The 57,671-nt window shown below is 36.5% G+C and carries 50 protein-coding genes (2 of these 50 cut by a window edge); 14 read left to right on the plus strand and 36 right to left on the minus strand.

Annotation, left to right across the window (positions count from 1 at the left end):
• Nucleotides 1–259: the 5' portion of a hypothetical protein gene (locus AMD00_RS03695; RefSeq protein ID WP_053415727.1), read on the minus strand. 239 nt of this gene lie to the left of the window's left edge; 259 of the gene's 498 nt are visible here — the first part of the coding sequence; the start codon lies at nt 257–259; the stop codon falls past the left edge of the window.
• Between the two features lie 288 nt (nt 260–547).
• On the opposite strand from AMD00_RS03695, the gene AMD00_RS03700 reads away from it, so the two are divergent.
• The 3 genes from AMD00_RS03700 to AMD00_RS03710 all read left to right on the plus strand — a co-directional run bounded on the left by AMD00_RS03700 (nt 548) and on the right by AMD00_RS03710 (nt 1,890).
• On the plus strand, nt 548–1,123 hold the full coding sequence (locus AMD00_RS03700; protein WP_053415728.1) for a TetR family transcriptional regulator: 576 nt from the start codon (nt 548–550) through the stop codon (nt 1,121–1,123).
• A gap of 99 nt (nt 1,124–1,222) precedes the next feature.
• Nucleotides 1,223–1,573 carry a DMT family transporter gene (locus AMD00_RS03705; protein ID WP_053415729.1) on the plus strand — a complete coding sequence of 117 codons (351 nt, stop codon included), beginning with the start codon at nt 1,223–1,225 and terminating at the stop codon, nt 1,571–1,573.
• Between the two features lie 2 nt (nt 1,574–1,575).
• Nucleotides 1,576–1,890, plus strand: a complete 315-nt coding sequence (locus AMD00_RS03710) for a DMT family transporter (RefSeq protein WP_053415730.1) — start codon at nt 1,576–1,578, stop codon at nt 1,888–1,890.
• 127 nt (nt 1,891–2,017) lie between these two features.
• Here the strand turns inward: AMD00_RS03710 and AMD00_RS03715 are convergent, their stop codons facing one another.
• Complete coding sequence (locus AMD00_RS03715) at nt 2,018–2,449, minus strand: SRPBCC family protein (RefSeq protein WP_053415731.1); 432 nt, start codon at nt 2,447–2,449, stop codon at nt 2,018–2,020.
• Between the two features lie 48 nt (nt 2,450–2,497).
• A complete protein-coding gene (gene lepB / locus AMD00_RS03720) occupies nt 2,498–3,151 on the minus strand; it encodes a signal peptidase I (protein ID WP_053415732.1) in 654 nt (217 codons plus the stop codon).
• 211 nt (nt 3,152–3,362) lie between these two features.
• On the opposite strand from lepB, the gene AMD00_RS03725 reads away from it, so the two are divergent.
• Nucleotides 3,363–3,935, plus strand: a complete 573-nt coding sequence (locus AMD00_RS03725; protein WP_053415733.1) for a tubby C-terminal domain-like protein — start codon at nt 3,363–3,365, stop codon at nt 3,933–3,935.
• A 549-nt stretch (nt 3,936–4,484) separates the two neighbouring features.
• Here the strand turns inward: AMD00_RS03725 and AMD00_RS03730 are convergent.
• Both AMD00_RS03730 and AMD00_RS03735 read right to left on the minus strand, forming a co-directional pair.
• A complete protein-coding gene (locus tag AMD00_RS03730) occupies nt 4,485–5,927 on the minus strand; it encodes a M20 family metallopeptidase (RefSeq protein ID WP_053415734.1) in 1,443 nt (480 codons plus the stop codon).
• Between the two features lie 35 nt (nt 5,928–5,962).
• Nucleotides 5,963–7,201 carry an MFS transporter gene (locus AMD00_RS03735; protein WP_053415735.1) on the minus strand — a complete coding sequence of 413 codons (1,239 nt, stop codon included), beginning with the start codon at nt 7,199–7,201 and terminating at the stop codon, nt 5,963–5,965.
• 254 nt (nt 7,202–7,455) lie between these two features.
• Here AMD00_RS03735 and AMD00_RS03740 point away from each other — a divergent pair, with 254 nt between their 5' ends.
• On the plus strand, nt 7,456–8,796 hold the full coding sequence (locus AMD00_RS03740; RefSeq protein WP_053415736.1) for a helix-turn-helix domain-containing protein: 1,341 nt from the start codon (nt 7,456–7,458) through the stop codon (nt 8,794–8,796).
• 168 nt (nt 8,797–8,964) lie between these two features.
• On the opposite strand, the gene AMD00_RS03745 is transcribed toward AMD00_RS03740, so the two are convergent.
• The 3 genes from AMD00_RS03745 to AMD00_RS03755 form a co-directional block, all read right to left on the minus strand.
• Nucleotides 8,965–9,600 (minus strand): DUF3885 domain-containing protein, encoded by a 636-nt coding sequence (locus AMD00_RS03745; RefSeq protein ID WP_245639432.1) that lies wholly within the window; start codon nt 9,598–9,600, stop codon nt 8,965–8,967.
• Between the two features lie 726 nt (nt 9,601–10,326).
• Nucleotides 10,327–10,743 (minus strand): VOC family protein, encoded by a 417-nt coding sequence (locus tag AMD00_RS03750; RefSeq protein WP_053415737.1) that lies wholly within the window; start codon nt 10,741–10,743, stop codon nt 10,327–10,329.
• A gap of 138 nt (nt 10,744–10,881) precedes the next feature.
• Nucleotides 10,882–11,490: a hypothetical protein gene (locus tag AMD00_RS03755; RefSeq protein ID WP_053415738.1), complete on the minus strand. Its 609-nt coding sequence runs from the start codon at nt 11,488–11,490 to the stop codon at nt 10,882–10,884.
• A gap of 519 nt (nt 11,491–12,009) precedes the next feature.
• Here AMD00_RS03755 and AMD00_RS03760 point away from each other — a divergent pair.
• A complete protein-coding gene (locus AMD00_RS03760; RefSeq protein ID WP_053415739.1) occupies nt 12,010–12,999 on the plus strand; it encodes a YpdA family putative bacillithiol disulfide reductase in 990 nt (329 codons plus the stop codon).
• A gap of 232 nt (nt 13,000–13,231) precedes the next feature.
• On the opposite strand, the gene AMD00_RS03765 is transcribed toward AMD00_RS03760, so the two are convergent.
• Entirely contained in the window at nt 13,232–13,660 is a 429-nt protein-coding gene (locus AMD00_RS03765) for a hypothetical protein (protein WP_053415740.1), read from the minus strand.
• Nucleotides 13,661–14,429: 769 nt separating this feature from the next.
• On the opposite strand from AMD00_RS03765, the gene AMD00_RS03770 reads away from it, so the two are divergent.
• Together AMD00_RS03770 and AMD00_RS03775 are read left to right on the plus strand one after the other, a co-directional pair.
• A complete protein-coding gene (locus AMD00_RS03770) occupies nt 14,430–15,743 on the plus strand; it encodes an anaerobic C4-dicarboxylate transporter family protein (RefSeq protein WP_053415741.1) in 1,314 nt (437 codons plus the stop codon).
• A gap of 376 nt (nt 15,744–16,119) precedes the next feature.
• The gene (locus AMD00_RS03775) at nt 16,120–16,938 is read left to right on the plus strand and encodes a purine-nucleoside phosphorylase (protein WP_053415742.1); all 819 of its coding nucleotides are present in this window, start codon (nt 16,120–16,122) and stop codon (nt 16,936–16,938) included.
• Nucleotides 16,939–17,045: 107 nt separating this feature from the next.
• Here the strand turns inward: AMD00_RS03775 and AMD00_RS23445 are convergent, their stop codons facing one another.
• From AMD00_RS23445 to AMD00_RS03790, 4 genes are all read right to left on the minus strand, one after another.
• Nucleotides 17,046–17,213 (minus strand): DUF6903 family protein, encoded by a 168-nt coding sequence (locus AMD00_RS23445; RefSeq protein WP_169786306.1) that lies wholly within the window; start codon nt 17,211–17,213, stop codon nt 17,046–17,048.
• Nucleotides 17,214–17,275: 62 nt separating this feature from the next.
• Nucleotides 17,276–18,157 (minus strand): carbohydrate ABC transporter permease, encoded by an 882-nt coding sequence (locus tag AMD00_RS03780; RefSeq protein ID WP_053415743.1) that lies wholly within the window; start codon nt 18,155–18,157, stop codon nt 17,276–17,278.
• 15 nt (nt 18,158–18,172) lie between these two features.
• Entirely contained in the window at nt 18,173–19,063 is an 891-nt protein-coding gene (locus AMD00_RS03785) for a carbohydrate ABC transporter permease (RefSeq protein ID WP_053415744.1), read from the minus strand.
• Nucleotides 19,064–19,139: 76 nt separating this feature from the next.
• On the minus strand, nt 19,140–20,483 hold the full coding sequence (locus AMD00_RS03790) for a carbohydrate ABC transporter substrate-binding protein (protein WP_053415745.1): 1,344 nt from the start codon (nt 20,481–20,483) through the stop codon (nt 19,140–19,142).
• Between the two features lie 166 nt (nt 20,484–20,649).
• Here AMD00_RS03790 and AMD00_RS03795 point away from each other — a divergent pair, with 166 nt between their 5' ends.
• The gene (locus AMD00_RS03795) at nt 20,650–21,522 is read left to right on the plus strand and encodes a helix-turn-helix transcriptional regulator (RefSeq protein ID WP_053415746.1); all 873 of its coding nucleotides are present in this window, start codon (nt 20,650–20,652) and stop codon (nt 21,520–21,522) included.
• 602 nt (nt 21,523–22,124) lie between these two features.
• A complete protein-coding gene (locus AMD00_RS03800; RefSeq protein WP_053415747.1) occupies nt 22,125–22,943 on the plus strand; it encodes a purine-nucleoside phosphorylase in 819 nt (272 codons plus the stop codon).
• A 347-nt stretch (nt 22,944–23,290) separates the two neighbouring features.
• Here AMD00_RS03800 and AMD00_RS23850 read toward each other — a convergent pair whose 3' ends face one another.
• The 5 genes from AMD00_RS23850 to AMD00_RS03825 all read right to left on the minus strand — a co-directional run bounded on the left by AMD00_RS23850 (nt 23,291) and on the right by AMD00_RS03825 (nt 29,432).
• The gene (locus AMD00_RS23850; protein WP_245639433.1) at nt 23,291–23,533 is read right to left on the minus strand and encodes a YjdJ family protein; all 243 of its coding nucleotides are present in this window, start codon (nt 23,531–23,533) and stop codon (nt 23,291–23,293) included.
• Between the two features lie 314 nt (nt 23,534–23,847).
• Nucleotides 23,848–25,269 (minus strand): aspartate ammonia-lyase, encoded by a 1,422-nt coding sequence (locus AMD00_RS03810; protein WP_053415748.1) that lies wholly within the window; start codon nt 25,267–25,269, stop codon nt 23,848–23,850.
• A gap of 107 nt (nt 25,270–25,376) precedes the next feature.
• Nucleotides 25,377–26,492 carry a Zn-dependent alcohol dehydrogenase gene (locus AMD00_RS03815; protein ID WP_053415749.1) on the minus strand — a complete coding sequence of 372 codons (1,116 nt, stop codon included), beginning with the start codon at nt 26,490–26,492 and terminating at the stop codon, nt 25,377–25,379.
• A gap of 28 nt (nt 26,493–26,520) precedes the next feature.
• Nucleotides 26,521–28,044, minus strand: coding sequence for an aldehyde dehydrogenase family protein (locus tag AMD00_RS03820; protein WP_053415750.1), 1,524 nt, complete (start codon nt 28,042–28,044; stop codon nt 26,521–26,523).
• 14 nt (nt 28,045–28,058) lie between these two features.
• Nucleotides 28,059–29,432 carry a lyase family protein gene (locus tag AMD00_RS03825; protein ID WP_245639434.1) on the minus strand — a complete coding sequence of 458 codons (1,374 nt, stop codon included), beginning with the start codon at nt 29,430–29,432 and terminating at the stop codon, nt 28,059–28,061.
• Nucleotides 29,433–29,661: 229 nt separating this feature from the next.
• On the opposite strand from AMD00_RS03825, the gene AMD00_RS24375 reads away from it, so the two are divergent.
• From AMD00_RS24375 to AMD00_RS23110, 3 genes are all read left to right on the plus strand, one after another.
• Nucleotides 29,662–30,447: an IclR family transcriptional regulator gene (locus AMD00_RS24375; protein ID WP_053415752.1), complete on the plus strand. Its 786-nt coding sequence runs from the start codon at nt 29,662–29,664 to the stop codon at nt 30,445–30,447.
• 314 nt (nt 30,448–30,761) lie between these two features.
• A complete protein-coding gene (locus AMD00_RS03835) occupies nt 30,762–32,156 on the plus strand; it encodes an MFS transporter (RefSeq protein WP_083446094.1) in 1,395 nt (464 codons plus the stop codon).
• 300 nt (nt 32,157–32,456) lie between these two features.
• On the plus strand, nt 32,457–32,618 hold the full coding sequence (locus tag AMD00_RS23110; RefSeq protein WP_157059165.1) for a hypothetical protein: 162 nt from the start codon (nt 32,457–32,459) through the stop codon (nt 32,616–32,618).
• 98 nt (nt 32,619–32,716) lie between these two features.
• Here AMD00_RS23110 and AMD00_RS24285 read toward each other — a convergent pair whose 3' ends face one another.
• From AMD00_RS24285 to AMD00_RS03920, 18 genes are all read right to left on the minus strand, one after another.
• Nucleotides 32,717–32,860, minus strand: coding sequence for a winged helix-turn-helix transcriptional regulator (locus tag AMD00_RS24285; RefSeq protein ID WP_157059166.1), 144 nt, complete (start codon nt 32,858–32,860; stop codon nt 32,717–32,719).
• A gap of 25 nt (nt 32,861–32,885) precedes the next feature.
• The gene (locus AMD00_RS03840; protein ID WP_053415753.1) at nt 32,886–34,034 is read right to left on the minus strand and encodes an acyl-CoA dehydrogenase family protein; all 1,149 of its coding nucleotides are present in this window, start codon (nt 34,032–34,034) and stop codon (nt 32,886–32,888) included.
• A gap of 17 nt (nt 34,035–34,051) precedes the next feature.
• Entirely contained in the window at nt 34,052–34,903 is an 852-nt protein-coding gene (locus AMD00_RS03845; RefSeq protein ID WP_157059215.1) for a 3-hydroxyacyl-CoA dehydrogenase, read from the minus strand.
• A 5-nt stretch (nt 34,904–34,908) separates the two neighbouring features.
• The gene (locus AMD00_RS03850) at nt 34,909–36,096 is read right to left on the minus strand and encodes a CaiB/BaiF CoA transferase family protein (protein WP_053415755.1); all 1,188 of its coding nucleotides are present in this window, start codon (nt 36,094–36,096) and stop codon (nt 34,909–34,911) included.
• 88 nt (nt 36,097–36,184) lie between these two features.
• On the minus strand, nt 36,185–36,382 hold the full coding sequence (locus AMD00_RS03855; RefSeq protein ID WP_157059167.1) for a hypothetical protein: 198 nt from the start codon (nt 36,380–36,382) through the stop codon (nt 36,185–36,187).
• An 11-nt stretch (nt 36,383–36,393) separates the two neighbouring features.
• On the minus strand, nt 36,394–37,587 hold the full coding sequence (locus tag AMD00_RS03860) for a thiolase family protein (protein WP_053415757.1): 1,194 nt from the start codon (nt 37,585–37,587) through the stop codon (nt 36,394–36,396).
• A gap of 336 nt (nt 37,588–37,923) precedes the next feature.
• Nucleotides 37,924–39,357 carry an NAD-dependent succinate-semialdehyde dehydrogenase gene (locus AMD00_RS03865; protein WP_053415758.1) on the minus strand — a complete coding sequence of 478 codons (1,434 nt, stop codon included), beginning with the start codon at nt 39,355–39,357 and terminating at the stop codon, nt 37,924–37,926.
• Nucleotides 39,357–40,565, minus strand: a complete 1,209-nt coding sequence (locus tag AMD00_RS03870; protein WP_053415759.1) for an iron-containing alcohol dehydrogenase family protein — start codon at nt 40,563–40,565, stop codon at nt 39,357–39,359. The genes AMD00_RS03865 and AMD00_RS03870 overlap by 1 nt, the downstream gene beginning before the upstream one ends.
• Nucleotides 40,566–40,828: 263 nt before the next feature.
• Nucleotides 40,829–42,457, minus strand: a complete 1,629-nt coding sequence (locus AMD00_RS03875) for a flavin-containing monooxygenase (protein ID WP_053415760.1) — start codon at nt 42,455–42,457, stop codon at nt 40,829–40,831.
• Nucleotides 42,458–42,536: 79 nt separating this feature from the next.
• Complete coding sequence (locus AMD00_RS03880; protein ID WP_211258605.1) at nt 42,537–43,472, minus strand: alpha/beta hydrolase; 936 nt, start codon at nt 43,470–43,472, stop codon at nt 42,537–42,539.
• Between the two features lie 719 nt (nt 43,473–44,191).
• A complete protein-coding gene (locus tag AMD00_RS03885) occupies nt 44,192–46,177 on the minus strand; it encodes a sigma-54-dependent Fis family transcriptional regulator (RefSeq protein ID WP_053415761.1) in 1,986 nt (661 codons plus the stop codon).
• A 373-nt stretch (nt 46,178–46,550) separates the two neighbouring features.
• Nucleotides 46,551–47,333: an enoyl-CoA hydratase/isomerase family protein gene (locus AMD00_RS03890; RefSeq protein ID WP_053415762.1), complete on the minus strand. Its 783-nt coding sequence runs from the start codon at nt 47,331–47,333 to the stop codon at nt 46,551–46,553.
• A 293-nt stretch (nt 47,334–47,626) separates the two neighbouring features.
• A complete protein-coding gene (locus AMD00_RS03895; protein WP_083446096.1) occupies nt 47,627–49,840 on the minus strand; it encodes an acyl-CoA dehydrogenase family protein in 2,214 nt (737 codons plus the stop codon).
• On the minus strand, nt 49,840–51,594 hold the full coding sequence (locus AMD00_RS03900) for an AMP-binding protein (RefSeq protein WP_053415764.1): 1,755 nt from the start codon (nt 51,592–51,594) through the stop codon (nt 49,840–49,842). Before AMD00_RS03900 ends, AMD00_RS03895 begins: the two co-directional genes overlap by 1 nt.
• A gap of 291 nt (nt 51,595–51,885) precedes the next feature.
• Nucleotides 51,886–53,217 (minus strand): MFS transporter, encoded by a 1,332-nt coding sequence (locus tag AMD00_RS03905; RefSeq protein WP_053415765.1) that lies wholly within the window; start codon nt 53,215–53,217, stop codon nt 51,886–51,888.
• A 41-nt stretch (nt 53,218–53,258) separates the two neighbouring features.
• Nucleotides 53,259–53,666, minus strand: coding sequence for a Zn-ribbon domain-containing OB-fold protein (locus AMD00_RS03910; RefSeq protein ID WP_053415766.1), 408 nt, complete (start codon nt 53,664–53,666; stop codon nt 53,259–53,261).
• A gap of 22 nt (nt 53,667–53,688) precedes the next feature.
• Nucleotides 53,689–54,861: a thiolase C-terminal domain-containing protein gene (locus tag AMD00_RS03915; RefSeq protein WP_053415767.1), complete on the minus strand. Its 1,173-nt coding sequence runs from the start codon at nt 54,859–54,861 to the stop codon at nt 53,689–53,691.
• A gap of 35 nt (nt 54,862–54,896) precedes the next feature.
• Nucleotides 54,897–56,534, minus strand: a complete 1,638-nt coding sequence (locus AMD00_RS03920; RefSeq protein ID WP_169786307.1) for an ATP-dependent acyl-CoA ligase — start codon at nt 56,532–56,534, stop codon at nt 54,897–54,899.
• 284 nt (nt 56,535–56,818) lie between these two features.
• Between AMD00_RS03920 and AMD00_RS03925 the strand changes: the two genes are divergently transcribed.
• A protein-coding gene (locus AMD00_RS03925) for a sigma-54 interaction domain-containing protein (RefSeq protein ID WP_053415769.1) crosses the window boundary here: on the plus strand, nt 56,819–57,671 show its 5' portion. The gene runs 563 nt beyond the window's last position; the window shows 853 of its 1,416 coding nt (coding positions 1–853); it begins with the start codon at nt 56,819–56,821; the stop codon falls past the right edge of the window.

A 57,671-nucleotide genomic window follows, 5' to 3' on the forward strand; every position in this document is an offset into this window, starting at 1 on the left:
TACCTGCTACAGTCATTCGAATAATCCCCTTCTGCAAGTTGCTATACATAAATTCATGCATATAACTGATAGACATAGCGATGAAGACAATAATAAATGGAAATAAAAAAAAGAATGGAAATAAACCGATATTACCATTTCCTCCACCATTATTAGTAGGAGAAATTGCTGTTAAGTTGGCAAAAATAAAGGCCCCGATTGTTAAGACTGTACTTAACATATAGATGATAAAATAAAGGTACCTTGTTAGTTTTTTCACGCATTACAACTCCTTTATAATCTACATTGTACATTAATTGGAAATCTAAAAAATAGTTTGTGTAAACATATATAACTAAAGAACTTTATATTTTATCCTCTTGAACACCCTCTCTCGATTTAATTTCAAAACAAATATTTATAAGAATCACATAAAAACAATGTAATCAAACGGTTTTAAGCGGTGAAAACACTCTCCCATTTCTCTTATTCTAAATCGATTTTTTTGACAAATTAACAACTATTCTATAAAATGAATGACAGTCAGTCATGAAATGAGGAATACAAATTGTCAAAAGAAGAAAAGATTATTCTTGCTGCTATCGATGTTTTCCGTGAAAAAGGTGTTGAAAAAACAAAAGTATCCGATATTGTAAAATCTGCAGGAATAGCTCAAGGTACTTTTTATTTATACTTTCCATCCAAACTATCCGTGATGCCGGCAATTGCAACTATAATGGTAGAGAAAATCATGTCAGAAGTGAACCACCGCTTCCAAGATAATGCGTCGATTGAAGACAAATTAGAGCAAATTGTCGATGCTGTTTTCTATTTAACAAAAGAGTATCGTGACGTCTTTGCCCTTGTTTATGCTGGAATCACTCAAACTGAGCATTTAAAAGAATGGGAGACTATTTATGCACCTTTTTATGAATGGATGAACAACTTCTTAAAACAAGCTCAAAATGCCGGAGATATACGCGACTCACTTAATACTGAACGATCCTCTAAGTTGATAATTGGTCTAATTGAATCTGCAGCTGAACAAATTTATTTATATGATGATTTTGATGAAGAAAATGCAGCAATTCAGAAACAAGAACTACTTAATTTTTTACATCATGCATTAGGGCTTCGTATTTAAATTATGAAGCTTTTGCGCTCGAAAAATGACTGATAGTCAGTCATTATGTACTGACAATTAAAAATGTAACTGATATTGATTACGAAAGGAATGATAAATATGACTAAAGATTGGTTGTATGTTGCTTTAACTTGTTTATTTGAATTAATTTGGGTCTTCGGCTTTAATACTGCAAGTACTTGGTGGCACTGGGCTATTATATTAGTAATTATTGCGGTAGATTTCCACTTCTTATCTAAGGCTTGTGAGAACTTACCAACCGGCACTGTCTATGCTATTTTCGCAGGAATCGGTACAATTGGTACGACATTAATGGATGTATTTATATTTGAAGGAGAATTTAGCTTAGCAAAAGGAATTTTCATGGTGATTCTTCTTGCGGGCGTTATTGGATTAAAATTAGCTGATAATCATACGAATGATGAAAATGATTTGAAAGGAGTGCATTAACGATGGGTTGGATATTTGTATTTTTAGCTGCAATGTCGGAAATTGTAGGCGTTATCGGTTTAAAGCTATACAGTCAGAATAAAACAATTCGAAATTTGATTCTTTACGCTGGAGGTTTCGGCTTATCATTTGCCCTCCTCTACACTTCGTTTAATTATTTACAATTAAGTATTGCTTACGCTGTATGGATCGGTATCGGTACAGTCGGCGCTGTTTTGATTAATATGATTCTATTTGGAGAATCCAAAAACGTAGCACGTGTTATTAGTATTATTGCGATCGTTATTGGGGTGGCTGGGTTGAAGGCTGTTTCTTAATTTTGTAATAGAATATATCCCTCATATCGAAGACCCCGTCATTAATTCGTAAACGAACAAATGGCTGGGGTCTTTTATAATGGTCACTTGTTCTTTTTTTATTTCTCATTCAAAGTTATCTTATTCGTTAAGTTAACACTTCATCCATAGCTTCTAGCATATTTCGCCATGCTTGCTCCGTTTGTGGTGCAAAGTCTGACCATTCAGGATGTAATTCGTGAGTTAAAGTGAGTTCACATCCTGTCTTGGTTGATACTATGTCAATTATAACACGCGCTGCATCCGGTGATTCTTTTGGAATACCCCAAGTAAATACTAGCCGTTTCGGTCGATTAATTTCTATATACTCTCCACGGTGGTCAATCTCCTTGCCTTCTCTTAGATCAACAAATGAGAAAGAGCCTCCCACGCTTCCATCAATTTCTACACGTTGAATATCCCCCTTTGGAAACATCCATTTCTTCACTTTTTCAGGGTCAATCCAAGCTTCAAAAACTTTATCTGATGAAATATTAAAGTTATAAATTACAACTGCATTCGTATTTGATTGAGTATTCAACAAGATCATCTCCAATTGATATAATAAAAGGTTAGTCTGTGCTTTAAATTATTTCGAATAACCGATTACTTTACCTAGTATTTCTTTCTGAGGTAGTAATCCAAAGTCTTTACTGTCAATTCCTCGCCACCATTGGTCAACAAGAACATATACTGTATTTTTCTCTACTAAAACAGGTTCCATATTTATATTGAAATAGTCACGAGTAGTTTGTTCATTTTCAATATTAGAAGCATCTACATTTTGGAAATAAGCTTTTTCGTCCATTCCACGGATTAACGCTTTGCCATAAAAAGTATCCAGGACTTTATTATCAATACAAACTTGACCATTTTGTATTTCGATTGTTTCCCCTGATAAACCAACAACTCGACCTAAATAACTGCGAGGCAATTGAGGGTTTTTAGTTAATTCTGATTCAGGCATATTAAAATAAATGACATCGCCCCTTTGTAACGAAGAGTAATTCGGTTCTATCACCAAATCGCTATTCTCTGATGTCTCATATTCGTGTTTTCCTCTATCCATCGTATCCAGGTTCCATTCCACTTTAAATTGTTCTTCTTTTGGTGATACCGTCGCAAGTTTTAAAGGTGTATTATCATCAGTTATAAATTCTGGGGTTATCTTATTTGTAGATTCATTTTTTTGAATGCATCCTACTAACACTATACTAAAGAGTAGGATTAATAATTTTTTCATTACATCCTCCTTTTTTCTAGATATGTCCATAATTATCCCTTAATTCCTTTTTACAATCAATTAAATGACACTTTTATACAATTTAATAGTACGTCTGACGATTTAAATCTTAAAAATCCCCGTTCATCATTTCCAAAAAAAGAATTTAAACACTCTTAAGAATTTATTGTACAATAACAAATATAGTTAAACCTATCCAGGAGGAATAATATTGTACACATATTCATATGAAATCCCTAAACAAATGTCGATGCAAGATAGATTACCACTAATAGATGAAAATGGTAACGTTCATTGTTATATAAAAAAGCGAAAACCAAGAATATTGACTCGTATTGTAAATAATTTATTTAGTTTTACTCTTAATTATTGCTTTGAAGCAGTGGATCTAAATGAAAAAAACATCTATAGAATAAACGCTTTAAAATACCGATTTAAATTAGACTACATGTTAACAACACCGCTTCAGAAAATAGTTCTGAAAAGAGTTCGTGAGCAACTAATCGAAAGTAAATATACATGGCAAGATAGTTCAGATACATATGTATTTCTTCAACACTATTCTGCAGAAGTACGTTTATTTAAAAATGATGAAGAAATAGCTACAGTGAAGCTTGTGGACACTAGGAATTCGGATGAGTTAGATAATGTAATCATCACTCTTTTAACTGAAGATAATGTCAATTTAGCAGGATTAACGGCCATCCTCTATCTCAGTTTGTATTACTATAACCGTCATGATATTACACTTTTAGGTAAATCTTTTTCTCTTCTTGATTTTTAATAGAACAGAAATACTTTCTATAAACGGCTTTCGAATATTCAAATTTATAAAATAACCGTTCAAAATGTTTGAACGGTTCTCTTATTTTTTTTGGATTAATAAATTAATCAAATGTGGACACTCAAATTACTTTACTTATAAAAATTTTGATATTCAGAAAATCTGCCACGTCTGTGTAGACCGTAATATTATTTTTTAGCTTCACAAAGAAATGCCCTTCATCTTCAAATCGAATATATGAGACAGAGTGATTTCTAGCGTTTAGTTCATCAATAATTAGCTCCGTAGGATGATATACTGGATTTTTCGCTGTTCTTTTATGTAAATATAGCTATATACCAATTGAACGCATACGAATCTCTCCCTTTTTAAATGATTAAATAAATTGCAAAAAAGTAAATAGTGATGACATTTTTGGCTCTCTCCTTACAGCACTATGTGAAAACCTCATATTTAAGAAACGTGAACTCAATAATACCAAGTTCACGTTCACGTTTACGAATATCTCTCTAGTTATTAGAACAAAAATCAGTCAAATACTAATAGAAATTATCGGCTTGCTATTGGTTGGATTTCTGACGGCATAGGACAGATATAACTTTGGTCTCCTAAACGTTTCTTCAATTCAGCTTTTGCTAGATCAATGTTTTCAGGATTAAGCAGTAAGTCAATTGCCGTAGCCCCCATCACCTTACCTGCATGAAGCATCCCTTTGTGGCCAATCGAAGTTCCTCCTTGTGCTACAGCCTGCCAAGAATGTAGCTGTGTACCCATTGCAAAACAATTCGTCGCACACTGTACTGTAGGAACAACCCAGCTAACATCTCCAACGTCAGTCGAACCAGACATTTTGAATGTTTTATTAATATAAGGCATAAGTAGGGAAGATAATTCTTCTTCCTTTAATTTTTGCAAGATTTCCTCGCTACCCTTAATCGATAAATTATTTAATTGTTGCAAAACACCTTGTCTTTCCCCTGTAGCCATCGTTTTACGGATTTGGCGAGCAAATTCCTTTTCTGTTTCATTAAATGTAGGAACACCCATCACACGGAAGTTATTATACATAATTGCTTCCAGTGTATTGTTCGGTATTAAGTTAGAGCATCCTTTATCAAAAATGATTTCAACTTCAGTTTCTGTCATCATAGCGGCACCTTGAGCTACCTTGCAAACGCGCTGATAAATTTCTTCTACTTGTTGTGTTTCAGGAGCGCGAACCAAATAGAGTACTTCTGCTTCTGCCTGCACCACATTGGCTGCAATACCACCTGAATTCGTAATAGCATAATGGATACGAGCATCTGAGATAATATGTTCACGAAGGAAGTTAGTTCCCACATTCATCAGTTCTACAGCATCTAGTGCACTACGTCCTAGATGCGGTGCACCTGATGCGTGAGCAGCTTTTCCTTTGAACCGGAAGTACACTTGATAATTAGCTAGATTACTAACCGATGCTACTGCATTAAATGGGTACGGGTGCCAGCAGATGCTCGTGTCTACATCATTGAACAAACCCTCGCGAACCATGATTGTTTTTCCTGATCCACCCTCTTCGGCCGGACAGCCGTAATAACGGACCGTTCCTTTGATCTGATTTTCTTCCATAAAATGACGTACTGCAATTGCAGCCGCTAAAGAGCCAGTACCAAGTAGATTATGTCCGCATCCGTGTCCATTTCCGCCTTGCTCGATTGGTTGTTGAGTATCATTACCACGTTCCTGACTTAGACCGGGCAGCGCATCATATTCACCAAGAATAGCTACAATAGGTCCACCACTTCCATAACTTCCGATAAAAGCAGTTGCCATACCTCCGACTCCGCGTTCTACCTCAAAACCTTCTTCTTCTAGCGTTTTACAAAGCAGTTCTGCAGATTGGAATTCTTCAAAACGGGTTTCAGCATAATCCCAAATACGGTCACTTACATCTATTAACTTTTCTCTTTTATTCTCAATAAGTTCTGAAATACGTTGACGATTAAACATAAAAAACACCTCTTTTTTATTGGTTAAGAACTGAACTACTCTACATTAGTACTTACTTCTGCAGTCTGCTCATTAGAAATAATTGTTTGATTTTTCACAGTCATACCTACTAAAAATGAAACAACAAGCGCACCGATTAAGAACCAAAAACCAGCATCATAGGAACCATTAAATTTTTGAATCATGAACCCCATTAGAGTTGGAGCAATTACCCCTGCTAATTGCCCACCTAAATACACCATTCCAGTAGCAGTTCCTATGGAAGAAGAATGAATGTATTTCAACGGCATCGTAAGAGTTGTTGTCAACGCTAAGGCAACACCCATATTAATGAATGACCCATATATCACAACAAAAGCAATGGAAGGAGCATGGATAAAGAAATACATTGAGATGATTCCAATCAAAGAACCAAAAACAATTAAATATTTTTCGCGTCCTACCATATACTTGTCTAATATCCAACCGCTAAATAACATTGAAATAAGACCCAAAATGGATGGAATAGAAGACAGCGCACCCATTGATATCATATCGAGATTACGAACCTTAACCATATAAGACGGCATCCATGCAGCTGCACCCCAACTCACAATGGATATTCCAAAGTAAATGACAGTAAGTTGCCATAACAAAGGAATTTTAAAAGCTTCTTTGAGCGATATTTTTTTATTTGTTGTCTTTTTGGTAACGTCTAATTTGCCTGTTGGATTGAAATACTTCCAGTAAATAACTGCGAGTATTAAACCGAGAAACCCAAGGATGACGAACATAAATTTCCAGCCACTGAAACTAATCATACTTGCAATGACAAATGTACCTATTACTCCCCCGATTTTTGTGGAGGCTAGTAAAAGTGATTTTGCGCGTGCACGTTCTTGTTTTGGAAAAGTTTCCGCGAGTGATACTTGACTAGCTGAAGGATAACTTCCCTCTCCAATACCGAATAAGAAACGGAAGGCAATGAGCGAAAGAAACGACCAGGCGACACCAGTTAGAATAGTTAATAACGACCAAGCAACTAATGAAAACATGATTACTCTACGCGAACCAAATCTGTCAGCTAAACTCCCTCCTATAGGCTGCATAATGGCGTAACTTAGGAAAAAACTACTTATCACTAGACCAACCTGTGTTTCCGTTAATCCAAATTCTTTAGAGATAGGAATGACAGCTATGTTGATGGCTATCCTATCAAATGTATTTACAATCCACCCCATACAGAGAAGTACCATGATCAAGGTTTTCTGTTTTCGGTTTGTTGCTACGTCCATCTATTTTCCCCCTTTGTGAAAAGCAATTACGATTTTTAATATGAATTGTAAACAAACAACCTGTCACATTATTTAATTAGTGTTCCCCCTTTTAACTCCCATAAAATGAATCGCAATTACTTATAGACACATTAAAGACAATGTCTTAAAATAAATATAGATTAAGAATTTAGAAATTTCAATACCTTTAAAAAATTTCTATTACGTTACAATTCTTGTGAAATGATATAATTGAATCAAAGGAGGGATCATGTATGATACGACTAGGTGTCCTGATTGCTCAACACTCTCTGAAAGAAATGGAGACTGTGCCTGGTAGACTTCTTGAATGTTGCGAGATCGTAATGCTTCCATATCAACGGCTTCATGAAGCACAGGAATTATACGAGAATAATCAGCATTCAGTAGATGGATTTGTACTAACTGAGCTGGCATACTTGTACTTAACTGCCAAATGGAATAGCTTTCCTGTGCCATCTTGTATGTTGCAGATTACTGAAGAAGAGCTGTTCAAAAAGCTATTTCAAATTAGTTTAAATCATCGAAACCTTGATTTCTCAAGGGTATATATAGACTTTATATCTGATCATAATAACTACTTAGGCGTAAAAGATACGCTAGATGAGAGGGATATGCCTATTACTGTCTCTCTAACTGAAGTGACTGATCAAATTTATGAAGAGGTTTTAAACGAACATATCAAATTGTGGGAAGATGGCAAAATCGATTTGTCTTTAACCAGGATGAGTAATATTGTAGATGACCTAACTCTGCACGGTATCCCCCATCTTTTCTTATTTCCATCTCCTGATTCAGTTGTCCAACAGTTCAAGCAATTTGTTAGCGAACTAGCAGTAATTCATCTAGCAGAGAGTCGAATTGCTATCGGTCACGTAGCTATTGTAAATGCTGATATTTCAAAGCAAAACATCAACGAGTGGGAGCTTCAACAAATGCTTTTGCATAAGTCACTTCTTGAATTCAGTACGGAACAAAAAGTGCCTTTCTTCATCCAAAAATCAAATGGCCTCTTGGAAATCATAAGCTCTTACAAGGATTTGATGTTATTTACGAATAATCTATCCCAATGCCTATTAATGTCCTACTTAGGCAAAACCCTGCCTTTCACAGTTAACATTGGCTGGGGCTTAGGGAATACGATGTATAAAGCACGCACTAATGCACAGTCAGCAAACAATTTATCTATATCGAGCCAAACTCCAGGAACTTATATCGTTACTGAGGAAGATCAAGTAATTGGTCCATTAGGAGAAGAAAACTGTCTGGAATATCGAAATGGAAGTAATGAGTATATTCAGCGAATCAGTGAAGAAATGGATATTTCCACTCTCCAACTCCAAAAGATATTTGCTGTGATTTCGAAAACAGGGAAAAACGAATTTACAGCAGAAGAACTTGCATATCAACTTGGCGTCACAGCAAGAAGTGCAAACCGGATTCTGAATCGACTAGAAGAAAAAGGAGCAGCAACTATCCTCTACAAAAAGCAGGAAAAGCTGCGAGGTCGACCTAAGAAAGTTTATCGGATTTTATTTGCCAATGAAAGTGAAGAAAAATGTAAAGTCGACGAGTAAGCACTTTTCTGGCATAAATATGAAAATTTAAAACGATCCTAGCTAATCATTCTACTTAAATCACAAAAAGCTTCAGTTATATTTGACTAACTGAAGCTTTTTTTATTTGGCTTTGTTAAGTAATATAGTTGAACTAATTCACCTGCTAACTAAATAAGGAGACTTTCTTTATTTGAATACCTCATCTATTTCATTTCTGTCGTAATCTAATATCCAATCGTTGTATTTATCATAAACATCTCTTATTGTTTCGGGCGAGGTCGCTAATAAATCACAACCCCTGTCATCATAAATATGAAAAATAGTTTTCCTATTGATGTTTATAAAATAGACTCTATTAAAAACACTTGGTCTTACTCCTATATCATGATTGCAAATTGCTTTTAACATAGGTATGTATCTGAAGTCAGACGTTTTACATTGTAAAGTAAATCTATGTGTTTTATATGTTCCTTCTTCATCATCTTCAGGAAAAATATAAGGGATTGTTTTTTGATTCAACCCATATAAAACTGATTTTTCTTTAATATACGGTGAAAAATTTTTTGGTTTATGTTTAAAACTATCTCCATAATCGTTTACATCAACTATGATTAAAATATCATCGCTATGAGAATGCAAGGACTTAAATAAAGTGACAGCCCTTTTATAGACTCCTTGGAGATATGGACTATTATCAAAAGCACAATCACTATTATAGTCCACCCCCAATTCAAAACGGATACCTATTTTCCAACTATAAAACAAGGGGGGGCTAAGTTCTAAGTTCGGGAAATTCTCATTCATAAAATCGTTTAAAAGCATCTTTGCACCTCATTAATTTACTTTTATTATATCTTTTCTGAACTTTCCTGCCCTTTAGTTGCATAAGAAAAAAGAGCGCATGTACTGCTCAACAATTTTCAACCAACACTCACCGTTAATTAAATAAGAAAGTATATTATTGTGTATTTACTTCTTCAAAAATTTACAAATACATACCTCAGTTTTGTAATGAAAAGTGACTTTTCCATCTTGTTGATATTTAATAAATAAATTTTGAAGTTCTTTAATAAATTGATCATAATTACTATGTAATCTTGATGGTGTATAGGATAACGATAAAGCACCACCTATAAAACCTTTCTCCGTTACTGAATGCCAATTATCATAGTATTTTTTCGTATAATCTTAACCGAAAAAGTTCACCTTTTCTATATGCGGGTCAAAGTTGGATTTTCAGCGTTATCAAATTCATTCTGCATAATAATTCCCCTATCTTCTCTCGATTAATAAGAAGCACTTTTTCGACTAATTTGTTCCTTTAGTACTATACATTTCAACATAAAAAGCGTTAACCCTTCTTGGATTAACGCCTTTGTGAATGTCATTGTGGTGAATAACACTTGTTCTTATTCGTAATTACCCTACTATTTTATAAATAGTATGATGTCCTATTATCCCCTTATTAAGGTAAAAAAAGATGATACCTGATAAGGCATCATCTTTACGACAATTAAACTTTTATAAGATAACTTTAAAAAGAAAAGTTTATCCCTGATTTACTGCACTTTCATCCATATAAGCTATTTCCCAAATATGACCGTCTAAGTCCTGAAAACCCCATATATACATAAATCCGTGATCTTGCGGCTCACTATAAGGCTTAGCACCAGATGCGAGTGCCTTATTTACCAACTCATCCACTTGATCTCGATTTTCAGCAGATAAACAGAAAATCGCTTCTGCAGAAGTAGTAGTATCCGTAATTTCCTTCTTGGTAAACCCTTTGAAACGTTCTTCAACCATTAGCAATGCGAAGATATTGTCACTAATGATCATAGAGGCTGTGCTCTCATCACTGAATTGTGGGTTGAAATCAAAACCTAACTCTTGAAAAAACTTGAAGGATTTATTCAGATCTTTCACAGGTATATTGATGAAAATATTTTTAGATTGAAAAGCCATTTAATATCACCTCCAAGTTGAAATTAGCACATTAAAGTCGTGTCCATTTTACGACTAACTTAAACATTTAGTAAAAAAAACGTTTCCACATATTGTAGAAACGCCCATTTGAGTCGAATATTCAAATTTAACAATAGATTAAGTAAGTAAAGGTTTTATATTCAATAACCCCTTATCAACTGATGTCTCTAAATAACCCACTATCTGATCAAACGTAAATACATTAAGTTTTTCATTTATCACTTCCTTATCGTACTGCATATCACCCAATACATAAGGAATGAATTCTTCAACATCCTTGGACTTAACCTCCTGCAAATCAAATATTGGAGGAAGATCACTGAGCATTTTTCTCAATTCGTCTGTAAAACCATAATACTCTAATAATTTTCCATTTAGTAATCGGAAATCATTATGGTATAAATTAAGTATTTCTTTATTAGCTTCCATTCTGTTTTTCAACCAAGGAAGATAAAAACCTTTCAGCCATATATCATCAGCAATTAAATGTGTATAATATCCCAAAATATAATGACTTTCTACATGCTCATGGTATTTATGTAAAAATCCTTTATAATCGACGCTTCGTGAATAATCTTGTACTTCACCTTTAAAGAAATGTGATAATTCTTTAGTTGAAACAGCATCTGGCGCAACGCCTCCAAGTAAAAATGGTGTTCTATCTTCTATCGACAGACACTCTGCAATTCTATTAGCGATGACCAAGTGCATTATTCTTGAACCCATAATTCCCCACACCCTTTGATAAATTCTATAGTTACTTTGACTCGTTAGTTGAAGTAGAGCCTTTTATTAACGATTCCAATCTTCTTCAACAGAAGGATTCACTTAAATAAAACTAAAATCTTTTCAGTGCTTGCAATAAACCTACCTTTATAAATCCCCCAAAAACCCCTCTCCTAATTTGTGATTTAAATCATGTATTCTCTATTTCTCCATAAATATCCTTCTTGTATTAGCCTGATTCTTTATTAAAATAGAAAAAGACTCTACTCCTTATTGAAGGAAAGCACCTGTTAGTTAATAAGATTAGTTTGTAATATCATTCAGATTACGTAAATCCTCGTTAAACAAATCATATTTCATCATATAGTTTATATTTTTTTTAGTATTTATTCTTATTCATTTGAGCATTCTATGAGTAAAATTATATATTCTTACTGCATTACTCTGAGCAAAACACCTGAAAGTAAATCAGCATTTTTATCGATTGTTTATGTAAAATTTAAGGAGGAAATTTGTTGTATGTATGATGTTGTTATTATTGGTGGTGGTCCATGTGGCTTATCCACGGGTCTTGCCCTTCAAGAAAAAGGACTTAGATATGTGATTATTGAAAAAGAGGCGATTGTCAATTCTATCGTCAACTGTCCATTACACATGACTTTTTATAGTACATCAGATCGCTTAGAAATTGGCAACATTCCATTCCTATCTCAAGATGTACGCCCAAATCGAACGGAACTATTAAAATATTATCGTCTTGTAACTGAAAGACAAAAAATTAATATCAAATGCTACCAAAAGGTTAATTCTATTTCAAAGAATGCAGAATCCTTTACTGTCCTTGCAGAAGACCGTAATGGTAACACTATTCCTTACGAATCGAAGACGATTGTTATTGCAACGGGAATATTCGATACACCTAGACAACTAGGGGTAGACGGAGATAATTTAGCAAAAGTTTCGCATTATTATAAAGAAGGTCATCTCTATTATGACCAACACGTTACAGTTGTTGGCGGTAAAAATTCAGCAATTGAAGCTGCTATTGATCTTTATCGTAATGGAGCTCATGTTACACTTGTGCATCGAGGAGAAACTGTCTTAGAGGGTATCAAACCATCCTTGTTATTAGATATGCGTAACCTTCTGAAAAAAGGAAGAATTAATTTTCATCCCAATTCCAGTATTGCTTCTATTGATGAATCAAACATTTGCATAAAATCTCCTGAAGGAATAGCTACACTCCAAAATGACTATGTATTTTCCCTCATCGGATATCAACCGAATATTTCACTGCTTCAAAGCATTGGAATTCAAACCGACATCTCTTCACTAGTTCCTTCCTTTAACCCAGAGACATATGAATCAAATGTTGAGAATGTTTTTCTTTCTGGTGTTGTAACGGGCGGCGTTACTAATCGCGTTTACATTGAAGATGGACGCTTCCATGGCATGAAAATCGCAAATGAAATTGCTCAACGCCTGTCCTATGTCCAAAGTAATTTATGATAAAAAAACTAATTCCGTTTGTTTCCTGGAAAGGAGCGTTGAACAGTTCGATCTGAACAGTTCTACGACCTTCTCCTAAAGCACCGCTTTTATGGAACCGCACAAATAAATGCCTCTGCCTACATTTTTAACCATTTGACGCTGCCCTTTTTACTTATGCACTCCGTTTGTTGAACAAGGAATAAAGTTCAAAATTCCATTCAAAATCTTTTTAAACATTCGTATTATTCAATTACAAATCAGAAAGCTTTTCTCCTGTTAATATTTCAAATAAATTAGTAGAATCTTCCTCGTTTAGTTGAACATACTGATTATCACCTCTCACAACCTCTACTTTATCTTTATTTGGACTTATCCAAATTTCATATAACACTGCTTTTGCTGACATTTTATCACTTTTAAATTGAAACAAAAAATTGTAATCAGCAGGACGCTCCATATCTACTTTGGCGTTTTCCCAATCAATTTCGTCTAATATATCTTTTACCTTTTGAACTTGCTTACTATCAGTAATCTCTTTAAATTCTTCATATTCATTTTCATTTCCAATACGCTTATCAACTTCTATCTTTTCTCCTAGGTCTACTTTTCCATTAGAACACCCTGTAATAACAAATAAAAGCATTGCCAATGAAAACAATAAAGTCTTTGTTAATTTCATATGAACTCCCCCTTCTCTTTAATAAGTCAAACTTCATTATAGAAAATTCCTTTTAAATTCAGAAAAAAGAGACCTGCCCGTAATCATTGACTCAAGCACCATTTTTTTCAATACCTATTTAAATAATTTGATTGCACTAACCCCCACACAACCTCCACCAATACCAATCACCATGCCAAAAATGTGAATTGTGAAATGTAAATACCGAACAAAAATAACAATAACCCTAATAAACTTAATAGGCCCATTTTTTATTCATTAAAATCCCTCTCATCACCTTGAATATTCTTCCACCTAACAACCATATCCAAATTATAACAGTACTTCTTCAAATAAACTGTCCCTTTACTTGAGGAATAGGTTTACGTATTTTTAACCAAACTAAAAAAACGGTGTGCCAAGGCTTATACGCATCCGTTTTGAATCCCAATTCATCCTTATCTCTATCACGTTCACAATGGAAGCGTAAAATCATCATCATCATTATATGTATTTAATTATTCTGATAAAACACTTTTTATTTTTGACAATTTTTTGTCTTTAATAATAAATCATGTCTTTTTTTATCGTTTTTTGTCGTTTATTACGTAGTATGAAAAATGATTTACGAAAGAATCCTACAATATCATTCATGAAACTAAATGTTCTATTCATGGCTATTATTGATAAAATGTCTATTTGTGAATCATTCGACAAAGGATGTAAACAAGGTTTACATATCAAAAACTTATCGTAATAAAATGACCATTTGTAATTGGAGGAAACTAATATGTTCTGGGTGCAATTTTTGATTTTGTTAATCTGTATCTTTATTGGTGCTAGGATAGGTGGACTTGGTCTCGGAGTAATGGGTGGTGTTGGATTAGCAATCTTTGTATTTCTTTTCGGGCTAGAACCTACTTCCGCACCTATTGATGTTATGCTGATGATTTTATCCGTAATCACTGCTGCAGGAGCTCTTCAAGCCGCTGGAGGTATGGAATATCTCGTTCATATTGCGGAGAAAGCATTAAGAAAAAATCCTAAATGGATTACATTTATCGCTCCTATCGTTACTTACGTTTTTACTTTTTGTGCAGGAACTGGACACGTAGCATACTCGGTTTTACCGGTTATTGCCGAAGTATCCCGAGAATCAGGTGTACGTCCTGAAAGGCCAATGTCAATCGCAGTAATAGCATCACAGCAAGCAATTACTGCTAGTCCTATTTCAGCAGCGACTGTAGCATTATTAGCTTTATTAGCTGATTTCCAAATTACTTTACTAGATATTTTAATGATTACTATACCTTCTACCTTTATAGGTTGTATGATAGCTGCTTTTGTTGTTAGTAGAAAAGGTAAAGAGCTGCCAGAAGATCCAATTTATTTGAAACGCTTAGAAGAAGGCTTAGCTTCAATTAAACAAGATAAAAAAGCATTCCATCCAACTAATGCTTCAAAACTTTCCGTTGTATTATTCTTACTTGCAGCTGTTTTAATCGTTGCTCTAGGTTCATTTGAAAAATTACGTCCAGGTTGGGATATTGACGGCGTATTTACACCTTTGTCTATGCCTGTTACCATTGAAATCGTTATGCTGACAATTGCTGCTTTAATTATTATTGGTTGTAAAGCAAATGTTGACGAAATTGTTTCAGGTAGTGTGTTTAAAGCCGGAGCATCAGCAGTTGTAGCTATTTTTGGTATCGCGTGGATGGGTGATACTTTCTTCAATGGTAATGCTGAACTTATTAACAGTTCGATTTCTGGCCTAGTCACAGCAGCTCCATGGTTATTTGCTATTGCATTATTTGTACTTTCTATTTTACTATACAGCCAAGCAGCAACCGTTCGAACACTAATGCCTCTTGGTGTAACGCTTGGTATTAATCCAGCATTATTAATTGCCATGTTCCCAGCAGTTAATGGTTACTTCTTCATTCCAAACTATCCGACAGTTGTGGCAGCCATTAACTTTGATCGTACCGGAACAACTCGAATCGGAAAATATATTCTAAACCATAGCTTTATGGTCCCTGGTTTAGTTTCAACAATCTCTGCAATTATAATTGGTATAATACTAAGTTCTGTATTACTATAGATACTTTATTTAAAATGCAGCTTTTTATTCTTTGAGCGATTTCCTCGTGATTATTTGTTTATTATATCAAGTGTATCTTGTTATTAAATCTCCAAAACCACACTTTAGTTGAATAAGTAATAAGCGATTGGCCACACTAAGTTGAAACACTTGGATACCTTACGTCGACTGTATTTAAAGAGCATTCCTCATAAAATTTGTCCATATTGTGTAAACCTTTTTCACTCTATTTACACTAGCTAAAAAATCAATTAATATTCTATTGATTAAATGTTATGAAGAGCCACATTCTTTTAAGGAAAGCATTCATTAACATTTGGTCTATTAACAACTTAATATTAAGAAACGATTTTTTCATTTAAGGAGGATTTATTGAATGCATAAATTACAAGATATTTTAGAAACTAGAGATTTCATTATGAGTAAAACAGATTATCGTCCTACGATTGGACTGATTTTGGGCTCAGGTTTAGGAACTCTTGCTGATGAAATTGAAAAATCCGTCAAAATTCCTTATAGTGAAATTCCTCACTTTGCAAAATCTGAAGCAATTGGCCATGCAAACGAACTAATAATTGGTGAATTACAAGGAAAGACAGTTGTAGCTATGAAAGGTCGTTTCCATTATTATGAGGGCTTTTCATTAGCTGAAGTAACTTTCCCAGTACGTGTAATGAAAGCGTTAGGTGTAGAGAATTTAATCGTTACTAATGCTGCAGGAGCTATAAATACAAGCTTTAGCCCTGGAGATTTAATGTTAATTACTGATCATATTAATTTGGTAGGTACAAATCCATTAATTGGACCAAATAATGATGAATTGGGAACTCGTTTCCCTGACACTTCTCAGGTTTATAATCTAGAACTACGTAATATTGCTTCTAAAGTTGCTAAAGAACAAAACTTTAGTTTACAAGAAGGTGTTTATGCTTGGTCGAGTGGCCCAGCTTACGAAACTCCTGCTGAAATCCGTATGATGCGTACATTAGGTGCAGATGCTGCTGGTATGTCAACAGTTCCAGAAGCAATTGTAGCTATTCATGGAAACATGAAAGTACTTGGCATTTCCTGCATGACAAATATGGCATGCGGAATTTTAGATCAGCCATTAACTCATGATGAAGTAATTGAAGTGGCTGCTAAAGTTAGAGAACAATTTGTTGGATTAGTTAAGGGTATTTTAAAAGAAATGTAATAGAAAGCTAAGAATTAAAGTGAACTCCCCCCATTGTTAGACAAAACTAACGAATGGGGGGTTTTTATAAATTATTTAACGAATACTCCTCTGGCTTTAATCGATTTTTATATGAATTTTCGATTGTAGCTGTAAAGGAGTCCCAATAGACCAGCTAATCCTACTAGCATTATGCCCAATTCGAATTTGCCAGTTGTTTTTTGGCCTACAATTATCAAAGCCAAACAAGTGATGAATATGACAATTCGTAAGGTAATTAGGAAATTACGTTTCATAATAGAAAAACTCCTTTATCCGGAAGTGTAACGCACTCATTATTCTTTTTCATATTCATCCTCTATTCCTTCGATCCGCCAAGAGCCATTCCTTGGGTCAATTTCTTTTGAACCAAAATGTACAAAATTAATGTTGGTAACATAACGAGAACCATTCCGGCATACATTTGTCCATAATTTGTAGCTGATTTTTGAGCAGCCATTAAGTTCATAAGCCCTACAGGCAACGTTTTATTCGGACCAGGTATCAATGTAAGTGCAATTATATATTCATTCCAAAATGAAAGGAAATTGAATAAGATAACAGCTACAATACTAGGTCTTGCCATGGGAATCATAATTTTGTACATCGTTTTAAAGTATCCGGCACCATCGACCCAAGCAGCTTCTTCATATGTCGATGGTAACGTTTGGAAGTAACTAGACAATAAATATATAGTAAAAGGCAATGCCGTTGAAGCGTACACTAAAGCTAAAACAAACAAATTATCTAATAAAAAACCATCACCAAATCTTCCACGTATGACCATATCCGCATCCAGTAACATTAAAAATATTGGCACTACAATATAGTTCACATTAATAAATAATCCCGCTTTAAATAGAGTATTTAAAATTTTACTACCTTTAAATGTATATCTAGCCAATACATAAGCCGCCGGTAAGGCAACAACTAATAAAATTAGAATTGCTAAGGCCGTAACCATGATAGAATTTAACATATACGTGCCCATATTTGCTTTTTCGAAAGCGTCTATGAAGTTTTGAAAATAGAAACCTTTCGGCATGTCCCAAGGGCTCGTGTAAAATTCTGATTTTTCTTTTATCGAGGCTATGAAAACCCAAGCAACAGGAATGATAATCGTAATAGCTAACGTAAGTAACGCTACATAAATAAACAATCGATAAAGTTTCTCTACGCTCATTTTCTTTTGTTTTTTCATCTTTCTAGGTCCTCCTTAGTACTCAAGCACTTCCCTTTTGGTGATTTGGTTAATAATAGCTGATAATGCGAATGAGAATAAGAAGATTACTACTCCAATAGCCATACCATAACCATAAGAGGAATTTGTGTAAGCCTGCTTATACATGTAACTTAAAAATACCTCTGTCGAACCATCTGGCCCTCCGCCAGTCATTGCTTGTACAAGTAGAAAACTTAAGTTTATGGTGCTGACAATAAAAAACGTTAATGTTGTACGAATGTTGTTCCAAATCAACGGCAAAGTGATACTAAAAAATTGTGTAATACGTCCTGCTCCTTCTAAAGATGAAGCTTCGTAAAAACTTTCTGGAATATTGGCCATACTAGACATATACATAACCATATAATAGCCGACAGCTTGCCATACGAGTGCTCCACTAATACTGTATATCGCAATTTTTTGGTCTCCAAGCCACATTTTTTGTAAACTTTCAATGTTAAATACAGAAAGAAAATTATTCAATAAACCTGATGTTGGATCATAAATCGCCGAAAATATCCCAGCAATAACCACGATTGATAATATATTAGGAATATAGAAAATAACCCTAAAGAAATTTCCACCTTTTACATTTTCTCTTGTTAATAATGTTGAAAAAAGTATGGCAAGTACTATCGTGATAAGTGTTACTACTACAATCAATAATATGCTGTTTTGGAGAGAGCGAATGAAGTTCATATCATTCCATAATATTTTAAAGTTATTTAAACCAACAAATACTTGATTATTTGAAAATCCTCCCCATTTATACAAAGACATCCGAAATACTTCAATCGTAGGCACAATCATAAATAGTGTTAACAAGAGTAGGGCCGGCGTCGTACAAACAAAAATGAATATCCTTTTTTCTGTTGTCTTTTTCAATATCTTCACCTCTACAAATTAAATATAACGGTGAGGAAAATCATTCACCGTTATATCTTAGTAAAATAGTGTTCGTTTATTTTAATGCTGGTCGTAATTGATCGCTTACTTTTTCAACATTTTTTTGCCATTCTTTTACCGTTTTGTCACCTGAAACAATACTGTCGATACTTCTGAATAATGTATCAGCTATACTAACACCTTCAACCGCATCTGTTGCTGCAAAACCACCCATTCCTGCTTTTGCTCCGTTATCATAGATACTATAGAAAAGCTTATTGTCGCCAGTTAGTTTTTCAGAATTCCCTTTAATTGGTTGAACCGCTCCAGCTTCCGCAAAAATAGATGAAGCTTTATCAGAATAAACAAATGTTAAAAAGTCTTTTGCTGCATCTTTATTTTTAGCAGCAGAAGGTACCCATATTTGCTCAAAGAATGTAAACGCATATCGATCGCCTCCTGTTTCAATTGCAGGTAACGCAGTCATGCCCCATTCAAATCCATCAGCTCTTGGTGCATCAGCCATTTCCCCAACAATCCAAGTACCATTTGGCATAAAAAGCGCTTTGTTATCTAAAATTAATTGTTGATTCTTTTTAAAATCTTTATCATTTGCATTCGCAACAGTCGTAGGTTCTGTATATTTTCCTAATTTTCCGATTATTTCGAACATTTTTGTTGCTTCTGGAGTTTCCCAAATACCATCTTCATAACTCATCGCTTTATTATAGAAGTCAGGACCACCTACCTCTAAAAGTAACGAATAGACGAATGCATCAAAGTATCCAGTAGTTGGATATGTAAACAAAGAGATTCCGTCTGCTTTCGCTTTATCACCTAATGCCCACATTTCATCCCAAGTAGTAGGTACTTCCCAGCCTTTTTCTTTTAATAAATTTGCATTATAGAATAATCCAGTAGGACTGTAGAACATCGGCGCTAAATACGTTTTACCGTCATTAAAAGGATTTGTAGCAAGTGTATCTGTAAAGCCTGGAATTAACTTATCTTTAATAGTTACATCTTCCCCATAAACGTTTTTATCAAGTACATCTGTAATGTCTTCTAACGCTTTATCTTTAATTAAGTTTTCTGTAAGAGCTAACTTTCTACCTGTAGCCAACAAAATCACATCTGGATAATTTCCAGCTTTCATATTCGGGCTAATAACATCTTCCAAATTTTTATCTGCAGTCAATTCCACTTTTACATCAGGATTTTCAGTTTGATACTCGTCGATAATTTTAGACCACATATCTTTGCCATAAGCCGATTCTAGCGCTGCCACATGAAGCGTTTGTTTCACTTTAGTTGTTTCGCCGCCATTTGAACTGACCTCCGCATTATCTTTGTCTTGACAAGCCATTAAAACAATCGATAATAATGCTATCGTACCTGCTAGCAAAGCTTTCTTTTTCATTTTTTTCTCCCCTTCCCCATTTTCCACCATATATAAAGTATACGAAAATTAAAAACGCTTTCACAATATACATCTTGTTCAGTTTTTTAGATATCTTGCTTTTCATTGCCAAGTTTTACTAAAAAAACTATACTATGGATAGGTGTTTATACTAGGAGGTGTTTATATGTCAAATGATATTTATGAAGTACCACAATCGCATAGAGATCATTTCCAAGTAAAGCTTCTTTATGTAACAAAATCGAAATATGATAAAGATTGGCACAGCATTACTCATACCCATCACTTCACAGAAATTTTGTACATACTTAAAGGTAAAGGAACTTTTATCTTTTCGAATAAGGAAGTACATGTAACAGAACATGATTTGATTGTCGTCAATCCACACGTAGAGCATACCGAAAAATCGACAACTGATCTCCCACTTGAATACATTGCACTCGGAATCCAAGGACTCGCATTCACATCTCCAGATGATTCAAACTTACAGGTCACTTTTTGCAATTACAAACAAGAACAAGAATCCTATCTCTTTTATCTTCATCAATTGATAGAAGAAGTAGAGAAACAACACGAAGGTTACGAACTAATAGCACATAATATTTTAGAGATTTTATTGCTGAAAATTATGAGAAAAAAAGCATTCACTTTAGAAGAAACCTCAACTCAAATCATGAGTAAAAATTTGGTTTTCATTAAAAATTATATAAAGCAACATTTCCGTGAAGCCATAAACCTAGATACGTTAGCAGAAATTATTCATATCAATAAATACTATTTGGCACATTCATTCAAAAAATCAGTTGGTATCTCTCCTATTGAATATTTAATCCAAACTCGTATCAGAGAAAGTAAAATATTGTTAGAAACAACAAACTATTCGATATCTGACATATCAACAATTACAGGCTTTTCATCACAGTCATTTTTTTCTCAATCTTTTAAACGAGTTACGAAATTATCTCCATCACAATATAGGAAAATCAAAAGCTCTAAGAAAAACAGTTCAAATGTTATACAATCTATAATAGAAAAGTAGGAGATTATAAAGTAGTAGTAAAAATTAATTGTATTTATTTAGATTAAAAAAATATGTAGTTTTGATTTTGAAATCCTAGCCGTTCTATTCTATATACGTATTAATAACTGAAAATTCAAAATACTACCAGTGGCCATAGTTTACACCTGGCCTTTTGGTAGTATTTTTTTGTATGTATTTACTACAGGTTTTTCAAGATTCTCTCCCTCAGTTTTGAAGAAAGTTAGGCTTTCTACATTCTCTAAAAAAATTCCATTCAACTTCTGTTATTCATTCTTCAAATCAATTAGAAATGTTTTGATCTCATATGGTTTTATGTGAAATGACATTTTATCGGTATCGGCTACACTAAGTTCAAACGGTTGGAAATCTGACTCCGACTGAATTTAAATAACAGCCTCTTTTTAAAAGTTGTCCAGTGTAGTTTTTACATTCCAAATTTCACTCTATTTACAATAGCTATAAAATCATTTAGAATTCTATTGATGCAGTGTAAGAATAAATTATTATTTTTACATAAAACATATATACTTAAACATTTTGTCTAATAGCAATTTGATACTAAGTATCGTTTAGGTTTTTTATTTTAGGAGGAATTACTGATGCACAAATTACAAGATATTTTAGAAACTAGAGATTTCATTATGAATAAGACAGATTATCGCCCTACGATTGGACTGATTTTAGGGTCTGGTTTAGGAACTCTTGCAGATGAAATTGAAAACCCTTTCAAAATTCCTTATAGTGAAATTCCTAACTTTGCAAAGTCTGGAGCAATTGGACATGCAAACGAATTAGTAATTGGAGAATTAAAAGGAAAAACAGTAGTAGCTATGAAAGGACGTTTCCATTATTATGAGGGCTTTACTTTAGATGAGGTAACTTTTCCAGTACGTGTAATGAAAGCGTTAGGTGTTGAGGAGCTAATTATTACTAATGCATGTGGTGCTGTTAATACAAGCTTTAATCCTGAAGATCTAATGTTAATTACTGATCATATAAATTTGGTTAGTACAAATCCATTAATTGGTCCAAATAATGATGAATTGGGTACTCGTTTCCCTGATGTTTCTGAAGTATATAATCGTAATTTACGTAATATTGCTTCTAAAGTAGCTACAGAACAAAACATTAGTTTACAAGAAGGTGTTTATGCTTGGTGGAGTGGACCAGCTTACGAAACTCCAGCTGAAATTCGCATGATTCGTACATTAGGAGCAGATGCTGTAGGTATGTCAACCGTTCCAGAAGCTATTGTAGCCATTCATGGAAATATGAAAGTACTTGGCATTTCTTGCTTAACAAATATGGCTTGTGGAATTTTAGATCAGCCATTAAATCATGATGAAGTAATTGAAGTAGCGAGTAGAGTTAGAACTCAATTCGTTGATCTAATTAAAGGTGTTTTAGAAGAAATGTAATAATGAAAAAGAACTTCACCCCAGTTGTTAGACATAAACTAACGATTGGGGTGTTTTTTATAGGAAAATAACAATTACTATGTTGTAAAAAAATAAATAGATTAATGTAGGTTTGTAATATCATTCGAGTTACGATTAAAAATCTGAAAGTAAGATATCGTGGCAGCTGCTATGCACAGAACACTACTCACTAAACAAATACAGTAAAGAATTTCTCCACCTAATGTAGTGGAATGATAAATAATATAACTAAGTAAAGATAATCCCCCACCTAAAAAGAATAGATAATAAGCAAACCATTTATACTTTTTCTTGAAGGAATAATACCCAATAAGAATTAGCAAATATTAACTGCTTATTACCATAAAAACTGTAAAAGTGGGTTGAAATTTAGCTGCATATATAAAGTAGTCAAGTTGTGATACATCGCTAGCACTATGTACTTCTCCATTTAGCAATTGAGAAAATGGTGTTGAATACCCCCATTCCCATGGGTTATCAAGGTTTGTACTACCTTCATACCACGCAAAAAAAGTAGAAAAGATGAATAATAAAAAAACTGTAACAAACTGAATGAAAAACCTTAGCAAACCGAGATCACCCTCAAATCCGTATTTATTTGAAATTCCACCTTAAAATTATAACGACCATTGTAAATATAAGTTCCAAATTTTATTTTATTTTCCATTCGCAATTCACAAAAAATAACTCCTGCTTATTGATTAAATCTTTCTCTTTAAATCAAAAAATAAACCAAATTAACAATGGAACATTAATTCACAATCTCTTTAAGAATTATTAATATAAATTCCATAAAGAAAAAATCACCGCTCCCTATTAAAACAATAAAGGTAGGGGATTTTATCTAACTTCTTTAAATATGAATTACTAAGCTTTAATCGCTTTAAAAATGATTACCCTTTGAATTTAGTAAATCTTGCATTTTCATAAAATCTGTTAAGTTTTCGGGATTTAAAAACTTCGATGCATCTTCTTCATTTAGTAGCCCCATATCAATAGCTACTTCTTTTATAGTTAAACTCTTTTCAAAAGCTTTTACTACTACTTCATTTGCTACTTTATAACCGAATAGAGAAGAAATAATGACAGATAAAGATAATGATTTTTCTGCATTATTCATGCAAATTGTTTTATTTGCTTTTATTCCATCTAGACATTTTTCTGTAAATAAAGTGATCGCATTCGTTAACAGTGAAAAAGATTCAAAAAGATTTTTTAAAATAATTGGTTCCCATATGTTTAAATCTAATTCTCCCCTGTCTACGGCAAAGGTAATTGCTTGGTCATTACCATATACATCAAAACAAACTTGCATCACCATTTCAGGCATACATGGATTGATCTTTCCTGGCATAATTGACGAGCCAGGTTGTACTGCTGGTAAAATAATTTCTGCAAATCCTGCCCTTGGACCCGATGAAAGTAATCTTAAATCATTGGATAATTTCGATAACCCACTAGATAAACCTTTTAAATAAGCCGAAAATTTTATGTAAATATCTGCATTTTGAAGTCCATCAAAAAAGTTCTCTTCTTTGTAAATGGATAGACTAGAAACGACTGGTAAATACTCGTACATCTTATCTATATATCCTGCAGCTGCACCAATACCAGTACCCACTGCTGTTGCTCCTATTACTATAGAGAGACATTCCTTTTGAAGTTTTTTAATATCTTCAATTTGTCTTCTGATAAAAGAATGGTAGCCGCTAAATTGTTGACCTAGAGTAATTGGTACTGCATCTTGAAGACATGTTCTTGCTATTTTTACAACATTCGAAAATTCATCTGTTTTATTTGCCAATGTACGTTCAATATTGTTCAAACTAATTAGTAAGTCTTCTATATAGAAATAACAAGCCATTTTCATTGCACTTGGAAGCACATCATTTGTTGATTGCGACATGTTAACGTGTTCATTTGGATGTATACAATCGTATCCTTTATGACCAGTAAGTAATTCATTTGCTCGATTGGCAATTACTTCGTTTATATTCATATTAATAGAAACTCCACCACCAGCTTGATATATGTCAACTGGGAATTGATCTTTCATCTGCCCATTTAATACATCGTCAGTTGCTTGGCAAATGGCATCCTTCTTCTTTTCATCAAGAGCTCCTACACTATAATTAGACATCGCTGCGGCTTTTTTAATATACGCCATAGCCTTAATTAAATGAGGATATAATTCTATCGTACGTCCAGAAATCGAGAAGTTTTGGCAAGCTCGAACTGTTTGTATACCATAATAGACATCTTGATCAATTGCCATTTTACCAATTAAATCTTCCTCAATACGCATCTTGAATCACTCCTTTTAGTCAATGTTAATATAAAAAGAAGGGTATCTAAATTGAATAAAAACTACAATTTAAACACCCTTTACTATTAAGTCAATCAATTTGAAATTTAGTCGTTAAACTCAATAACTGCTCTACCAACATTGACACAACTGCAATCATGGAAAGAGTCAAAAGCTTGATTGATGTTATCTAATTCGATACGATCTAGCACTAATTCATCTAATTTGAATTTACCATCTAAATACATTTGTGCAATCATAGGGAAATCACGGAATGGTTGTGTATCTCCATAAAAACTTCCTTTTAATACTTTCCCTACTCTATGAAATCCACCAGCTGGTAGATTCAAAGTTTTTTCAGGATTAAATGCGCCAACTACAACGACCGTACCGCCTTTTCTTGTACCTTTCCAAGCACTTTCAGTAGCTATAGTATGACCTGAACAATCAATTGCGAAATGAACACCCAAACCATTTGTCAGTTCTTTTAAAGCCTCTTCTACATTGACTTCAGCTGAATTAATTGTATGTGTTGCGCCAAATTGTTTGGCAATTTCCAGATTAGCTGGTTTAACATCACAAGCAATAATTTTAGACGCTCCTGCTATATACGCTCCTTGAATTGCATTTACACCTACTCCACCAATTCCAAAAATGGCCACTGTAGAACCTGCTGTTACACCAGCTGCGTTAACTGCTGCACCATAACCAGTTGCTACTCCACATCCAATTAAAGACGCTTGTGCTAAAGGCATTTCATCAGGTAGTTTTATACATGACATTTCAGGAACAACTGCATATTCTGCAAAAGTAGATAATAAAGAGTTATGGTATACTTGTTTTCCATCTTGGCTTAGTCTTGAAGTACCATCCAGTAATGTTCCATCAAACATTGGACCAAATGCCGACTCACATAAATGTACTGCACCAGTTACGCAAAACTCACAAGTCCCGCAATAAGGAACCCAACTAAGTGCTACTTTATCACCTACTTTAACACTTGTTACACTCGAACCAACTGCTTCAACGATTCCTGAACCTTCATGGCCAAGAATAGTTGGTGTTGGTGTTGTATCATCATTTAAAGCATTTAAATCACTATGGCAAACGCCTGTAGCTTTGATTTTCACAAGAACTTCATTCGATTTTGGTTCACTAAGCTCTACTTGTTCAATTGATAATGGTTTGCCGACTTCAGTCATGATAGCTGCTTTAATTTTCATTGTATTATTCCCTCTTCTTGTTTAATTTTTAATATGCGAACCAAATTGCTCTTGTTTTTGTAAATGCTTGTAATGAATGGATAGCATACTCTTTACCCCATCCACTTTGCTTCACTCCACCAAATGGACTAGCAAAATCATAACAACCATATCTATTTACAAATACCATACCTGCATCAAGTTGATTTGCTACACGATGAGCACGTGAAGTATCTCCTGTCCACAAACCTGCTCCAAGACCATAAATTGTATCATTGGCTTTTTCGATTACTTCCTCTTCAGTTTCGAACGGAATGATACATAAAACAGGACCAAAAATTTCTTCCTGCGCAATTTTCATCTTGTTATCAACATCAGCGAAAATAGTCGGTTGAACAAAATACCCTTTTGCATTTGTTCCTGTCAAATCTCGTTCTCCACCGGCAACGATTCTTGCACCTTGCTCTTTACCACTCTCAATGTAATTTATAATGGACTCCATATGCTCTTTAGATACCTGTGCACCTTGATCACTTGCTGGATCGAATGGATCACCACATTTGTAGTTTTTAGCGTATTTAGCAATTTTCTCTACAACTTCATTATAAATTTCACGTTGTGCGAATAAGCGAGTTGGTGCAGAACACTTTTCGCCCTTATGCGTAAATAATCCGTAGAAAGAACGTTCAATTGCAGCGTCTAAATCAGCCGTATCACTAAAGATAATGTTCGGTGATTTACCTCCAAGTTCTAATGTTACTGGTTTTAAATTGCTATCTGCTGAGTCACGTATTAATTGCTTTCCGACATTGGTACTACCAGTAAATGATAGTTTATCAATATCCATATGCTTACTTATATACGAGCCTACTTCTCTACCTTTACCAAGAATTAAGTTAATAACACCTTTTGGTAAAACTCCTGCTTCGTCAATAATTTCAAACAATCGAATAACAGAAAACGATGTTTTATCAGCAGGTTTTAAAATCACTGTGTTTCCCATCGACAAAGCAGGTGATAGTTTTAACACAGCCATTTGAATTGGGAAGTTAAATGGTACAATTTGTCCACATACTCCAATTGGATCTCTCGTTGTGACACTTAGGAAATTCCCTTCTACTGGATTATTCTCTCCATAATACTTGTCAGTCCATCCAGCATAATATTCAAATAAATCAGCTGCTTCTTGTACGTCATCGTTATACGCTTCTGAATACAATTTCCCGTTATCAAGTGCTTCTAATGTCGCAAGTTCAGCTTGATGCTCACGAATAAGTACACTAATTTTATGTAATGCTTTTCCTCTGTCTTTACGACTCATTTCTTTCCATGAACCTTTTTCTAGAGATGCTCTTGCAGCTTCAATTGCTTTATCAACGTCTTGCTTTTCTGCACATTGAAAATCGCCTAATCTTTCTCCATTTGCCGGATTAATTGATTCAACTACGTTGTTACCTGAGCTTTCTACCCATTCGCCGTTAATATAAAGCTTTTTAGTAGTTTTAAGCCATTCATGAGCCCACTCTAATTTTGGTTGTTCGATTCCTTCAAAATGTTTAATTTCTAGTGTCATGATTCATACCTCCATCATTTCAATAAATTTTTTATATATTCGCGATCATGTTCTTTCATTAGTTTTGAAACGGCTGAATACCCTAATTGCTCTTTCAATTCTGTTATAACTGGAATAAATGTATTTGAAAGTTCTATACATCTTTCATTATTAGATGCTATATCTTTTAGACATCGCTCTGTAAAAGAATTTGTAGAGTTCTTTAGCATATTAATACCATTCAGTATATTAGCGCCGGCCATTCCTTCAAAAATATTTAAGTCAAGTTCCCCATGTTCTAATGCCGCTTGAACAACTCGATCACATCCAAGCACTTGAAAACAACTTTGAATCATCGTTTCAGGGATAACTGGATTCACTTTTCCGGGGAAAAAGGATGAACCAGCCTGAACAGATGGCAAACTGATTTCTGAAAATCCTGCTTCTGGCCCAGAAGAAAGTAATCTTAAATCCTTAGCAACTTTGATGAGAGTCGTTGCCAATAAACTTAATTGCTTGGACGTTTGAGCCAAATCATCTATATTTTGTGCTGCATCGTATAAATTGTTTCGTTTTGTTACTTTCATATTCGTTACATCTTGCAATTTCTCTATGACTACTTCTTTATATCTCTCAGAAGCTCCAACACCATTTCCAATAACTGTCGCTCCAAGATTCACTGTGAGTAATGAGTTAACTGAGTCTTTTAAAGAGTGGTGTCGTCTTTTGACAACCGATGCATAACCACTAAAAACTTCTCCTAGCTGTATTCGCATCGCATCCTGTAAACAAGTCCTAGAAATCGTTGTGACATTCATAAATTGATGTGATTTTCTTTCTAAGACGTAGTACATTTCGGTTAATTCATGATCCAATTGTTCAAAACATCGTACAATTGCCAGTCTAATTGATGTATGACATACATCCGAAGTAGATTGGGAAGCGTTTACATGATCGATTGGATGAACTGGCTTATATTCGCCTATAGTACCACCCAAGTATTCATTGGCTAAATTAGTTAACACTTCATTCACATTCATATTTGTACCAATACCGCCACCTCCATGTAGAATATCTACAATAAAGTGATCGTGATAATTCCCTTGAATCAATTGATTACAAGCATCCACTATTGCATTACTCATAGATGGCGATAAATCACCAGACTCTAAATTTGCTAATGCAGCTGCTTTTTTCACCATTGCTAACGACTCAATATATTCAGGGTAATTTTTTAATAATTGACCTGAGAAAGAAAGATTTTGAACGGTTCTCATAGTTTGAATACCGTATAAAGCATTTTTTGGAATATCAACTTTGCCGAAGTAATCTCTCTCTGTCCGCATTTCAAGCTCATTTATCTGACTGATTGAAATCCCTCCTACATTACTACTTTTACTGCTATGCAATGAAATTCATATAGCCTCTATTCTATTTGAATCCCATTGTTTTTGTTCACATTACGAACAACTAGTTCACATAGAGAACTTATTGCTATTATATGACCAGTAATTTTAACAGTCAATGGGAATTTTTTAATTTTCTTATTTTTCGATAAAAAATTATTAACTTGCTTTTTATATTTTTATTAAGTGAAATGATTGACATTCTTTTATTCTCTTAAGCTATAATAAAAATATGGAAAATAATAATTTAAAACAAACGAGTAACAAAGAGAGTTCTTCTGTACAGGCTGTCGAACGTGCATTATTAATATTAAAGTTTATAGGGGAGAGTCCTTCTCCTATTTCTGTAGGTGATTTAGCTAAACAAGTTGAGCTGAACCGTACAACGGTCTGGCGTTTGATTGGTACCCTTGAAAATCAAGGCTTTGTAGAGAAGGAACCTATTTCAAAAGGTTATCAACTTGGATATTCCCTATTTCAATTAACTTCACAAAATAATCCATATGATTCTCTTGTACGTAGAGCCCGCAAAATACTAGAAGAATTAAAAGATGAAGTTGGAGAAACTGTTTTACTAAGTGTTCCTAAGCAAGATGGGATTCTTACTATTGACCAAATAGATACCGACCATAGTGTTAGATTAGTAGACTATTCTCATACTATTTCACCATTACATTGCACATCTAACGGGAAAATTTTATTAAGTTTGCTGCCTAAAAAGGAGTTGGATATAATATTAGAGCAAACTCTTGAACCTTTTTCTAAATACACAATTACAGATCCTGAAGAACTTCGAAAAGAACTTGAGAAGACTTATACTCAAAAAATTGGAACTTCTATCGGAGAACTTGATGAAAATGAAAATGCAATTTCTGCTCCTATCTTTGACCGGAAAAAGAATTTAGTAGCTTTTATAACGTTAGGCGGACCAAGTTTCCGACTTACTAAGGACGATCTTTTACTCCTTAGCGACCGAATGTTAGAAGCTGCAAAACAAATTGAAGCCCAGTTAGATTGAGCTGCCTTATCCAAAAATAGTCATATACAAAAGAACGTTGTTAGCATTTTTCGAGAAATGCCAACAACGTTCTTTTTTTACGTAATACTCCAATCTATTGAATCAAGTATCTGTCAAACTCTTTAAAAAAGTTTGACAGATAAACAAACACCCACTTATAATTAAAGAACATTCACATAATGGACACAATGTTCATATTACGAACAACTATTGTTTTAAATGAAAACGCTTTCCTCTATAATGCGCTTCATACAGCACTTTTCACTCTACTATTAACCCTCCATGGTTAATAGTATCGATCAGGAGGAGATTCCATGGTAAATAAAAATGTAACTCGTAATGGCAGTGACAGTACACTTAAATTAAATGAAAATGTAAAACTTAATAACAGTGCCAATACCATTAAATTAGATGATGCTCCATTAAACAGATTCCATATTAAAATAGCTGGACTTACGTTTGGGGCACATTTTACAGATGGATATATACTAGGAATTATCGGATTTGCCCTTACATTAATGACACCTCAAATGGGATTATCGCCATTTTGGGTTGGTTTAATAGGAAGCTCTGCACTAATTGGTCTTTTTCTAGGCAGTTTGATTTTAGGCTGGATATCTGACTATATTGGAAGGCAAAAAATATTCGTCTTTAGTTTTACCATTATCACCATAGCCTCAGTTTTACAATTTTTCGCAGATACTCCTACAGAACTAGTTTTATGTAGAATATTGATCGGGATTGGACTTGGCGGTGATTATAGCGTAGGACATACTATGCTAGCTGAATTTTCTCCTCGTAAACATCGTGGTGTATTATTAGGTTCGTTCAGCGTAATATGGACATTTGGTTATGTAGCGGCAAACTTGATCGGTATTTTTGCCATTAATACATCTCCGGATGCATGGAAATGGATGTTAGCATCATCAGCAATACCAGCTGTAATTATTTTAATATTACGTATAGGTACACCTGAATCTCCTAGATGGTTGATTAGTAAAGGTCGAGTAGATGAAGCAAGAGAAATCGTCAAGAAACATGTTGGGCCGAATATAGTACTAGACGATGAATCACCTGTGCAAACAAATGGCAGCTTTAAAACTTTATTTAGTAAAAGTATGAGAAAACGAACTGCTTTTAATTGTATTTTCTTCGTTTGTCTCGTTATCCCCTATTTTGCAATTTACACTTTCTTGCCTAACATTCTTGAAGCAATCGGAATGAATGAAGGATACGGGACAGATTTCCTATTAAATGGACTTCTAATTGTAGGTGCTGTTTTAGGTATCTTCTTTACAGTAAAGTATTCTCGTCGAGGATTTTTGATCAGCTCTTTTATAGTACTAATAGTGACTCTTGGCCTTCTAAGTCTTTTACCTAGCAGTGCTACAGTATTAATGATTATATCTTTTGCCGTATTCACCTTAATCATGTCTGCTGTCAGTAACTTAGTTGGTGTATTTCCTGCAGAGAGCTTCCCAACAGAAATCCGCTCTTCAGGTGTTGGACTTGCAACTTCAATGAGTAGACTTGGTTCAGCAATCGGAACATTCTTACTTCCTTTGGGAATTGCAGGCATTGGCATTCAATATACGATGCTTTGTCTTACAGCAGTGCTTGTTATTGGAGCAATCGTCTCCATCGCTTGGGCACCTGAAACTAAATCACTAACACTTAGTGAAGCAAGTAATAATGGAAGAAAAAACTAACGAAAATTCTTATTAAAACAAATTTTTTATACTTACAGAGGAAAATCCTTATTCTCTTCTGTAAGTTTTTTATTGTAAAACACTCAAACAGTAATTTGAAATAACAATTGCAATTCGCAATAAAACTCATACTTAATCTCCAACTAATTTTCCTTTTAAATGCTCTCTCCGAAATCATTCGCTACAGAACTATGCTTTAAATTAATACTTATCTTCTTTAGGGATAATAAATATTAATAGGTATTAATATCCTATATAATTAAAGTGTTGTTTTTTCGACCTTTATAGGGAGGTAATTTTATGGAAGAAAACAATCAAATTATTCAAAGTGAATCAAGTACATTAAATAATGATGATACAATTTTCGATCCTATGGAGTCTGATAATCAAATAATGGGCGCTCCATCTCATAAGAAACCACATTTACAACAACAACCAGCTGTCATTGGCGACCGGTTCTAACAATACAACCGTTTGTTGCGTTTCTTCACATAGATCCATTAGGTGAGGTTTGAAAAGTTCAAGATAGTCAATGAATTAAGTCGCCCTTGCACCAAGCACTACAGGGTAAGAGCCAAGGCTGTATTGTTTTTTAAGTTATGGTTTTCAAGAACTTTAAGTATACGATGGCAAGTACTTTTATTGATATTTACACCCTTACAAATATCAGCAAGACTTATAGAAAAATATTCATATTCTGACATATCCCTATTCTTCAAATTTTTAAATTTAAAGATATTCGTGTTTTAACTGCGCTGCAATAATATTTTTCTGAATTTCGGATGTTCCTTCATAAATCTTCGTTATTCTTGCATCCCGATAGAATCGTTCAACAGGGTATTCAGCAATATAACCAATTCCTCCGTGAATCTGGACAGCTTTATCTGCTACACGATTATAAACCTCAGAACCGAGCAGTTTTACCATGGCTGCTTCCTTAATGACCTTCATCTCTTGGTCTACCATCCACGCAACTCGGTAAGTCATACTCCTCAATGCTTCTATATCAAGAGCCATATCAGCCAAATAATGTTGAATAATTTGTTGTTCAAAAATCGGTTTACCAAACTGAATTCTCGTATTTGCATGCTGTATAGACATCTCTAAAAGTTTATCGCAAGAACCCAGATTTCTTGCTGCAAGCCCCGCCCGGCCATTGGCAAGAATTTTCAAAGCGTTGACATACCCTTGGCCCTCTTGACCGAGCACATTTTCTACAGGTACTTCACAATCTTCAAAGAAAATTTCTGCGGAATGGGATCCGTGCAGACCCATTTTCTTTTCTTTTTTCCCAACTGTGAACCCGGGAAAGTCTTTCTCTACGATAAAGGAGGTAATTCCTTTTGCCCCTTTAGAAGGATCTGTTACTGCCATAACCGTAAAAATATCCGCAATGGGTGCATTGGTAATGTAATGTTTACTCCCATTTAAGATATATTTATCTCCTTTTCTTACCGCGGTAGTTTTCAGGTTCGTTGCATGTGAACCTGCACTAGGTTCAGTCAAAGCAAAAGCACCGATCATTTCCCCTCTTGCCATGGGTGGCAAATATTTCTTCTTTTGCTCACTATTTCCCATCTCTACGATTCCAACAGAACCGATCCCTGTATGGGCTCCTATGACAGTGGTATACCCATTATGAGTTCTGCCTAATTCCTCGTAAATCGCACACTTACCAACCATTCCGATTCCCACTCCGCCGTATTCTTCCGGGATACTTAATCCAAATAATCCCATTTCCATAGACATGTTCATGATCTTCTCAGGGATTTCATCCTTCTCTTCAATCTCCATAGCAAGAGGATCAACTTCGTTATCAACAAAATCTCTAATACTTTGTTTTAAAAATTCGATATCTTCAGGTAATTTAAAATCCATTAAATCCACATTCCTTCCTATTTATTATTGTGATTGTAAAATCCGCGACCTGATTTTCTTCCTAAACGTCCTGCTTTCACATATTTCACAAGAATCGGCGATGGACGGTATTTTTCTCCTAAATGGTGATACAAATATTCCATATTTCGCAAACGGCTATCCAATCCTACAAGATCCGCCAATTCAAGCGGCCCCATCGGATGATTTAAACCGAGCTTGAGGGCTTTATCGATGTCTTCGACAGATGCTACTCCTTCCATTAACATGTTCATAGCTTCATTTCCAATTAGACAATTCATTCGGCTTGTTACAAAACCTGGAAACTCATTGACTTCGATTGTTTCTTTCCCCATCTTTTCTGCCACTTGTTTTACTATTTCTACCGTAGAATCAGATGTATCCAATCCTCGAATGATCTCGATTAATTTCATACGATGTACCGGGTTAAAGAAGTGCATTGCTAGACATTGATCAGGTCTTTTGGTGGATGCCGCAATTTCAGATGGACTCATCGTTGATGTGTTTGTAGCCAAGATAGCGTGAGCTGGTACAAACTCATCTAATTGCTTGAAGATATTGATTTTCAGCTCCATAATTTCCAACGCCGCTTCGATGACCAAGTCAGTTTTACAAACGGCTTCTTGCAACTGAGTGGTATAACTTAAATTTTTCTTTGCCTCTTCTGCCTGTACGACTTCGACGTATCCTTTAGCCACGTTTTTATTTAACAGGTTTTCGATAGTGTCTCTTGCCTTTTCAGTTGCTTCTTCAGATATATCTTGTAAAGTTACTTCAAACCCTGATAATGCAGCAGTATAGGCTATTCCCCGTCCCATCGTACCGCCGCCGATCACAGCAATATGATTAATCATGCTTAAATAATCCCCTTTTCCTTAAAATTTGAAATATCTTCGCTACTATAGCCGAGGTTGGCTAACACTTCGTTTGTATTTTCACCTAATATAGGAGGTGCCTTTCGAACAGATCCTGGTGTATCCGATAACTTAAGCGGGATACCCAGCATTTTCAACATACCAATCGTTGGATGCTCCACTTCTTGAATCATTTCCCGATATTGAACCTGAGGATGTGACAAGAGTTGAGCTAAGTCATTGATCGGTCCACTTGGAACACCTGCGTGCTTTAACCTTTCAATAATTTCCGAAGAATCTTTACTCTTCGTATATTCCGTAAGAATCCCTACGAGTTCTTCTCTGTTTGCCACGCGGTTCACGTTTACTGCAAATTTTGGATGATCCTTCAAATCATGAAGATCAAGTGCATCACACATTTTTCTCCAGAGCCAATCATTTGGTACTGCAATGATGACATAACCGTCTTTAGCTTCAAACGCCTGGTAGGGAACAAGGGTCGGATGTGCAGACCCTAAACGTCTAGGAACTTTTCCTGTTGCTAATACACCTTGCCCCAAATAATTAGACAACGACACGATGGTATCCAACAAAGAAGATTCCACAAATTGGCCTTTTCCCGTCTTTTCTCTAGCCAGCAGAGCAAGGACAACCCCAAGTGATGCATAAAGGCCTGTTGCCAAATCGACGATTGAAAAGCCAACCTTAACTGGGGTCCTTCCTTCCTCACCGGTAACACTCATCAATCCTCCGAATCCTTGCATGAGCAAATCATAAGCAGGTTCATCTTTCATCGGACCTGTCCGGCCAAATCCGCTGACCGCACAATAGACCAGCCGAGGGTTGATTTCTTTGAGCACGTCATACCCTAATCCAAACTTCTCCATTGTTCCGTTTCGAAAATTTTCAATTAATACATCCGAATTCTTTACCAGCTGTTTCACAATACGTTGTCCTTCTTCCGTTTTGAGATTCAAAGTAATGCCTTTTTTATTTTTATTTAGGCTCATAAAATAAGTAGATTCTCCATTTATTTCAGGGGGAATATAACTTCGGGTTTCATCGCCAATGCCCGGCTGTTCAACCTTAATAATTTCCGCTCCCATATCAGCTAATTGCATGCTGCAAAAGGGACCTGCAAGAGTTCTCGAAAGTTCTAATACTTTTATACCTTCTAATGGACCTGCCATCCAAAACCCTCCTTGGTCTTTGTTTATGTTTCAATTAGTTCCGTATATAAATCATATACGGAACAACATTTGCAAAAAAATCAAAATTCTAATTATTCATTGTTTTTCTTTCATGAGATACTTGCAGAATTTGTTCTACAAATGTTTCATACATTTTTTCTCGGATGAATAGTACCGGAAAAATTCCATACAGTGCGTAGGCCACACCACGTGAGGCTAATCCTAGTCCAATGATGATATAAAGACAATAATCCATAATCGCAGTCATGCACGTACTATTCTCCATCTATTTATCTACTATACTTGCATATTTTCTACTATTGTGGTGATTCCTTGCCCTCCACCAATACATAGGGTAACCAAACCATATTTTTCTTCCCTTCGTTCCATTTCGTGCAATAGTTTCGTCATCAAAATGGCTCCTGTCGCCCCAAGTGGATGCCCCAAAGCAATGGCTCCGCCATTTACATTTACTTTATCCAAATCCATATTAAGTTCCTTGATAACCGCTAGAGATTGAGCTGCGAAGGCCTCATTCAATTCGATTAAACCAATTTCGTCTAAAGAGAGTCCTGCCATAGCTAAGGCTTTCTTCGTAGCCTGCACTGGGCCAATTCCCATGATTTCCGGAGAAACCCCTGAAACAGCCTGAGCAATTATTTGTGCTTTTGGTTTAAAGCCATTTTTCTTTGCGGCGTCCTCGGACATCATTAAAACGGCTGACGCCCCATCGTTTCTTCCACTACTATTTCCCGCAGTTACCGTACCATTTTCTTTAAATACAGGTATCAAATTACCCAGCTTATCTAAATTGGTTAAACGAGGGTGCTCATCTACCTCAAAAATCTTCACTTCTTTTCGTTGTTTGATTTCAAAAGGAACGATTTCTTTTCTAAAACGTCCATCCTGTATCGCTCGCTGAGCAAGTTCCTGACTGCAAAGTGCAAATTCATCCTGTTCCTCTCTAGAAATCTTATACTGTTCAGCCAAATTTTCTGCTGTATATCCCATGGTGAGATTTCCATATATTTCAATTGGTTGAGAGCGCGGTTGGCTTTCCGTATTAGGGTCGATAATCTCCCCATTCCCTGAACCGAATCCATAGCGCGCGTTTCGAATATAGTAAGGAGCTGTACTCATTGATTCGGCACCTCCAGCTATTATTACCTCAGATAATCCGGACATAATTTGTAATGCTGCATTATTGATGGCCTGAAGTCCTGAGCCGCATTGTCTGTGAACTGTATAACCTGGCACCTCAACTGGAAGTCCTGCACGTAAAAGTGCCAAACGAGCAAGATTGGGAGAATCTGTACTTTGTTTGGCCTGTCCCAGAATCACTTCATCCACTTCATTTTTTTCCAATCCTGTCCGTAACAGGATTTCCTGAATCACCTTCGCTGCAAGGTGGTCTGCCTCCACAGCCTTAAAACTGCCTCCCATTTTCCCAATTGCTGTTCTTACTGAGTCAATGATAACAACGTTTTTCATGTTTTATCCTCCTTGCCTTTGTTTTCTAAGTTTAATATTAGGCACGCCATTAGCTTGTTAATGGTTCATGACATGCTTCACAGTACCACTAGCAGAAATTGAATAAATCAAAAGCGCTAAGACTAATTCTTTTCATTCAACTGCAATTTCTACTATAGTGTCTCCAAAGTCTTGATCTAGAAGCACGTAATTTGGGCTTAACAAGGAGTAACAGGTAGAAGTGGCTTGTTAGTTATGGTACCTTCGTAACAAATCAAGTCTTCATCCGCTCCATGTTAAGCTGTATAGGAAACATTACTAAGTATCTGATTCTATTAAACCTTGAAAAGATCTTTTTTACCGATTTTCACTACGTATTGCTACAGAAACTAATTTTGTTTCAAGATAGTCTTCTAAACCATATCGGCCGCCTTCTCTTCCTAACCCGCTTTGTTTGACTCCCCCAAATGGCGCTTGAACAGCAAATGGGGCGGGATCATTTACTCCTACCATTCCATAGTCAAGCTTTTCTGAAACCCGGTGTGCTCTTGAAAGGTCATTCGTATAGAAATAAGAGGCTAAACCATACTCAGTATGATTTGCTTTTTCTACAACCTCTTCTTCAGTACTAAAACGTATTAATGGTGCTATTGGACCAAAAGTTTCTTCAAAAGTAATTTTCATCTCTCCGCTAACATCTGCTAGTACCGTTGGTAAATAAAAATGCCCATTTTCATAATCATTTTCAGTTGGCACTTTACCACCGCAAAGAATTCTAGCTCCTTTACCTGTTGCATCCGTAACATGATCGTGTGCTTTATCAACTGCCTCTTGGTTAACCATTGGACCTATTTGAGTATCTTCATTTAATCCATCGCCGACCACCATGGATGCAACTTTATTTGCAAAACGCTGTGCAAATGTTTCATAAATCGAATCATGTATGTAAATACGATTCGCACAAACGCATTGTTGACCAGTTGATGCAAACTTACTGGCAATGGTACCTTCGATGGCAAGATCAATGTCTGCATCTTCAAATACGATAAATGGAGCGTGTCCACCAAGCTCCATGGATACACGTTTTACTGTGTCAGCCGATTGACGAATGAGCTTCTTTCCGACTTCTGTTGATCCTGTAAATGAAATTTTTCGAACAGTATCACTAGCCATTAGTTCTCCAACAATATCAGAAGAATCCCCAATGACAAGGTTTACAACACCTTTTGGAAGACCGGCTTCATCAAACACTTTGAAAAGCTCTAAAGATGATAAAGGTGCCTCACGGGATGGCCGCAATACAACCGTACAACCAACAGCTAATGCAGGCCCTAATTTTCTTGCAGCCATTGATAACGGAAAATTCCATGGCGTAATTGCCCCAACAACCCCAATTGGCTGCTTTATAACAGAAATTCTTTTATTTGGTGCAGATGCAGGGATGATATCCCCATAGACACGGCGTGCCTCTTCCGCATACCATTTAAAGAAAGCAATTGTATTCCCTACTTCATAGCGGGCATTATGAATCGATTTACCCATCTCTTTCGTAATTGTCTGGGCAAGGTGTTCTTTTTTTTCTTCTAATAGATTTACTATTTTTTGTAAATATTCACTCCGCTGTTCACCAGTCAATGCAGACCATAATGGGAACGCAATTTTTGCCGATTCTATAGCTTGTTTCGTTTCTTCTATTCCTACTAAAAAAACCCGATCAACCATTTGACCATTAGCTGGGTTTTTTACTTCAAGTATTCGTTCAGTTTCTAACCATTTTCCATTAATGTACATTATTCTGCTGATTCCCCTTCTTGATATAATGGTAAAACCTGGTTATAAATTTCAATAATATCTTCTCTGACAACTTTTCTCGGATTATTTGGAATGGTCCCTTTATCCTCCATTGCATCATGAGATAAACGATCGACCATTTCCTTTGTAAATTCAATTCCTAAATAACTAAAATCTTTTGGTATATTCAATGATTGATTAAAATCATTTAGTAAGTCTACTAGTCGTTCCGCTGCTACTTTATCATTTTCAAACGTTAAAGAAGGATCAAATATTCTAGCAATGTCTGCATACTTCTTATAGTTTGAGATTAGGTTATATTTAATAACATAAGGTAACAAAATTGCATTCGCCAGACCATGTGGAACATGGTAAATAGCCGACATCGGATGTGAACAAGAGTGAACAAGCCCAACACCACCAAGACCAAAAGCCAAACCGGCTATTGTACTTGCTAAATGTACTTGTGATCTTGCTTCAAGGTTATCAGGGTGTGCATAACTTGGTGGCAAATGATCTTTGAGCATTTTAATTGCTTGTAGGGCTAGGCCATCAGTTATTGGAGTTGAACGTACAGAAGTAAAAGCCTCTAGCGCATGAACCAATGCATCAATGCCTGTAGTTGCAACTACATGGCGTGGAAGTGAAGTGGTTAACGATGGGTCAACAAATGCAATCATAGGAACCAATATTGGCGAAGCAACAACATATTTCCTACCCGCCTCATGATCAGTGACTACGGAAACATTCGTTACTTCAGATCCAGTACCAACTGTTGTAGGAATAGCAAACAACGTTGGAATTTCGTTGACAACTGGTTTTTCACCACGGCGATAATCAAGGATGTGGCCGGAATGACTAACCATTACTCCAACGGCTTTTGAGAAGTCCATCACACTTCCTCCACCAACTGCGAGAATCATGTCACATGATTCGGCCTTATATAAATCCGCCCCCTTCATTACAGTTACGGCATGAGGATTTGGCTCGACCTCTGAAAATATGATTCCATTAATCCCGTTTTCTTTTAAAAGAGATTGTATTTCATCTGGAATTCCAGCTTTAACAAGCCCTGGATCAGTGGCTATAAAAACTTTTGATTTATTGAATTCTTTTATTTTTACTGTTAAGCTTTCCCTGACACTGTTTACTCCAAAAATCACATTTGTAGGTAAAACAGAATTAAAGGTTTGCTGACTTAAATACATAATTATTCTCCTATTCCATTCGTTTATTGTTTGATAGTTAAGCAGGGATTGGGAATCAGCGGGATTCATTTTTATTCTCATGATTGCGGCACCTTTTAGGCTTAATCAAATCATAACTACCATGCAGATTTGGGTATAATTAGTTCATAACAGAAATTCATTGGATGATATAACAGTTCATTTACAGCAATCAGCTGTGTAATATATGGTGCAGTGTTTTAGAGCCGGGCTGGACTGTCCCCGGCTCCGTTAGTAGTTCTAATTTATTCCACGTTAGCCCTAGCGCGGTCGAAAATAAAGCCTTTATAACCCGCGTCTTCCAAGTTCTTTCTGTAGTTGCCCAAGCCTCCCAAGTAGAAATAGACCGCATTCTTCTTACCAGGGATGTTCGCACCGAAAATCCACGAATCAGCCTTTGGAAACAAGGTCATATCTGCGATCGAACGGCAGGTTGCAACCCAATCATTCTCGGCTTCCAACGTTGGTTCGATCGTGCTAAAGCCTTTTTCAATCATGCACTGCAAGGTATCCGAAATCCATTCAACTTGAGTTTCAATACTTGGCGGCAGGTTTGTGAAAGGACCGTTTGGACCGAGAATCATGAACAGATTTGGGAAATCGGTATTCGTCATGCCGAGATAACCAGTCGGTCCATCCGCCCACTTATCGCGCATCGTGACACCACCGCGTCCACGAATGTCGATCTTGGTATAGTTGCCATCCACCGCATCGAATCCGGTTGCGTAGATCAGTACGTCCAAATCATACTCACCATCCGTGGTGCGCACTCCTTTTGGTGTAATTTCCACGATCGGGTTCTCCTTGACATCGACGAGTGAGACATTGTCTCTGTTAAATGTATTGTAGTAGCCATTGTCACAAAGCGGACGTTTGGCATATAAACCGGTTGGTGTTAACTTGCGTGCCATTTCAGGATCCTTAACGATCTCTTGGATTTTCTTACGAATAAAATTGCAGGCAGCCTCGTTTGCCTCAGGATTTGCGGCAATGTCGCTGAAGGTACCGAACATGAAGCGGAAGCCGCCTCCTTTATTCCATGCATCCTCAAACACGCGCTCTTGTTCCTCTTTCGAAACCGAAACTGCAGACACTGTGCTCTCTTCAAAGCCGAAAGCGACGGCCGAAGACTTGACTTGTTTCCAAATTTCATCATTGTTTGCCTTTATCTCAGCAATTTCCTCTTCAGATTGAGGTCGTTTTCCAACTGGTACACTGTATTGCGGCGTACGCTGGAAAACCGTCAGATGCTTGGCCTCAGGTGCAGTGGCAATAATTACTTGAACTCCGGTTGAACCTGTACCAATAACGCCTACTCGTTTACCCTTCAGATCAACGCCTGATTTTGGCCACCTAGCAGTGTGATATTGTTCACCCTTGAAGGTCTCTCTGCCCTTAAAATTCGGTACATTCGTTGCTGAAAGAAGACCAAGACCGGTAACAACAAACTTCGCAGTGACAGTTTCTCCCTTGTCAGTGATGACCTCCCAATAGTTAGTCTCTTCATTGAAATGGGTTGCTGTAACCTTTGTGTTGAACTGATAGCTGCGCCGCAAGTCGAAACGGTCAGCAACGTGATCCAAATAGGATAGGATTTCAGGCTGTGTCATATAATTTTCCTTCCAAGTCCATTCTTGAAGCAAATCCTTGTCAAAAGAATAACGGTAGACAAAGCTTTCGGTATCAGAAAGTGCTCCCGGATAGCGGTTCCAGTACCAAGTGCCTCCAACATCATCGCCATTATCATAGGCGCGTACGTTTAGGCCTAGTTCATTGCGGAGTTTATGAACAGCGTAAAGGCCGCCGAACCCGGCCCCAACAATAACAGCATCGAAGTCTACCCCTTTTGTCTTACGATCATTACGTTGATTCATAATGGTTTCCCCCTATTACTGATTTTCAATTTGGTTTTTATTTAATCATAATCATCATGATATTTTGAAAGGTTATTCCTTATTTTTGTAGTGCCTGAAACCAAGCCGCAACCCTGCGGATTTCCTCATCCGCTTCAGGAGCGCGTCCGGCTAGGAATGGGAAAACATGCTGCATTCCATCTACAACTGACAGTGTAGCTTGTATACCAGCCTCCGTGGCACGGGCATGTAGGCGGCGCGCGTCGTCAAGCAGCATTTCAGCTCCACCCGCGGCGATGTAAAGCGGCGGATAGTCGTTGAAATCAGCGAGAAGTGGATTGGCTAATGGATCACGAACCTTCGTATTGTCATCCCCGATGAACATTGCAATCATCCCTTCAAGCAATGGGACAGAGATTAGCGCATCGGTAGCAGCGTTACTTTCCAGCGTGCCTCCGGTTAGCTCCATATCGAGCCATGGAGAGAAAGCAATGACGAAACCTGGAAGTTCAAGACCCAAGTCACGGAACTTCAATACCGATGACACGGCAAGGTTTCCTCCAGCAGAGTCGCCGATGGTGCCGATATTCTTTGCCTTAATGCCGGACGCGAGCAAGGCTTTGTAAACAGCAGCAGCATCCTCCAATTGTGCTGGGAAAGGATTCTCCGGGCTACGGTGGTAATCCAAGACCACAGAGGAAACGCCGAGTGCCTTGGCCATATGGCCAGCTAGTTTGCGGTGGCTTGTAGAAGATCCTACTGCAAAACCGCCACCGTGAGTGTAGATTAATACTTTCGATTTGTCGCACCCGATCGGATAAGCCCAGATCACATCAACGCCGCCGACAATGTCGGTCTTATACGTCACATCTTCAGGCTCTAACGTAGGTTTTTCCCATTCGTCAAAGAGACTGCGCAAGTCTACCACCGTCATGTTCGGATTAGCCTCCATACGGTCGCTCCAATCCTGGTACAGTGCCCGCAGATAATCTGCTTCCTTTGATACAATTTTGTTTTTCTGTTCCATTGATTTCATAATTGTTTCCCTCCTTAATTTTTGATGAATCACTTAATAATAAGCAATTACCGTGCCAACCTAAATTTCGAGGTATTTTCCGCATTTTTTTATGTGTTTTTTTTTAGTGTAGTAAATTTGACACAATAAATTTTAAAAATAGGGTAAATGAACTCCTATATATTCAACTATTCTCAATTTTGCTACAACTTTTCTCATTTTTGCTACATTATAGAAGTAGTTAAAATTTCAGGTTAATGCTGTTGTTTGTATGGCTTGGGAGGAGAAATGGTTCTACTTAGTCGGTATTCCTATAAGTGGCAGTTTATGCGGAGCTGAAGGTGCTACGGAAGAGCTGTCGATATAATTTTTACTATTGAAATGTTAACCGCAAAAGGCGGAAGACGTAGGGGGATTACCAAAAGCTGTTCCGATGGAGGAATAATGGCCAACTGTAAGGGGGAAAGCGGAAAAGATTTTAACGAAAGGTCCATTGGCTGTATGATTAGCCAAAATTGTTATTAATCATGGTTTAAATTCAGATATGGAAACAGTATTCATGGTTGAAAAAGCTAGAACAGGATGTTTTTGTTTGGGTCTCAAGATAAAAAAGAGGTAACATAGCTTTCCTTTATAAAAGGCATGCTCCCTTCAAAGGAATGTTTGGCACAATTGAGCAGCAAAAAGGAGGCTTTAGATGACCCCCCCTTTTTTTGTTATAAAAAGACTATAAAGAATTGCTATTTCTGTTGCTTGAGACTTTTGATATCATAACCCATTTTTTTTAATTTTCGATAAAGGGTGCTACGGCTCATGTTTAATTTTTTCGCTGCATCCGTGACGTTCATCTGAGAACGTTTTAACACTGATATAATCCAGTCTAATTCAGCCTGATTGACGGGATTTATTTTCACCGTATTAATAGGTAAAGTCAGTTGGTTATGGATATGTTTTGGTAGACTTTCAGGGGTAATGATACCGTTGACTGAAAAATTGACCGCATATTCCATCGCATTCTCCAACTCACGAATATTTCCCGGCCAAAAGTAATTTCTTAATATTCCCACAACTTCTTTAGTTATTTGGTATGGACCGTGGTGTTTCTTAATGGTAAACTTTTTCACAAAATTTTCAGCTAGTAATGGAACATCTTCTGAACGATGTCGTAATTCTGGTAATTCAATGTGAAAGACATTAAGCCGGTAATAAAGATCATTACGAAATTTTCCCGTTACTATTTCTTCAGGAAGATTTTTATTGGTCGCTGCGATGACGCGAACATCTATAGGGATACGTGTTTTGTCCCCTATTCGGATAATTTCTTGCTCCTGAATCACCCGAAGCAGTTGTACTTGTGAATCCAGAGGCATATCACCTAATTCATCCAGGAAAAGTGTTCCCTTATTCGCCAATTCAAACTTCCCTATGCTTCCTTTCGGATTAGCACCTGTAAAGGCCCCAGCCACATATCCAAAAAGTTCACTAGGAAGCAAATCCTTTGGTATAGCAGCACAATTTAAAGCAATAAAAGGATAATCAGATCTGTTGCTTGCCTGATGTATGGCGCTGGCCATTAACTCTTTCCCCGTGCCGCTGTCTCCGGTAATCAAAACATTAGAATCACTTGAGGCCGCAACTCGAGCTAATTGAATAGTGCTCTTAAATGCTTCTGATTTGCCAACTAAGCTTTGAAAAGAGTACTTTGCATAGTGTTTATGGTTAGCAGTTGAATGACTTATTCTATTCTTTTTCTCTAAAATAGAAATTAAACCTATGAATCTATCGTACCAAAGAATTTTTTTGTATATTGCCCGATATTGACTGCCATGTAGAGTTACTTCATCCTCCCATTCCTTTTTCGTGGTTAATTCATTATTTTCTACTGTACATGACATTAACGATGTTATATCATCGCCCTGAAGATCACTGTTTATCCTTAAAATTTCCCCTTTTGAGTTACATAAGATAACGATCTGATTTTTCCATTTTCTCATCGCTTCAATGTAAATGTTTTGCAGCATTTCACGTGCTTGGTAGTAATTGTGAAATAGGTTCCTTTCTATTTTATTCACGATTCCGATGGCTTTCATCATGCTAAGAGTATTGTAACTATCACTGGTTGTAGAGAGGTTTATTATTCCTAACAATTCACTTGTAAGCGGATCCAAAATAGGGGCTGATGAGCACACCCATTCATGGCAACTATGAGAAAAATGTTCGGAAGAAAAAATTTGAACAGGCTGTTTCAAAATGATTGAGGTACCAATTGCATTAGTTCCGGCCCAACGCTCTGACCACTGAGCCCCATTATTTGCATTCACTGAGTTTCCTATATGTCGAGCTAAAGGCAGAGCACCATAATGATCTATAATTATGCCATCACTGTCACAAAACATGAGTACATGTTTATCATTAGAAAGTTCTTGCCCTGCTTGTTTAAGTACTGGCTGTGCTAGATGAAAAACTTCATTTTTTCCCCTTATTTCTTTGAGCTCTTCATCCGAAATATTTTTTACTGACCCTTGAATCATCGGATTTAGATCCTTATATTGCTTACTCCGATTCCAGGATTGTAAAATTACATCTCTTACTTCAGTTAATTCCGTAGGCTGCTTCTCGATTTGTAATGGATTGTAGAAGAAGTTTTCCCATTTTTCATGATATTTTTTTCCAAGTAGAACAATATCATTTTTTGATACTGGGTTTGAAAAAGGAACAAGGGACATATTGTACTCACCTCTCAATTATTTTAATTTAGATATAAATAGCGGGAAAAATCAACAATCACACTTCGTGAGAGATTATGGAGGCATTTAGCTAAATTTGTTTCTGTAATGTGAACTGGAATCACAACAGGTAATACCTTGTTGTTAATTTTTCACAAATGACTTGATAAGGATCATAAGCATATCAAAATAGCATTTAAAATAAGCGTAAATTTCGCTTAAAGTGACATTTTGGTCACAAAACCGTAAAACCAAGTAGCCCCAAATACAAGATGAAAATTGTGTTTTCGGGGCTTTTTGTAATGTTACAGAGTATTTTGTTCTATAAATGTCTTTCCAATCAATTCCGATACGTTAGGATTTGAAACTGACTTTAAAAGCGTGCAGGTCTTTTTTCGATAAAAGCCTGAATACTTTCTCTGGCATTATCCGTTTGAAATACTTCTCCCAAACACTCCACTTCCAATCGCAACCCCTCCCGCAGCGGCAAATGCATACCTTCATCAACACATCTTTTTATTCGAGATAATGCAGTAATTGAATGCTGTGAGATTCTTGTAGCAATTTCTAACGCAACAACTAGAGCTTTTCCTTTCGGTACTACATGATTAACCAATCCAATTTGTTTCGCTTCCTCAGCAGATAACCGTTCGCCTGTAAACATCAATTCCTTTGCTTTTGAACTTCCTATCAATCTAGACAAGCGTTGGGTTCCGCCAGCGCCTGGTAAAATGCCTAATGTAATTTCAGGTAAACCAATTTGAATTTGTTCTTCCGCTATTCGAATATCGGAGGCTAATGCTAGCTCACAACCGCCCCCAAGCGCAAATCCGTTTATAGCAGCAATCACCGGTCTATCAAGGGAGTCCAGCAAATTTAGTGGCTCTTGAATACGAAGTGCAAATTCACGTACTTTATCCACTCCAACTCCAAGTAGCGGCAGAAATGATTTGATATCTCCTCCCGCCATAAAAGCTCGTTCACCTGCACCAGTAACAATTACCGCACATATGCCCGGATCACATTCAATTTGCTCAACTGTTTCTTTTAATTGGTCTGCTACAGCAATACTCAACACATTTAAAGGAGGGTTGTCAATCGTAATGATGGCTACTTTCCCCTCTTTATGCCAATAAACGAATTGGCAATTTTCCATTCTGCTCACTCCGTTTTCCATTTTTGGTTTTAAATCAAGTAAATTTATTATGATACATTCTCACGCTAATTAAGGATTAAATCCACCTATGCTTTTGACACAAAGGCCAACAAGATAGCTTTTCCTCACCTGAACTCTCACTGGCTGAGGCAATCTTGCTAAAAATCCGTATGATATTCTCTAATATGCATGTTGTAATGTTATAAACTTAGGAATTTAATTTAAAATATAAAAAATATTAGTAAACTATAACTCTAATTACTTCACTATTATCAACTCATGATCATAGTTGTTTAAATAATCCCTAAACGTTTGGCCAAAATTTCCTTCATAATTTCAGAAGTACCACCACCTATTGTCATTAACCTCGCATCACGCCACTGTCTCTCTAAAATGAAATCGGTTCTGCAACCATCAATCCCCATTAATCTAAGTATTTTTGATGTAATGCGAGTTACCATTTCTGCTGCATAAATTTTAGCGATCGTGGACTCTATCGTTGGATCTATTTCCTCGTCAAATAACTTAACGGCCTTGTCCGCAAGCACATAAGCCTTTTCAATGTCAACTTTAATCTTGGAAACTTCTTTTTCTTTATCGGTCGTATTTTTACCGCTTCGTAAAAATTCTTCTAATGTCCTTTCTGCAATACCTATAGAAAAATAGGAGACCATGACCCGTTCCCATTGGAAATTTTTCATAATTTCATAGAACCCTTGATTTTCAACACCTAAAAGGTTTTCATAAGGGACTTTTACTTCTTCCAAATAAATAATCGCTGTATCTGACGCTCTCCATCCCAATTTATCAAGCTTGCTGGAAGAGACACCTTTAAGATTTGTATCTACAATAAAGAAACTGATACCCTTATGGCCTTTATCCGGGTCCGTTTTAGCTGCCAATACAATATAATCTGCATTGACACCATTTGTAATAAATATTTTGGATCCGTTTATACGATAGTAGTCACCTTCTCGTTTTGCAGTTGTCATTATGGAGGCTACATCCGATCCCGCATTAGGCTCGGTAATGCCAAGTGCAGCTATTTTCTCTCCTTGAATGCCTGGTTGCAAATATTTCTCCTTTTGCACGGAGTTACCTAACTTTGCAATCGCTGTAATGGCAATAGAAGTATGAGCTGTTATCCCCACAGTAACCCCAGCGGAACCACATTTGGCTAATTCCTTAATAAATCTTCCATCCCATTTATAACCTAATTCTGTGCCCCCATATTGTTTGCTGAATTTTATACCGAGATAACCTTGCTGTCCAAATTTTTCAAATAAATCACGTGGGACCTCACCCTCTTCCTCCCACTGCGTAATATTCGGCGAGATCTCTCGATCAATAAACTCTTTTAATTTCTGATGAAAAATGGCTGCATCTTTGTTCATTATTATGTTCTGTTCCACGGGATCAAACTCTTCGTTCTCATAACAAGTCATCAGTACGAGCTGCTGACTATCGCGCCACAGCCTCTGTATAGGGTATTCCATAGAGTAACCATTTCCGCCAAATAGTTGAAATGCTTTGTCCGTCACTTCGTGAGCGGTTTCCAAAACATCTTGTCTAATGGCCCCCGTAGAAGCAGGGTAAGACACGGTGAGGTCCATTTCTTGATTTAATCTTGAATAAATGAATGATTCGCAAGCCTCAAGCTCTACAGTCATTTCAACAAGACGGTGAGATATGGTCTGAAACGTTGCTATTTTCCGGTTAAACTGTTTTCTTTCATTCGCATAAACCTTAGCAAGATCATAAGCTTCTTGACCAATTCCCAATCCAATCAATGACAGAGCAAGATCAAGAACTTCCTTGAAGCTTAAGTTTAATTTGGATGAATCGGTTGTCGCTGAAGGAACTAAAACATGTTCTTGAGGAAGAATCATTTCCATTTCCATTTCATAAAACTCAACTTGGTCGAAGCCCATGGTTTTCATGGGTATGACCTTTGCATCCTGCAGCTTTTCTTTATCAATGACAAAATAAACCTTCTCATGATTAGAATTTAACGCTGTAAACATGTAGAAATCAGATTCTATCGATGGCGTAATATAACTGCTTTTTCCGGATAGTTTCCATCCACCTTCTGTCTTCACTGCTTTCAATTGCGGCTGCTCAATTTCGGGAAAGGAAGTGGATGCGAGTTTGCCTTCAAGAATGACAGGCTCTAAAAACTTTTTCTTTTGCTCTTCTGATCCCCAAGTATAAATTGGAAATGCAAAAGAAATAGACTGAATGAAAGTTGCAAATGCCAATGAGCTATTTCCAGAACGAGCCAATTCTTGTAAATACCAAAGTTGAGTATTTACACCGCAGCTATCTCCTTCCAGCTCATCAACATACATAAATGACATAAAACCTAGCTTTCCGGATTTCTGTAATAGTTGAACCATTTTTTCTTTGGTCTGCTCTTTAGTTAGGACTTCTTTGTTGATCCATTGCCTAATTAATTTTTGTAGCTCCTCAAGTTCCATTCCCATCTGAATCCCCTTTTCTGAAGTCATTATTTTCTTTTATTACTTGTCATTTTTTCAAGAACATCCTGCAGATTTAATTCCTCAATAGCCTGTTGAGTTAATTGGAACTTTTGAATTTTCCCTGTTGTGGTTACAGGATATTCATCAGCTGAAATAAACTTAATGTATTTTGGGATTTTAAATTTTGCGAGTTTATCTTTACAGTATTCTATTATCTCTTCAACTGATGCACTTTCTCTGTTATTTAAGGTGATATATGCCATCCCTACCTCTCCCATCTTCACATCTGGAACTCCAACAACATGGGCTTGATTTATCTTTGGATGACGGGAAAGAATAAGTTCTATTTCTTTTGGCGCTACGTTTTCACCACCAATAATGTATAATTCTTTACTTCGACCGGTAAGTTCAAAATATCCATCTTCACGAATTCTTCCCAAATCGCCTGTTCTCAACCAGCCATCCTTATCAATCACTTCAGATGTCTCTATTGGTTTCTGATAATAACCTGTTGTAATGATGTTTCCCCTGCATGCAAACTCTCCTTCAGAACCTGGCGGTAACTCCTCTCCCGTAAAAGGATCGACCACCTTATATTGTGTATTTTGCCAGCCATATTCGGGTAATCCACTACACCCTCCCGGCATGATCCTTCCAATTGACGTAGCAATGACTTCATTTGAATCACCAGGTGCAGTATGCATAGTTGCTGCACATACCTCCGTCATACCATAAGCGGTACACAACTCATTTACTACAAGTTCTTTTTGAAGCCGTTCCCATAACCAAACAGGTGCAGGTGCACTCGCACACATGATGGATCTTAAGGAACTCAGATCAAACTCTTTAAGTGTTGGATAGTTTAGTAATGCGAGCGCAACCGTGGGTACAATTAACATATCATTAGCTTTGCTCTGTTCTATTAATGTAAGAGCCTCTTGGGGGTTAAAAACAGCCTGTGGGATGATCGTACCCCCTACAAACAAAGCGGCCAAAACACCTTCGACGTAAGAAAATACATGGTATAAAGGTAATGGAAAATAAATTCGTCTTCCGTCCTCATAAGCACGACTCAAACAGGTAGCAAACGCTGAACGAAGAAGTGCATCGTGTGTAAGCATCGCTCCCTTTGGTCTACCAGTAGAGCCCGAGGTGTACAAAATATCGGAAACTTCATCAGAGTATTGAGGAATATTTCGAACCGCTTCTTTGAGTTTTTCACTTGCTGTTTTCCCCTGCTCAATAAGGTTGTAAAAGTCGATCGTATTTTCATATTGCATATTCTCTTTAGAGAGAATGATAACATGACGAAGCATAGGTAACTTTGCACTTTTTCCTCTTGATAAAATATCAGGGTCAATCTCATTTAACATATCGATGTAATTGATCCCAGCAAAATGATCCATCGTTATCAAATATTTTGAATCGGACTGTTTTAGCAAGTATTCTAATTCTTCCATTCTTGTCTTGTAGTTTAGAGGAACATTGACGCAACCTACCTTCGATACTGCAAATTTACTAAAAATGAATTCTGGACAATTAGGCAAGAGGCTGGCAATATGCTCCCTTCTTTTTATACCTAATTTAAATAATCCTTGTGCTAGGTGATTAGCCCACATTTCAGTTTCCCGGTACGTATAAGAGTTCTGCAGAGTAAAAATATAAGTTCGATCTGGATACTCTGATACAGTACGCTCCAACCGTTGGCTAATGGTCATTCTTTCCCAGACAGGATAAATATCGTACAAATGATTTAATCTATCTTGTAAAATCCCCTTCATTACCATCTCTCCTATGAATATGATAGTTTTTAAACTTAAACAGAAATTGAGTGACACCTCTGCTTAACGAATGAACCACTCCTTGTAAAAAACAACAATATCCTTTGTTTTTCCTGAGAATGGATTTTCAATGGCACGGTGATAATCCAAAATTAATGAAACAGAACTTTCATTTCCGTTGATTCATAGAAGACGAACTCAAGTGACAAGAACCCATGTGTTAAGGTTAATACCCAATTTATTGTGTTTGATCCATTAAATAAATTACAAAAGGAGATATTTGGATTTATATTAATTACTGGCATGCTTTAGGTTACTTGCAACGTCAGTGGACTTTTTACTTAGTTTCACAAATATAATCAAAATGGCCGATATAATATAAATACCGGATAAAAACAACAATCCTGCAATTTTATTTCCCCCTGACATTAGAGCACCGACAATAAATGGTCCAAAAAATCCACCCAAATTCCCTATCGCAGAGAAAATACCTGTCAATCCGCCTAGCATATTGGCTGGAAATAATTCAGATAGCGCAGTTAGATAAACAGCTGTTGCAGAAGCAGATGCCATCAATGTAATACTAATAAATATAATAGACAGCCAAAAATTACTAGTACCTATCAAAGCAGTACTTAGAAGACCAACTCCCGCTATGACTTCCAAAATGAATAATAAAGACCGTTTATTCCCCCATTTATCATTAATAATTCCTGTAAGGATCATACCAAAGGTAGCGGCTAGCCATGGTAACGCTGAAATAATACCAATCTTCGCATACCCATATTCAGAAATCCCCTTTATAATTACAGGCAACCACATACTGACTCCATAATTACCAATGACCATAGCCCCCCAAGATAACGTAAGAAAGATAAAATTAGGATTTAGCGCGGCTTTCCAATAACTATTCTCTTGTATAATTTTAGGTTTATTTTCCTCTATATCCAATTCCTCTAGAAGATAACGGCGCTCTTCGTCACCCAATTTTTTTGACTTAGCTTTTGTTGGATGGTCAGGAACTACCAAATAAAAAATAACTGAAAAAACCAAAGGGGCTAGACCTTCTGAAATAAACATCCATCTCCAACCTGGGAATCCGAACCAAGCAGAAGCAACAATCAGTCCAGAAATGGGTGACATCAATAAAGGAGCAAGTGTTTGATAAAGTGCAAAAGTACTTGTCGCACGCCCTCGTTCCCTTTCAGGAAACCAATTAGAAATTAACACATACATAGTCGGTAGCATGCCCCCCTCAGCCACTCCCAAGAGAAAACGAACCACAATTAAGCTAGGAACATTATTGACTACCCCTTGCAAGGTGGCAAAAATTCCCGTAAAGATTCCAAGAATTAGTACGTTTCGCCTCGCACTGCTCCTACTTGCTAAATGACCTGCAGGCATCTGCAGTAACATATATCCAAAAAAGAAAACACCTGAAATGAATCCGCTCACAGTCGTAGTAATTGTGAAGGTCTCTTGCATGCCTGTCATTGCAAAAGAAATGTTAGTTCGATCCACAAAAGCAAACATATACATAATCAGGAGCATTGGCATAATCACTTGCCAACGGTAGCTACCACGGCGTTGATGCTTGGAATGGGTAGGAATAATTTCTTTCATATTAATCTACTAACCTCCTTTAGTATTTAATCCGCTTAATATCAAGTAGTTTCCCAATGAAGTAAAGTAATCTCGTTGTTGATATCTTCAAAAACCGCTTTTACTTCCATTTCACAAACTATTTTTTCCACATTCCCTAAATAGTTACCAAGGATTCGCACTCCTTCTCCTAAATCGACTACAACAGCCGCCATTGGAAGATGCTGTTTAAACCAGGGATGAAAAGCTCTATAATAAACTGAATAAGTATAGACCTTTCCCACCTGGGGCACTTCGGTCCATGTAAGTTGATTAGCATGGCAACTGAAGCAGAGGTCACGGGGCGGCCACTGAATATGTCCACATGCAGTACATTGTTGAACTAGAATCTTATGTTCCTTTAATCCGCGGTAATAAGGAGCATAAAGTTGATTAAGATTTGGTAATGGTCTAACACTTATTTCGGACATTAATGATTCCCCCTATTTTAGTTTAGTTGTGCAGGATGATAATCGATCCATCTCCAAAATCACCGTAACCTGTTACTAGACCAATGTGAGCATTGTTTACTTGTGCAGTACCCGCATCTCCACGCAATTGGCGGACTGCCTCCACCACATGATTCATTCCAAGAACATGGGCTTGCGAAAGAAGTCCTCCATGGGTATTAATAGGTAGTTCCCCACCTAAAGAAATCCGTCCATTTTTCACAAACTCCGGACTTTCGCCCCTTTTACAAAATCCGATTTCCTCTAATTGACGGAGAACAATAAATGTAAAACAATCATAAATCTCTGCAAAGTCAATCTCTTTTAATGTGATCCCTGCTGATTCTAATGCTCGGGGTGCGGCTTTCGTAATCCCCATATTCAAAATATCCGGTCGACTAATCAAATCATCTGGATGGTTAGCGTGACCTTCAGCTCCCCCTGCAATATAGATAGGACTGTGACGACCGTAATCCCGTGCCTCATCCGAGCGCATCACGAGTACAGCAGCTGCTGCATCAGTTTCTATACAAATATCATATAACCGAAAAGGTTTGACAACGAATGGGGATGACTGATAGTCTTCCTGTGTCATAGGGCGGCCTCTCATATACGCCTTTGGGTTCAATTGAGCATGTCTCCTGGTTGTTAAAGCAACCGTTTCCATTCCAGAGGGATCCGCTTTGGTTTCATGAAACCATCTATTGGCATGCAAACTATACCATTGCATCGGAACAATCATTCCGTATGGAAATTCTAGGTTCGTACGAAAATCAGCGCCCGGTAATTTTTGTGACCTTATAAGTTCAGGATTCCCTGCCCCGAATCTTAATCCGCTGTATCCGGTCCATCCAGTGGAAACAATAATACGGTCAGCCAAACCAGCTGCAATTGCCCCAGCAGCCATTAACACACCGGCTGTTGCACTTGCTCCTCCTATGTTTACATGGGCATGAAACTTTAAATCCCGAATACCAAGTGCTGAAACAAAATCTTCATTAGTCACATCCGAATACGGGATGACAACACCATCAACCGATTCTGTTTCGATCCCAGCATCATGGCAGGCTGCTACAGCGGCCTCTAAAATAAGTGCACGCGCACTTTTGTTTGTACCGCGAACATAATCGGTCTCTCCTATTCCCGCAATGGATGCAACATCTGTTATTCTCTTCAATCATTACCCTCCTACTATTACAAATTGTTGTATATTTATATCTGAATCTTAGAATGGAAAACTTTTTCTACGCGATCATAACTGTTCGTGCGAAGGTCTATCGCTCCCTCACGAAGTTTTTGTTTTTGAATTTTCCCAGTATTAGTAACAGGTAATTCACTTATAAATTCCCAATATCTAGGTATTTTAAAGTAAGCTAATCTTTCTTCACACCAAGCAATGAGATCCTCCACTTCTATAGCAACAGTTTCATGTCTGATTACATAGGCTTTAACTTCTTGCTCACGAATGTTATCAGGCACTGCAACCACAGCAACATCAAGTACATTAGGGTGTGTTCTGATTGAATCTTCTACTTCTGAAGCTGAAATATTCTCACCAGACCTACGAATAATGTCTTTTTTTCGGTCTATAAAAAAAACATATCCCTCATCATCCGTTCTTACATAATCACCAGTGTGGAACCACCCCGTTTTCCATACTTCTTCGGTTGCTTCTGGATTTTTGTAATATTCCTTCATAAAGCCACGACGGCGATTTAAAGAATCACTATTGCGTAAGACGAGTTCCCCAATTTCTCCTGTTTTTACTTCTTGATCATAATCGTCAACCACCATTGCCTCATATTCTGGAAATACTGTACCGATACAGCCGGAGCCTATTTTCCGGTCCAAATCTACATTGGTACAGATAACCAAACCACATTCTGTCATCCCGAACCCCTCAAGCAAGGTTACATTAAAACGTTTTTCAAATTCACTATGCAATTTGGAAGGAACACCTCCACCCATACCAATCCAATGAGAATGGTCGGCATCGTGTTCTGTTACTTTCTGTCCCATCAACATTGCCGGCATTACACCAAGGTAGTGAAACTTGGTAGCCCCAGATCGGCGTACACTATCCCACCAACTTTTTGGGTGGAAACGGTCCACTAGAGCCAGTCTCGCTCCAACCCACAGCGTACCCATGGTAGACAAGATCTGTGGATTCATATGGAACAATGGTAGAGGAGTAATTACACAATCTTGTTCTGTTAGCATCATATTTTGTGAATAGCGAAAACCAGCGACTAAATAGTAGGAATGTAATTGCACACAACCTTTTGGATGACCAGTTGTTCCTGAAGTATAAAGGATAGCAGCTTCATCATTTTCATCTAAATCGACCGGAGGCAGTTTGTCAGATTGTTTTCGGACCAGATTTTGAAAATCAATTCCTATTTTCGATTCTCCTTCCTTCCGAACGACCACAAGCTCTTGAATCTTCGGACACCTCGGCAAAATAGCTTTAATCAACGAGTAATATTCCTTACATGTAACCACTAGTTTAGAATCACTATGATTAATTACGTATGCAGTTTCTTCCCCTTTAAAAAAAGTATTAATAGGGACGATGGAAGCTCCTATACTGTTTAATCCAAGCCAGATATAGAGAAATTCAGGGATATTTGGTAACATCAAAGCAACTCTGTCTCCTTTTTGAATACCCAAATCTTGAAAACCATTAGCTACCTTAGCTACCTCTCTATACATCTCGATATATGATGTATCCTTTCCTTCCCACCATAGAAATGGTTGTTCAGGATTATTTTTCACCGCTCTTTCAAATACCTCTCGAATACTTTTCACTAGGTTCACCTCTAGACGTTGTATTTGAACGCATCCACTCACGTTCATTTTCATCTTTCAAACAGGTAATTCTTCTATGTTAGATCCGTTTACAGAAATCGAAATAACTTAATTCCCTCTCTTCTCCTTTATTTCTTTTAAAAAAGATTTCTAAATAATTACTAAGCAAATATCATGCCAATTGTTTCCCTTTTGATTTAATAAACTTCTATTAGATGTTTTTATATATTGCATATGCATTTTTGCTTATGTATAATCAATTATGAATATTAAGAATTTTAAAAATAAACAGAATTTTATTCGATCAATAATAAGGATGTGAATAGATGTACACAACCCCCCATTTCCCAGATAAAGAGAGCAATCAACTTATTTCATTATTCACTAGCATCTTTAGCACTTCTTATGATGGATTATTTGTATGTGACCAAAATGGTTATCCTCTTTTATACAATCAAGCTTTATTAGAAATTTGCGGAATGTCTGTGGATTATATGAACAATTTTGGGAACGTCTTCAATCTTCTAAAGCAAGGTGGTTTACCTAATTCCGCTAGTACTGTAGCGATTGAAACAAAAAGTATTTACAGCGCTATGGTTCATTATTACAACGGAAAAAAAGCTATCCTTTCGGCAACACCTATATTAGATGATAATCAAGAAGTCCAATTTGTAGTTACAAATGTAAGAGACGTGACAGAAATCAATCGACTTCAAGAGGAATTAGGGGAAACACAACAAATTAATACTTCCTATCAAATCGCACTAAAACAAGCACAAGAACAACTCGAATCACAGAATCAGCTTATATATAAGAGCAAGGTTATGCACCAACTTGTCTTCCTTGCATCGCGTTTTGCCAAAAATGATTCTCCCATTCTGATACTTGGAGAGTCTGGAGTGGGGAAAGATGTTATGGCTCAATACATTCATAAGCAAAGTCAAAGAAAGGGTGAATTTATTAAAATAAACTGTGGAGCAATTCCCGAGAACCTTCTAGAATCAGAATTATTTGGTTACGAAAAAGGTTCATTTACAGGGGCTAATCAATCAAAAGTAGGTTTGTTTGAAATGGCCCATAAAGGAACAATTTTTTTAGATGAAATTGGCGACCTTCCTTATCCATTACAGGTTAAACTTTTAAACGTTTTACAAGACTTCAAAATAAGAAAAGTAGGAG

It is taken from the genome of Viridibacillus arvi, from assembly GCF_001274945.1.
GTDB lineage: Bacteria > Bacillota > Bacilli > Bacillales_A > Planococcaceae > Viridibacillus > Viridibacillus arvi.

Bases quoted from the DNA above. Each gene is read 5' to 3' on its own strand.
- AMD00_RS03705 (WP_053415729.1), top strand. From the start codon at position 1,223: ATGACTAAAGATTGGTTGTATGTTGCTTTAACTTGTTTATTTGAATTA.
- AMD00_RS03710 (WP_053415730.1), top strand. From the start codon at position 1,576: ATGGGTTGGATATTTGTATTTTTAGCTGCAATGTCGGAAATTGTAGGC.
- lepB (WP_053415732.1), bottom strand. From the start codon at position 3,151: ATGAAAAAATTATTAATCCTACTCTTTAGTATAGTGTTAGTAGGATGC.
- AMD00_RS03730 (WP_053415734.1), bottom strand. From the start codon at position 5,927: ATGTTTAATCGTCAACGTATTTCAGAACTTATTGAGAATAAAAGAGAA.
- AMD00_RS03735 (WP_053415735.1), bottom strand. From the start codon at position 7,201: ATGGACGTAGCAACAAACCGAAAACAGAAAACCTTGATCATGGTACTT.
- AMD00_RS03740 (WP_053415736.1), top strand. From the start codon at position 7,456: ATGATACGACTAGGTGTCCTGATTGCTCAACACTCTCTGAAAGAAATG.
- AMD00_RS03745 (WP_245639432.1), bottom strand. From the start codon at position 9,600: ATGCTTTTAAACGATTTTATGAATGAGAATTTCCCGAACTTAGAACTT.
- AMD00_RS03750 (WP_053415737.1), bottom strand. From the start codon at position 10,743: ATGGCTTTTCAATCTAAAAATATTTTCATCAATATACCTGTGAAAGAT.
- AMD00_RS03755 (WP_053415738.1), bottom strand. From the start codon at position 11,490: ATGGGTTCAAGAATAATGCACTTGGTCATCGCTAATAGAATTGCAGAG.
- AMD00_RS03760 (WP_053415739.1), top strand. From the start codon at position 12,010: ATGTATGATGTTGTTATTATTGGTGGTGGTCCATGTGGCTTATCCACG.
- AMD00_RS03765 (WP_053415740.1), bottom strand. From the start codon at position 13,660: ATGAAATTAACAAAGACTTTATTGTTTTCATTGGCAATGCTTTTATTT.
- AMD00_RS03770 (WP_053415741.1), top strand. From the start codon at position 14,430: ATGTTCTGGGTGCAATTTTTGATTTTGTTAATCTGTATCTTTATTGGT.
- AMD00_RS03775 (WP_053415742.1), top strand. From the start codon at position 16,120: ATGCATAAATTACAAGATATTTTAGAAACTAGAGATTTCATTATGAGT.
- AMD00_RS23445 (WP_169786306.1), bottom strand. From the start codon at position 17,213: ATGAAACGTAATTTCCTAATTACCTTACGAATTGTCATATTCATCACT.
- AMD00_RS03780 (WP_053415743.1), bottom strand. From the start codon at position 18,157: ATGAAAAAACAAAAGAAAATGAGCGTAGAGAAACTTTATCGATTGTTT.
- AMD00_RS03790 (WP_053415745.1), bottom strand. From the start codon at position 20,483: ATGAAAAAGAAAGCTTTGCTAGCAGGTACGATAGCATTATTATCGATT.
- AMD00_RS03795 (WP_053415746.1), top strand. From the start codon at position 20,650: ATGTCAAATGATATTTATGAAGTACCACAATCGCATAGAGATCATTTC.
- AMD00_RS03800 (WP_053415747.1), top strand. From the start codon at position 22,125: ATGCACAAATTACAAGATATTTTAGAAACTAGAGATTTCATTATGAAT.
- AMD00_RS03810 (WP_053415748.1), bottom strand. From the start codon at position 25,269: ATGCGTATTGAGGAAGATTTAATTGGTAAAATGGCAATTGATCAAGAT.
- AMD00_RS03815 (WP_053415749.1), bottom strand. From the start codon at position 26,492: ATGAAAATTAAAGCAGCTATCATGACTGAAGTCGGCAAACCATTATCA.
- AMD00_RS03820 (WP_053415750.1), bottom strand. From the start codon at position 28,044: ATGACACTAGAAATTAAACATTTTGAAGGAATCGAACAACCAAAATTA.
- AMD00_RS24375 (WP_053415752.1), top strand. From the start codon at position 29,662: ATGGAAAATAATAATTTAAAACAAACGAGTAACAAAGAGAGTTCTTCT.
- AMD00_RS03835 (WP_083446094.1), top strand. From the start codon at position 30,762: ATGGTAAATAAAAATGTAACTCGTAATGGCAGTGACAGTACACTTAAA.
- AMD00_RS23110 (WP_157059165.1), top strand. From the start codon at position 32,457: ATGGAAGAAAACAATCAAATTATTCAAAGTGAATCAAGTACATTAAAT.
- AMD00_RS24285 (WP_157059166.1), bottom strand. From the start codon at position 32,860: ATGTCAGAATATGAATATTTTTCTATAAGTCTTGCTGATATTTGTAAG.
- AMD00_RS03840 (WP_053415753.1), bottom strand. From the start codon at position 34,034: ATGGATTTTAAATTACCTGAAGATATCGAATTTTTAAAACAAAGTATT.
- AMD00_RS03850 (WP_053415755.1), bottom strand. From the start codon at position 36,096: ATGGCAGGTCCATTAGAAGGTATAAAAGTATTAGAACTTTCGAGAACT.
- AMD00_RS03855 (WP_157059167.1), bottom strand. From the start codon at position 36,382: ATGGAGAATAGTACGTGCATGACTGCGATTATGGATTATTGTCTTTAT.
- AMD00_RS03860 (WP_053415757.1), bottom strand. From the start codon at position 37,587: ATGAAAAACGTTGTTATCATTGACTCAGTAAGAACAGCAATTGGGAAA.
- AMD00_RS03865 (WP_053415758.1), bottom strand. From the start codon at position 39,357: ATGTACATTAATGGAAAATGGTTAGAAACTGAACGAATACTTGAAGTA.
- AMD00_RS03870 (WP_053415759.1), bottom strand. From the start codon at position 40,565: ATGTATTTAAGTCAGCAAACCTTTAATTCTGTTTTACCTACAAATGTG.
- AMD00_RS03875 (WP_053415760.1), bottom strand. From the start codon at position 42,457: ATGAATCAACGTAATGATCGTAAGACAAAAGGGGTAGACTTCGATGCT.
- AMD00_RS03880 (WP_211258605.1), bottom strand. From the start codon at position 43,472: ATGAAATCAATGGAACAGAAAAACAAAATTGTATCAAAGGAAGCAGAT.
- AMD00_RS03885 (WP_053415761.1), bottom strand. From the start codon at position 46,177: ATGTCCCTTGTTCCTTTTTCAAACCCAGTATCAAAAAATGATATTGTT.
- AMD00_RS03890 (WP_053415762.1), bottom strand. From the start codon at position 47,333: ATGGAAAATTGCCAATTCGTTTATTGGCATAAAGAGGGGAAAGTAGCC.
- AMD00_RS03895 (WP_083446096.1), bottom strand. From the start codon at position 49,840: ATGACTTCAGAAAAGGGGATTCAGATGGGAATGGAACTTGAGGAGCTA.
- AMD00_RS03900 (WP_053415764.1), bottom strand. From the start codon at position 51,594: ATGAAGGGGATTTTACAAGATAGATTAAATCATTTGTACGATATTTAT.
- AMD00_RS03905 (WP_053415765.1), bottom strand. From the start codon at position 53,217: ATGAAAGAAATTATTCCTACCCATTCCAAGCATCAACGCCGTGGTAGC.
- AMD00_RS03910 (WP_053415766.1), bottom strand. From the start codon at position 53,666: ATGTCCGAAATAAGTGTTAGACCATTACCAAATCTTAATCAACTTTAT.